Origin of the sequence: Flavobacterium sp. N2550, assembly GCF_025947265.1 — a bacterium.
Lineage (GTDB): Bacteria > Bacteroidota > Bacteroidia > Flavobacteriales > Flavobacteriaceae > Flavobacterium > Flavobacterium endophyticum.
Genome location: NZ_CP110007.1, coordinates 1,905,001 through 1,962,671 on the forward strand (window position 1 = coordinate 1,905,001; position 57,671 = coordinate 1,962,671).

At 36.6% G+C, this 57,671-nt stretch carries 51 protein-coding genes (1 of these 51 running past the window's edge); 21 read left to right on the forward strand and 30 right to left on the reverse strand.

Annotation, left to right across the window (positions count from 1 at the left end; genetic code table 11):
- On the reverse strand, positions 1-328 hold the 5' portion of the coding sequence (locus tag OLM56_RS08420; protein ID WP_121377636.1) for a DUF4268 domain-containing protein. It extends 116 nt beyond the left edge of the window; only the first 328 of its 444 coding nucleotides appear in the window; its start codon is at positions 326-328; the stop codon falls past the left edge of the window.
- Positions 329-382: 54 nt separating this feature from the next.
- Here OLM56_RS08420 and OLM56_RS08425 point away from each other — a divergent pair, with 54 nt between their 5' ends.
- Together OLM56_RS08425 and OLM56_RS08430 are read left to right on the forward strand one after the other, a co-directional pair.
- Positions 383-1,036, forward strand: a complete 654-nt coding sequence (locus OLM56_RS08425) for a CoA pyrophosphatase (RefSeq protein ID WP_319800586.1) — start codon at positions 383-385, stop codon at positions 1,034-1,036.
- A 51-nt stretch (positions 1,037-1,087) separates the two neighbouring features.
- Positions 1,088-1,903, forward strand: a complete 816-nt coding sequence (locus OLM56_RS08430; RefSeq protein ID WP_121377638.1) for a lysophospholipid acyltransferase family protein — start codon at positions 1,088-1,090, stop codon at positions 1,901-1,903.
- On the opposite strand, the gene OLM56_RS08435 is transcribed toward OLM56_RS08430, so the two are convergent.
- The 3 genes from OLM56_RS08435 to OLM56_RS08445 are packed head-to-tail and all read right to left on the reverse strand — an operon-like array spanning position 1,904 to position 3,910.
- The gene (locus OLM56_RS08435; protein WP_182494619.1) at positions 1,904-2,758 is read right to left on the reverse strand and encodes a TraB/GumN family protein; all 855 of its coding nucleotides are present in this window, start codon (positions 2,756-2,758) and stop codon (positions 1,904-1,906) included. It lies immediately after the preceding gene.
- Between the two features lie 7 nt (positions 2,759-2,765).
- The gene (locus OLM56_RS08440) at positions 2,766-3,401 is read right to left on the reverse strand and encodes a hypothetical protein (RefSeq protein WP_182494618.1); all 636 of its coding nucleotides are present in this window, start codon (positions 3,399-3,401) and stop codon (positions 2,766-2,768) included.
- A 14-nt stretch (positions 3,402-3,415) separates the two neighbouring features.
- On the reverse strand, positions 3,416-3,910 hold the full coding sequence (locus OLM56_RS08445) for an RNA polymerase sigma factor (protein ID WP_121377641.1): 495 nt from the start codon (positions 3,908-3,910) through the stop codon (positions 3,416-3,418).
- 66 nt (positions 3,911-3,976) lie between these two features.
- On the opposite strand from OLM56_RS08445, the gene OLM56_RS08450 reads away from it, so the two are divergent.
- On the forward strand, positions 3,977-4,108 hold the full coding sequence (locus OLM56_RS08450; protein WP_264528973.1) for a hypothetical protein: 132 nt from the start codon (positions 3,977-3,979) through the stop codon (positions 4,106-4,108).
- A 499-nt stretch (positions 4,109-4,607) separates the two neighbouring features.
- A complete protein-coding gene (locus OLM56_RS08455; RefSeq protein WP_121377642.1) occupies positions 4,608-5,912 on the forward strand; it encodes an NAD(P)/FAD-dependent oxidoreductase in 1,305 nt (434 codons plus the stop codon).
- A gap of 8 nt (positions 5,913-5,920) precedes the next feature.
- Here OLM56_RS08455 and OLM56_RS08460 read toward each other — a convergent pair whose 3' ends face one another.
- Entirely contained in the window at positions 5,921-7,003 is a 1,083-nt protein-coding gene (locus tag OLM56_RS08460) for a DUF3810 domain-containing protein (protein ID WP_264528974.1), read from the reverse strand.
- Between the two features lie 165 nt (positions 7,004-7,168).
- Between OLM56_RS08460 and OLM56_RS08465 the strand changes: the two genes are divergently transcribed.
- From OLM56_RS08465 to mazG, 3 genes are all read left to right on the forward strand, one after another.
- A complete protein-coding gene (locus OLM56_RS08465) occupies positions 7,169-7,426 on the forward strand; it encodes a (2Fe-2S) ferredoxin domain-containing protein (protein ID WP_182494614.1) in 258 nt (85 codons plus the stop codon).
- Positions 7,427-7,493: 67 nt separating this feature from the next.
- Positions 7,494-8,960: an aminoacyl-histidine dipeptidase gene (locus tag OLM56_RS08470; protein ID WP_264528975.1), complete on the forward strand. Its 1,467-nt coding sequence runs from the start codon at positions 7,494-7,496 to the stop codon at positions 8,958-8,960.
- A gap of 119 nt (positions 8,961-9,079) precedes the next feature.
- On the forward strand, positions 9,080-9,856 hold the full coding sequence (gene mazG, locus OLM56_RS08475) for a nucleoside triphosphate pyrophosphohydrolase (protein ID WP_121377646.1): 777 nt from the start codon (positions 9,080-9,082) through the stop codon (positions 9,854-9,856).
- Positions 9,857-9,905: 49 nt separating this feature from the next.
- On the opposite strand, the gene OLM56_RS08480 is transcribed toward mazG, so the two are convergent.
- The 18 genes from OLM56_RS08480 to OLM56_RS08565 form a co-directional block, all read right to left on the reverse strand.
- Entirely contained in the window at positions 9,906-10,361 is a 456-nt protein-coding gene (locus tag OLM56_RS08480) for a hypothetical protein (protein ID WP_264528976.1), read from the reverse strand.
- A gap of 74 nt (positions 10,362-10,435) precedes the next feature.
- Positions 10,436-10,783: a hypothetical protein gene (locus OLM56_RS08485; RefSeq protein ID WP_264528977.1), complete on the reverse strand. Its 348-nt coding sequence runs from the start codon at positions 10,781-10,783 to the stop codon at positions 10,436-10,438.
- 105 nt (positions 10,784-10,888) lie between these two features.
- Positions 10,889-12,910: a DUF349 domain-containing protein gene (locus OLM56_RS08490; RefSeq protein ID WP_264529005.1), complete on the reverse strand. Its 2,022-nt coding sequence runs from the start codon at positions 12,908-12,910 to the stop codon at positions 10,889-10,891.
- A gap of 147 nt (positions 12,911-13,057) precedes the next feature.
- Entirely contained in the window at positions 13,058-13,801 is a 744-nt protein-coding gene (locus OLM56_RS08495; protein ID WP_264528978.1) for a shikimate dehydrogenase family protein, read from the reverse strand.
- 74 nt (positions 13,802-13,875) lie between these two features.
- Positions 13,876-15,264: a tetratricopeptide repeat protein gene (locus tag OLM56_RS08500; protein WP_264528979.1), complete on the reverse strand. Its 1,389-nt coding sequence runs from the start codon at positions 15,262-15,264 to the stop codon at positions 13,876-13,878.
- Between the two features lie 134 nt (positions 15,265-15,398).
- Entirely contained in the window at positions 15,399-16,592 is a 1,194-nt protein-coding gene (locus OLM56_RS08505; RefSeq protein WP_264528980.1) for an aspartate aminotransferase family protein, read from the reverse strand.
- Between the two features lie 64 nt (positions 16,593-16,656).
- Positions 16,657-18,303, reverse strand: coding sequence for an OstA-like protein (locus OLM56_RS08510; protein ID WP_264528981.1), 1,647 nt, complete (start codon positions 18,301-18,303; stop codon positions 16,657-16,659).
- A gap of 114 nt (positions 18,304-18,417) precedes the next feature.
- Positions 18,418-19,689, reverse strand: a complete 1,272-nt coding sequence (locus OLM56_RS08515) for an adenylosuccinate synthase (RefSeq protein ID WP_182494607.1) — start codon at positions 19,687-19,689, stop codon at positions 18,418-18,420.
- Positions 19,690-19,710: 21 nt separating this feature from the next.
- Positions 19,711-20,175 carry a Fur family transcriptional regulator gene (locus OLM56_RS08520; RefSeq protein ID WP_056072956.1) on the reverse strand — a complete coding sequence of 155 codons (465 nt, stop codon included), beginning with the start codon at positions 20,173-20,175 and terminating at the stop codon, positions 19,711-19,713.
- A gap of 161 nt (positions 20,176-20,336) precedes the next feature.
- The gene (locus OLM56_RS08525) at positions 20,337-22,556 is read right to left on the reverse strand and encodes a RelA/SpoT family protein (RefSeq protein WP_121377654.1); all 2,220 of its coding nucleotides are present in this window, start codon (positions 22,554-22,556) and stop codon (positions 20,337-20,339) included.
- 142 nt (positions 22,557-22,698) lie between these two features.
- Positions 22,699-24,222 (reverse strand): serine hydrolase, encoded by a 1,524-nt coding sequence (locus OLM56_RS08530; RefSeq protein WP_121377655.1) that lies wholly within the window; start codon positions 24,220-24,222, stop codon positions 22,699-22,701.
- Between the two features lie 20 nt (positions 24,223-24,242).
- Positions 24,243-25,028: a TrmH family RNA methyltransferase gene (locus tag OLM56_RS08535; protein ID WP_264528982.1), complete on the reverse strand. Its 786-nt coding sequence runs from the start codon at positions 25,026-25,028 to the stop codon at positions 24,243-24,245.
- Positions 25,029-25,100: 72 nt separating this feature from the next.
- Positions 25,101-26,432 carry a DUF58 domain-containing protein gene (locus OLM56_RS08540; RefSeq protein WP_264528983.1) on the reverse strand — a complete coding sequence of 444 codons (1,332 nt, stop codon included), beginning with the start codon at positions 26,430-26,432 and terminating at the stop codon, positions 25,101-25,103.
- 17 nt (positions 26,433-26,449) lie between these two features.
- Entirely contained in the window at positions 26,450-27,466 is a 1,017-nt protein-coding gene (locus OLM56_RS08545) for an AAA family ATPase (RefSeq protein WP_264528984.1), read from the reverse strand.
- 21 nt (positions 27,467-27,487) lie between these two features.
- Positions 27,488-28,702: a DUF4350 domain-containing protein gene (locus tag OLM56_RS08550; RefSeq protein ID WP_264528985.1), complete on the reverse strand. Its 1,215-nt coding sequence runs from the start codon at positions 28,700-28,702 to the stop codon at positions 27,488-27,490.
- A complete protein-coding gene (locus OLM56_RS08555) occupies positions 28,703-29,497 on the reverse strand; it encodes a DUF4129 domain-containing protein (protein ID WP_264528986.1) in 795 nt (264 codons plus the stop codon). It abuts the gene before it with no gap.
- Positions 29,460-30,413: a hypothetical protein gene (locus OLM56_RS08560; RefSeq protein ID WP_264528987.1), complete on the reverse strand. Its 954-nt coding sequence runs from the start codon at positions 30,411-30,413 to the stop codon at positions 29,460-29,462. Before OLM56_RS08560 ends, OLM56_RS08555 begins: the two co-directional genes overlap by 38 nt.
- Positions 30,410-31,378: a stage II sporulation protein M gene (locus OLM56_RS08565; RefSeq protein WP_121377662.1), complete on the reverse strand. Its 969-nt coding sequence runs from the start codon at positions 31,376-31,378 to the stop codon at positions 30,410-30,412. The genes OLM56_RS08560 and OLM56_RS08565 overlap by 4 nt, the downstream gene beginning before the upstream one ends.
- A gap of 20 nt (positions 31,379-31,398) precedes the next feature.
- Here OLM56_RS08565 and OLM56_RS08570 point away from each other — a divergent pair, with 20 nt between their 5' ends.
- Both OLM56_RS08570 and OLM56_RS08575 read left to right on the forward strand, forming a co-directional pair.
- Positions 31,399-32,142 carry an RDD family protein gene (locus OLM56_RS08570; RefSeq protein ID WP_121377663.1) on the forward strand — a complete coding sequence of 248 codons (744 nt, stop codon included), beginning with the start codon at positions 31,399-31,401 and terminating at the stop codon, positions 32,140-32,142.
- Between the two features lie 68 nt (positions 32,143-32,210).
- Positions 32,211-32,813 carry a trimeric intracellular cation channel family protein gene (locus OLM56_RS08575; protein WP_121377664.1) on the forward strand — a complete coding sequence of 201 codons (603 nt, stop codon included), beginning with the start codon at positions 32,211-32,213 and terminating at the stop codon, positions 32,811-32,813.
- On the opposite strand, the gene OLM56_RS08580 is transcribed toward OLM56_RS08575, so the two are convergent.
- Positions 32,814-34,625 carry a gliding motility-associated C-terminal domain-containing protein gene (locus OLM56_RS08580; protein WP_264528988.1) on the reverse strand — a complete coding sequence of 604 codons (1,812 nt, stop codon included), beginning with the start codon at positions 34,623-34,625 and terminating at the stop codon, positions 32,814-32,816. It lies immediately after the preceding gene.
- A gap of 133 nt (positions 34,626-34,758) precedes the next feature.
- Between OLM56_RS08580 and OLM56_RS08585 the strand changes: the two genes are divergently transcribed.
- Genes OLM56_RS08585 through OLM56_RS08600 form a run of 4 tightly spaced genes read left to right on the forward strand, consistent with a single transcriptional unit; the run spans position 34,759 to position 38,891 of the window.
- On the forward strand, positions 34,759-35,736 hold the full coding sequence (locus OLM56_RS08585; protein ID WP_264526656.1) for a GNAT family N-acetyltransferase: 978 nt from the start codon (positions 34,759-34,761) through the stop codon (positions 35,734-35,736).
- Positions 35,733-36,830: a DegT/DnrJ/EryC1/StrS family aminotransferase gene (locus tag OLM56_RS08590; RefSeq protein WP_264526657.1), complete on the forward strand. Its 1,098-nt coding sequence runs from the start codon at positions 35,733-35,735 to the stop codon at positions 36,828-36,830. The genes OLM56_RS08585 and OLM56_RS08590 overlap by 4 nt, the downstream gene beginning before the upstream one ends.
- On the forward strand, positions 36,831-38,108 hold the full coding sequence (locus OLM56_RS08595; protein WP_264526658.1) for an O-antigen translocase: 1,278 nt from the start codon (positions 36,831-36,833) through the stop codon (positions 38,106-38,108). It abuts the gene before it with no gap.
- A 48-nt stretch (positions 38,109-38,156) separates the two neighbouring features.
- Positions 38,157-38,891: a glycosyltransferase gene (locus tag OLM56_RS08600; RefSeq protein WP_264526659.1), complete on the forward strand. Its 735-nt coding sequence runs from the start codon at positions 38,157-38,159 to the stop codon at positions 38,889-38,891.
- A 6-nt stretch (positions 38,892-38,897) separates the two neighbouring features.
- Here OLM56_RS08600 and OLM56_RS08605 read toward each other — a convergent pair whose 3' ends face one another.
- Both OLM56_RS08605 and OLM56_RS08610 read right to left on the reverse strand, forming a co-directional pair.
- Entirely contained in the window at positions 38,898-40,571 is a 1,674-nt protein-coding gene (locus tag OLM56_RS08605; protein ID WP_264526660.1) for a hypothetical protein, read from the reverse strand.
- 24 nt (positions 40,572-40,595) lie between these two features.
- A complete protein-coding gene (locus OLM56_RS08610) occupies positions 40,596-41,732 on the reverse strand; it encodes a glycosyltransferase (protein ID WP_264526661.1) in 1,137 nt (378 codons plus the stop codon).
- Positions 41,733-41,777: 45 nt separating this feature from the next.
- Between OLM56_RS08610 and OLM56_RS08615 the strand changes: the two genes are divergently transcribed.
- Together OLM56_RS08615 and OLM56_RS08620 are read left to right on the forward strand one after the other, a co-directional pair.
- Entirely contained in the window at positions 41,778-42,872 is a 1,095-nt protein-coding gene (locus tag OLM56_RS08615; RefSeq protein WP_264526662.1) for a glycosyltransferase, read from the forward strand.
- Between the two features lie 4 nt (positions 42,873-42,876).
- A complete protein-coding gene (locus OLM56_RS08620) occupies positions 42,877-43,275 on the forward strand; it encodes a sugar 3,4-ketoisomerase (RefSeq protein ID WP_264526663.1) in 399 nt (132 codons plus the stop codon).
- Here the strand turns inward: OLM56_RS08620 and OLM56_RS08625 are convergent.
- The 4 genes from OLM56_RS08625 to OLM56_RS08640 all read right to left on the reverse strand — a co-directional run bounded on the left by OLM56_RS08625 (position 43,266) and on the right by OLM56_RS08640 (position 46,851).
- On the reverse strand, positions 43,266-44,210 hold the full coding sequence (locus tag OLM56_RS08625) for a glycosyltransferase family 2 protein (protein ID WP_264526664.1): 945 nt from the start codon (positions 44,208-44,210) through the stop codon (positions 43,266-43,268). The two genes, OLM56_RS08620 and OLM56_RS08625, sit on opposite strands and share 10 nt — an antisense overlap.
- A gap of 1 nt (position 44,211) precedes the next feature.
- Entirely contained in the window at positions 44,212-45,099 is an 888-nt protein-coding gene (locus tag OLM56_RS08630) for a glycosyltransferase family 2 protein (RefSeq protein WP_264526665.1), read from the reverse strand.
- Positions 45,099-45,782, reverse strand: a complete 684-nt coding sequence (locus OLM56_RS08635; RefSeq protein ID WP_121377676.1) for a cell division ATP-binding protein FtsE — start codon at positions 45,780-45,782, stop codon at positions 45,099-45,101. The genes OLM56_RS08630 and OLM56_RS08635 overlap by 1 nt, the downstream gene beginning before the upstream one ends.
- Before the next feature lie 115 nt (positions 45,783-45,897).
- Positions 45,898-46,851, reverse strand: coding sequence for a helix-turn-helix domain-containing GNAT family N-acetyltransferase (locus tag OLM56_RS08640; RefSeq protein ID WP_264526666.1), 954 nt, complete (start codon positions 46,849-46,851; stop codon positions 45,898-45,900).
- 246 nt (positions 46,852-47,097) lie between these two features.
- Here OLM56_RS08640 and OLM56_RS08645 point away from each other — a divergent pair, with 246 nt between their 5' ends.
- From OLM56_RS08645 to mdh, 6 genes are all read left to right on the forward strand, one after another.
- A complete protein-coding gene (locus tag OLM56_RS08645) occupies positions 47,098-50,115 on the forward strand; it encodes a tetratricopeptide repeat protein (RefSeq protein WP_264526667.1) in 3,018 nt (1,005 codons plus the stop codon).
- A gap of 32 nt (positions 50,116-50,147) precedes the next feature.
- Complete coding sequence (locus tag OLM56_RS08650; RefSeq protein ID WP_264526668.1) at positions 50,148-51,905, forward strand: TonB-dependent receptor; 1,758 nt, start codon at positions 50,148-50,150, stop codon at positions 51,903-51,905.
- Positions 51,906-52,017: 112 nt separating this feature from the next.
- On the forward strand, positions 52,018-52,467 hold the full coding sequence (locus OLM56_RS08655) for a hypothetical protein (protein WP_264526669.1): 450 nt from the start codon (positions 52,018-52,020) through the stop codon (positions 52,465-52,467).
- Positions 52,468-52,686: 219 nt separating this feature from the next.
- Positions 52,687-54,303, forward strand: coding sequence for an asparagine synthase B (gene asnB / locus OLM56_RS08660; protein ID WP_264526670.1), 1,617 nt, complete (start codon positions 52,687-52,689; stop codon positions 54,301-54,303).
- Between the two features lie 231 nt (positions 54,304-54,534).
- Complete coding sequence (gene gyrB / locus OLM56_RS08665) at positions 54,535-56,475, forward strand: DNA topoisomerase (ATP-hydrolyzing) subunit B (protein WP_121377682.1); 1,941 nt, start codon at positions 54,535-54,537, stop codon at positions 56,473-56,475.
- 47 nt (positions 56,476-56,522) lie between these two features.
- Positions 56,523-57,458, forward strand: coding sequence for a malate dehydrogenase (mdh, locus tag OLM56_RS08670; RefSeq protein ID WP_264526671.1), 936 nt, complete (start codon positions 56,523-56,525; stop codon positions 57,456-57,458).
- The last annotated feature ends 213 nt before the right edge of the window (positions 57,459-57,671 follow it).

Sequence of the window (57,671 nt, forward strand, 5' to 3'; positions counted from 1 at the left end):
AAAGACTTATTCCTGTTTTTTCTACCCAAACCTTACTTATTATTTTGCCTGTTTCTAAGTGAAAATTTCTTTCAAAAACGGCATCAGGAATAAATTCATCCAGCAAGATCTGCTTTAGCGATTCAATTTTCTCAAAATAAATCTTCCTTTTTTCTTCGTCTTTTGACTCTATGTCAATCAGGACCTGAGCTTTTTTGTTATCGACATAAAACTTAAAGGAGAAATCTTTAATTTTTGTATCGTAGAGAAGCCATTTTCTCGGATATTCTTCGGCAAATTTGATCCAAAATTCCTTTTTGATAATTTGAGCTTCTGCTTTGCTGTACATGTTGAATAAATAAGTTTGATTAAAATGAATTTTACGGTACCTTTATAAATCACATTGCAAAAAGATATAATGGATTTTCAGGCCTTTTTAGAATATATACCAAAAATAGAAAAAGAAACGCTACCATCGGTTGAAGCTCATATAAAAATGGCTTCGCTAGAACGCATTTCTACTATAATTAATAAAACTTATGATAGAGACGGATTAAGGAATGCGGCCGTAATGATGCTTTTTTACCCAAAGAATTCAGAAGCACATCTCGCCTTAATCGTAAGAAATGCTTCTATCGGAATTCATTCTTCACAAATTGCTTTTCCTGGTGGTAAAGAGGAACCAGAGGATCTAAATCTAGAGGCAACCGCTCTTAGAGAAACGTTTGAAGAAATAGGTATCCTTCCAGAAAGGATTCAAGTTGTTAAGGCATTTTCTGAAGTTTATATTCCGCCTAGCAGGTTTCTTGTTTCTCCTTTTTTGGGCGTTTGTCAAGCAGAGATAACATTTAATCCTAGCGCTGATGAAGTTGCAGCAATGATTGAATTGCGGCTAGAAGATCTTTTAGACGATGCCAATTTAGTCCAAGCAAAGATCAAGGCATCTTATACTGATGAAATAGAAGTTCCGGCATTTAAGCTACAAGGACATATTGTTTGGGGCGCAACGGCAATGATGCTGAATGAGCTTAAAGAAACGATAAAAAGAGTGCTTTAATAGCTACGATTTTGTAAGTTTGCCTTCTGTTTTAAAAAAAAGCTCAATCGTATGGGATTGTTTAAAAGAAATCCTTTTGGTCATATACTTTTCTTGAAAAAATGGCTTATCCGTGTTTTTGGAATGCTGACGCATCGACGTTATAGAGGTTTTAACGAGCTTCAGATTGATGGCTCAGAAATTATCCGAAGTCTTCCAGATACTAACGTGCTGTTTATTTCTAATCATCAGACGTATTTCGCGGATGTTGTGGCCATGTTCCATGTTTTTAATGCCAGCCTAAAAGGACGTGAAGACAATATCAAAAACATCGGCTATATCTGGAATCCAAAGCTGAATATCTATTATGTAGCGGCTAAAGAAACGATGAAAGAAGGCCTGCTTCCTAGAATTCTAGCCTATGCAGGAGCTATTACCGTTGAAAGAACTTGGCGTGCTAAAGGAAAAGATGTGCAGCGAGAAGTAAATCCTAATGACACCGAAAATATAAAAATTGCACTAGAAGACGGATGGGTGATAACCTTTCCGCAAGGCACTACGAAATCTTTCAAGCCTGTACGAAAAGGAACGGCTCATATTATCAAACAGCACAAGCCTATCGTTGTTCCGATAGTTATTGACGGTTTTAGGCGTTCTTTTGACAAGAAAGGACTTCGCCTTAAGAAAAAAGGAATCCTTCAATCTTTTATCATCAAAGAACCTTTGGATATTGATTATGAAAATGACTCTGTAGAAGAAATTGTTGAAAAAGTAGAATATGCTATCGAACAGCATCCGTCGTTTTTAAAAGTACTTCAGCCTGAAGTCTTGGAAGAAGTTTTAAAAGTAGAAGAGGAATTAAACAAGAAAAGAAGGTGGGATTATTAACTATTTTACAGCTTCAACAGTAAAACCCTGCTTTCTCAATAACAAAATTACACCATTTTCACCTGCAAGATGTGCGGCACCAACTCCAAAAAAAGTAGGCTTGAATCGAGCCACATCAGCAATTATAGGAATCCATTTTGCATTTCTCTTGACCAGCATTTCATCATCAAATTTTGAGGAGGCTGTTTCGCCGAGCTCGTTTGTGAAATTTAGCAAATCGCTTATTTTTTTATCCTTATACAATTGCATCAGCTTATTGAAATCTTCTTCATAAGTCTTGATGCCATTTTTTGCCGTTCTGACTAATTCATCCATCTGTTCTTGATACGAAATCTTGTCAAAAACTTTCATCTGCTCAGCAACGGTTTCTAGGCCATAAATTGCCTCATTTTGTGATTTGCTGATTTCAGCGAGCGCTTCTTCGACTGATTTGGGCTTACAGCCAAGGATTTTCTGCACAAACATGATGCTCACGAAGCTTGGCTTTATAGTATTGATTGTCTTGGCAGAGATAGCAGCATTATCTCTTAAGAAGTCATCAACAATTTTATAATCTTCTGCGGAAACGAGCGATTCCATAGTCACACCGTTTTTCATGTTCATATTGGCCATCATCAGGCTTTCCATCTTTGGATCGTCAACATCAATCTCAAGATAAAGCTGTTCTGTCTTTTTCATTGCCTCGATGACATTCTGATCTAATAACGTATCGCAAGAAGCATGGATGGTTCCGTACAGGTAAGAAGGTTTTTTTATTCCGTTACCCGAAATTTTCCATAACAAGGCATCTTCAAGCTTTTGAGCTTGCAATCCTATAAAAAATAGGGAGAATAAGAGCGATAAGCAATATTTCATCGAATTGCTAAAGGTCTATTTTCTTTAGCTCCTCATAATTTTTATAAAGCTTTTTCATCAAGAAGCCGTATAATAATTTATAAAAAAGCCAGGAAATCACAGTAAATACGCCTACGATTGCAATGACAATGCCAATAAAGAACAAGATAGCTTTAATGCCGTCATGTTCAATTTTTTCTTTTACCAAGGCGAAATCAGGATTGTAAAAATAAGCCAGCATGAATCCTAATATCAAGCTGAATATAATCATTCCTAAGTTATACCAGACATAAATATTTACCGTTCTTCTTGTCTTTAGGATATTTTTCATCAAGATTTTGGTAGAATCTGTAGTAGAAATTACGATGTAATTCTTGTAAAATAAATAGATGAAGGTGACGATGATCGCATAATGGGCATACGTTAAAATTCTCATGTACAACAAGATGTTATCCATGTTAAGCTTTTGGAAATATTCATCATTGTTTGAAAAAAGGCTGATTCCTATCCAAAATAAAAATTCTATGATACCAATAATCATAATCAATCTTACTACAGAAGATGAGTTCTTATGAATCATCTTGTAGATATCATTCTCAGAGACTTGCTGAAAAGAATTTTCATTCTTTTTCCAATCTTTCTTTAATAAATCTAACTCTTTCATATTTTTTTTCCTTGTTAGGGATTTAATATTTTCTTCAATTTTCCTTTAATCCTGTTCATTTTCACTCTCGCATTCACTTCGCTGATTCCTAAGGTTTCCGATATTTCTTCATAATCCTTATCCTCCAGATACATAAAAATCAAAGCTTTTTCAATGTCGTTTAATTGATATACGGCCTTATACATCAGTTTTATCTGTTCTTCTTCTTCATAATTATAATCTTCCTGCTTGATAAAATGCTTCGTATTGTCAAATTCCATTGTAGAAATTGACCGCGTACTTTTTCGATATAAAGTGATGGCTGTGTTCAAGGCAACCCGATACGCCCAAGTAGTGAATTTAGAATCTCCCCTAAATTTTGGATACGCTTTCCAAAGCTGGATCGTGATTTCTTGAAACAGATCGTTATGAGCATCATCGCCAGAGGTATACAATCTACAAATCTTGTGGATTATATTCTGGTTTTCTTTTAGCTGCTTAACAAAAGACTTTTCTAAATCTTGGCTCATGTAAGGTTAGTAGTTGAAGAGTCAAATTTGTTACAAGTTACTATTAATTTTAAATAATTATCTCGAATGTTTATACCAAAAATAAAAGAAGAGGAGATTTTTTCTTTATGGACTTTGCGTCTTTATGTGAAAATAATTGCTCGCAAAGGCACAAAGTATAGAAAGGCTGATTATATGCCAGCAGTACCAAGAGAATAGCATAAAAACCAAAACTTGCGATTGAATCTGACTGATGCTATATGATAATAGTTTTATGTTATGCAACATTTATTGTATGCTATACTACATCAACCTAATGTTATACTACATTAATAAAATATATATAGTATTAATTATATGTCATATAACATAGGTTTATTGCTATACAACACCTGATAGATGCTATGAAGCATTAGCTTTATATTATACTACATTGGGTAAGTGTTGACAGCATAAGCGCTATGTTATACTACTCTAATCTATTGTTATATGACATTGTCAAAATGTAATATAGCATGAGTATAATGTTACATTACATTCATGCAAAAAAAGAAGTATTTGATTAAAACTTTCTATTTAAGAACTGTAAAAAAATAATGGCTTGCAAAGGCATAGCGTCACAGAGTATAAAACGTCTAAATTTTATTTAAAGCGACAGGCTACAGTTTTAATTTTCGGGATAAAACTTCGTATCTTGCAGTAAGAATAAACGCAAACGATGAATATCCCACAATCAGATCTTCCTAGAATAGTTATTTTGGGAGGCGGCTTCGCCGGAATCGCATTAGCCAAGAAATTAAAAAACAAGCCTGTACAAGTCGTGCTTTTAGACAAGCACAATTACCATACGTTTCAGCCTTTATTATATCAGGTGGCAACTGGAGGGCTTGAGGCTGGCTCTATTGCGTATCCGATTCGGAAAGTAGTGCATGAATATAAAAATTTCTATTTCAGGCTTTGCCATGTAAACGAAATCAATACCAAAAGCAATAAGGTGATTGCCGACATCGGGGAGCTTCAATATGATTATTTGGTTATTGCAACCGGCTCTAAGACCAATTATTTTGGGAATAAGGAGATTGAAAGAAATAGTATTGCAATGAAAACAATTCCGCAGTCGCTTAATATCAGGAGCCTGATACTCGAAAATTTTGAGCAGGCACTTTTGACAGATGATGTGAATGAACGGAATGCGTTGATTAATTTTGTTCTGGTCGGCGGTGGCCCTACAGGGGTGGAATTGGCTGGCGCTTTAGCCGAAATGAAAAATGCTATTTTACAGAAAGATTACCCAGATTTAGATATCAGCAAGATGCAGATCAACTTGGTTCAGAGCGGAGACAGGATACTGAATACCATGTCTGAAAAATCGTCTGAAGCCGCAGAAAAATACCTGAAAAAACTCGGCGTAAATGTCTTGAAAAACATGCGCGTTACAAGTTATGACGGAAGAACGATTTCTACCAATACAGGAGTTTCTTTTGAAACAGCTACATTAATCTGGACGGCTGGTGTGCAAGGCGCTATCGTAAACGGGCTTCCTGCTTCATCTTTGGTTGAAAAAGTAGAACGCATCAAAGTGAATGAATACAATCAGGTTGCAGGCTATTCGACTATTTTTGCCGTAGGCGATATCGCAATGATGGCAAGTGAAGAATATCCGCAAGGGCATCCAATGATGGCGCAGCCTGCCTTACAGCAAGGAAAATTATTAGGAGAAAATATAATACGGCTGATTCAGAAGGAAGAAATGAAGCCTTTTAACTATAATGACAAAGGTTCGATGGCAACTATTGGACGAAACAAAGCGGTTGTCGATTTGCCGCATTATCATTTTCATGGCGTTTTTGCGTGGTTTGTTTGGATGTTTGTCCACCTTTTTTCGTTGATTGGATTTAAGAACAAAGCGGTAGTTTTTATGAACTGGCTGTATAATTATATCCGTTTTGATCGCGAAGGAAGGCTCATCGTTAGGCCGTACAAAAAGAAAAGCTTTACCAGTTTTACTTTTGATGAGATATAGCTAGAAGCTTAAAGCGCATGATTTTTATAATACCCAATCATCAACCCAACAAATTTGCTATAGCTTTCAAGCCCGTCTTTCTGCTGGTTTATTTTTAAGAAATTGTCATAGAAATAATGAAAAAAAGTATCGATAGGGGTTTGATAGCTGTCCCAAAAATCTTTTGATTCTTGGAAATTTTTTAAGATTCCGGGATGGATTAAAGGCAATAGCTCTTTGCTTTTTCCTTCCTCAATTTTTTCGATGTTACCCAAGCAATATTTCAGCGCATACGAATAGCCCGAATATTTAAAATAAATATTTGGGTTGTTTATAGAAGCCAAATAACCAATGAAATTAGCTTCGCTTTCAGAAGCATAGCCTATCTGATGTGCCATTTCATGGCAGACAGTAGTAGGGAAGTTGTATTTTGGAATCTTATAATTGACTTGGGCTTCATTCGTGAAAGGATTCAGATAGCCGCCAAATCCCATATAGGTCAAAGGCAGGCTCACCAAGGATTTTTTAATGCTAGGCACATGGTATTGGAAATACGAATACTGTTTTCCTACTTCGTCATATCCGTCTTGTGTTAGCGCATATATTTTCTCAATTTCATACGGATTGTTAACTTTTAGGCTGTCATTTTTTACAATCTGACTATGGATTTCGTTTGTCTTAGCAATCATTTTTTTGGTAAATGCCTGCAATTCTTCCAGCGTATAGTCTTTGTCAAGTTTCATTTTGGCATACAGTGGCACGCGATGGTAGTTCAAGCCCCACAAGCAATTAAAAAGAAAGTAAAAGATAGAAATAAAGCTCAGTACCGATAGCGTTTTTGATTTCCAATCCATTTTCCAAGATGCCCATGAAAATAACTGAGCTCTTCTTTTATAAAGTCGATAGATTAGAAAACAAATCAATACAGTATAAGCAATGTCTCCAAAAGAAAAAGGCAAGCGGCCAAAAAGAGTTCTTGAGATTTTTGAAAGCCATAAGTAAAAACCATTACTATAATATTTTTCAATGGCTTCAGGAAAAAACGATACGATATTGAGGATAATTATCTGAACTAATAAGAAAATACTCCAGATAATTTTTGATTTTTTCATCGACGAAACATTTGTTTTTGTAAATATAAACAGAAACAATTTAAAGTTTTTTTCTAGAAGAAACTTTAGATAAAAATTAATACTTGCTTCGTGCTTTGATAGGATAATAAGTCGTAAAATTGCAATAGATTTCAGCGTAAAATCAGCAGCTTACTTTGATTATTTATGAAAAAGAAAAATGAAGAGAAAATAATTTTTTTCTGCAACGGAAAAAAGTGCGGCAAGTACAATAAAGAACCGAAAGATTACCTGAAAAAGAAGATTGCCGAATTCGGACTAGAAGATAAAATCTGTATTTCAAAAATGGACTGCCAAGGAATGTGTAAGAAAGCGCCGGTAGTCTATATTGAGCCGAAAGATATCTGGAAAAAAGAAGTCACAGAAAAAAAAGCTAAAAAAATATTTGAAAAGTACCTCCTTTAAGCTTTTATATCTTGGGCATTCCGCACATAACTTTGTAACTTTGCTATACTAAATTCAAAAATAAATAATGAGTCAGGAAATAAGAAACCTTGAGCCGAAAGCGCTTTGGAATAAATTCGCCGATTTGAATGCCGTGCCGCGTCCTTCAAAAAAAGAAGAAAGAGTGATTGCCTTCATGAAAGATTTCGGTAAAAAACTAGGCTTTGAGACCATCGAAGACGAAGTTGGAAATGTAATCATCAAAAAACCGGCTACTGCTGGAATGGAAAACCGCAAAACCATCGTAATGCAATCGCATTTGGATATGGTTCACCAAAAAAACAACGATACTGTTTTTGATTTTGATACGCAAGGTATTGAAATGTATGTGGCTGACGGTTGGGTTCGTGCTAAAGGAACAACGCTAGGCGCAGATAATGGCTTGGGCGTTGCTACTATTATGGCCATTTTAGAATCTACCGATATTCCTCATCCTGCTATCGAAGCATTATTCACGATTGATGAAGAAACAGGAATGACTGGTGCTATGGGACTAAAAGGAGGCTTGCTAGATGGCGAAATTCTTTTGAATCTTGATACCGAAGAAGACGATGAAATTGATATAGGATGTGCTGGCGGAATTGATGTGACGGCAACTGCCGAATATGACGAAGAAGAAACACCGCAAGGCTCTGTAGGGTATTCGATTACCGTAAAAGGCTTGAATGGCGGACATTCTGGAATGGATATCCACAAAGGTCTAGGAAATGCAAACAAAATCATGAACCGTTTGCTTTTTGACGGTTTTGATAACTTCGGATTGCAGATTTCTGAAATAAAAGGAGGCAGCCTTCGCAACGCGATTCCCCGTGAAAGTGTTGCAAAAGTAATCATCGCCGAAGTTTATGACGAAGCTTTTGTTTTCGATATGCAAGAAATTGTAAACGAAATCAAAACTGAATTCAAGACAACGGAGCCGAATTTAGAAATCGTTTTTGAAAAATTAGAAACTGCTCCGGCAAAAGTTATGCCTTCGATTGCACAGTTCTATTTCGTAAGAGCAATGTATACTGCCCATAACGGCGTGTACAGAATGAGTGCTGATTTTGATGATTTGGTAGAAACTTCTAATAATATTGCAAAAGTAGTTGTAGGTGAAGGAAAATTATCTGTCCAGTGCCTGACACGTTCTTCTGTGGAATCATCTAAAATGGATTTAGCGAATGCTTTGCGTTCCGCTTTTGAATTAATGGGATGCGAAGTTGAGTTTACAGGTTCTTATCCTGGATGGACTCCAAATGCAAAATCAGAAATACTTGATGTATTGACTGGTATTTATGAAACTCAAAACGGAAGCAAGCCAAATGTAGTAGCTTGCCATGCAGGTCTTGAGTGTGGTATCCTTGGAACTAATTATCCGGATATGGATATGATTTCTTTCGGTCCTACGATCAAAGGAGCGCATTCTCCTGATGAAAGAGCTAATATCGCTTCAGCTCAAAAATATTGGAAATTCGTATTGGAAATTTTGAAAAACATTCCAAGCAAGAATTAAGAATTTCCTATAAAATTCAAGCCATAGATTGCTAGATTAGCACAGATAGAGAAGTTTATAATCTGTGGAAATCCTTTAGTCTGTGGCTATTTTTTTTACTTTTACAAAAAACCTTTCCTATGAATTCAAGACAGCAAAAACTCGACGCATTTGGCAGATTATTAGATATTATGGACGATTTGCGTGAAAAATGTCCGTGGGATAAAAAACAGACGTTGCAGACTTTGAGGCATCTGACGATCGAGGAGACATACGAATTAGGAGACGCGATTCTTGATAACGACTTGCAGGAAATTAAAAAAGAATTAGGAGATGTGCTGCTTCATATTGTTTTTTATGCAAAAATAGGAAGCGAAACCAACGATTTTGATATTGCCGATGTATGTAACGAAATCTGTGAAAAACTGATTCACCGCCATCCGCATATTTATGGAGATGTTGTCGTAGAAGATGAAGAAGAAGTAAAGCAGAACTGGGAAAAACTAAAGCTTAAAGAAGGAAAGAAATCGGTTTTAGAAGGAGTGCCTAAAAGCCTTCCCGCATTAGTAAAAGCAAGCCGTATCCAAGACAAGGTCAAAGGCGTAGGATTTGATTGGGAAGAACCGCATCAAGTATGGGATAAGGTAGAAGAGGAGATTCAAGAGTTTCAAGAAGAAATCAAGAATGGCGACCAAGACAAGATTGAAGCCGAATTTGGCGACGTTTTATTCTCTATGATAAACTATGCCCGTTTTTTGAAAATCAACCCAGAAGATGCCTTAGAAAGGACCAATAAAAAGTTTATCAAAAGATTCCAATATTTGGAAAGCAAAGCTGGCGAATTAGGAAAACAATTGTCAGACATGACACTTGCGGAAATGGACGTTTTCTGGAATGAAGCCAAGAAGCTAAAATAAAAAGAGGCCCAACTGAGCCTCTTTAAATGAATTATAATTAACCGAAAACCTAGATATTATTTTCAATAATAGATTGCCATTTTTTTGCAATCATTTCATTTTCTTGCCAATAAGCTTTTCCGAGCTTGTCATTTTCTAGGTCGTAAAGCACTACCGAATTCGTATTTCCGTTTTTAAGCTTGAACGTAAAAAGAATTTTATCGTCGTTGCCTGTGGATGTTTCTTCAACTCTGCAAGACATCGCTTCTTTTAAGTCTACAAAAGAAGCTCTGTCGTTTTCTTTGTTTAAGTCGATAAAAAGAAATCCTTTGTTCGCCTCATCTAAAGCATAGATTTTTTTATAATGTGTTTCACGCGTTGAGAAATCGTATTTTCCTTGGCGGAAATGGTCAAAGATTTCCTTAGTTTTCTTTTTGTTTTTTGCCTGATTTTTGGCGATATAAAGTAATGGCAAGACGCAAACCAAAGTAAGCACTAGCCCTATAATTAGAGATGCTGTATCCATTTTTTAGATTTTTTGTATAATGATGATTTGGCTGATAGAAGTATCAGCCCTAAATTTTTAGCGTACGATAAAAATCACCAAAAAAAGTGGAAGGGAAAAAGTAAGATTGAGACATTTTCACATCGATTGATGTCCTGTCTCAGAAAAGCTGCAGTAGCCTTGCAGGTGCTGAAGCCTGAAAAACTTATGTCATAATACGATTCGAACCATTTGGCGTAAACAGGAAGATCTGCTCTCGGATTCGAAATAGAATGGATGCTTATTTCTTGATTTACAAAAGCCGAAGCTCTAAGATAATCAACCTGCTCAATGGATTTTTTATTGTTTTGTATAGCACCAAAAGCTTTTCCTTCGTCGTTATTGACAAAAAGAAAGGCTACCAGAAAAACGGAGAACAGCGCTATGTTTTTAATCCATTTCATCGGGCAAAGATACTTTTTATAAAAAAGGTATAAAAGGATTAGAGGCATAAATGCCACAAAATCATAAAAAAAGCCCTGCAATTTGCAGGGCTTTTGGAAATATACTTATTCTGTTTTTATATTTCGAATCTGTTTCAGCTTGTCTTTCCACATCTGAAGGCTTTCTTTATGTCGCTCAATGTTTTTCTTTACTTCAAGAACCATTGGATTGTCCTTTTTTGCATTCGCGAAAAACTGGATGTTATTCTCTAACTGGAAGATTTCTTGCTGTACTTCCTCAATCTTGCGGATCAAGAAAATCTTCTCGTTTTCAAGTTTTCTTGTATCATCAGAGCCAGAAAGCTGGTCGATTCTACTGTTGAAACGAGCCATTTCAGAATCTTTTTTGCTTAAACTCAATTTATCGAACAAAGCATCTAGAATCTTATTGAATTTCCCTTCGATATGGCGTCTAGCATGCGGCACCTTTCCAAAACCTTTCCACGTTTCGATATGCGTTTTTATGGCATCCAAATCAGCTTTGTGCTCTCCGGTCAAAGCAAAGTCTTTGATGGTTTCAAGATACGCTTTCTTTTTATCGAAAGCTTCGATTTCTTCTGAATTTACTTCGTTTCTTTGTGCATGAAGCTTGTCGAAATAATGATTGCAGGCTTCCTTGAAGTCTTTCCAGATGCTGTCAGAATATTTTCTTGGCACATGCCCAATCTGTTTCCATTCTTCTTGAATCTGCTTCATTATAGGAGTCGTTGCGGCAAAATCTTCACTGTCTTTTAGCGCATTTGCTCTTTCGACTAAAGCTAATTTCTTATTCAGATTGTCTTGCTGGTCTTTTTTGATATCCTTATAAAATGAATTTTTCAAGGCATTAAAGTCACGCACGGCATTTTTGAAAGCCGACCAAGTTTCTTCGTTAACATCGGAAGGCACTTTTCCGGTAGAGAAAAATTCGTTTCTCAAGGCTTCCACTTTTTCAATTTGACCTTGCCATGAAGAATGTGCTTCTACTTTTTCTTTCGCTAATTCTTCTATTTTTGAAATGATTTCTTTTTTCTTCTCAAGGTTTTCTTGTTCTGTACCGCGTTGTTTTTCGAACAGAAGTTCTCTTTTGTCATGGATTTTTTTAGTCAGTTCGCTAAACGTATTCCAAATGGCCTCACGGTGTTCTCTTGAAACCGGACCGATATCTTCTTTCCAGATTTTATGAAGGTCTTGCAATTCGCGGAATGCTTTGTTTACATCCGGCTCATTTACCAGCACTTCCACTCGAGTAATGATTTTTTGCTTCAGCTCTAGGTTGTGCTTGAAATCCAAATCCCTAGCTTCTCTGTCCAAATGCAAGTAGTCATAAAAGTTTTCTACATGAAAATGGTAGTTATTCCAAACGTGATTGTATTTGTCTCTCGGAATAGGCCCTGCATTTTTCCATCTTTCACGCAATTCATTGAAATGTTTTAGCGTATCCTTGATGTTTTCTTGAGGATTGATCAATTCTTTCAGCTCCTCTACGATAGCCAAACGTACATCCAAGTTGGATTTCAAATTGTTTTGAAGGCTCTTGAAGTGTGTGTTTTTCTTATCTCTATATTGGTTAAATAAAGTGTCAAATTTGACTTTTAAAGGAAGATGGTAATGAAAATCTTCAGTCGTATCTGGATTTTCAGCTAAAAACTCTTCTCTTTTTTCTTCTATAAAATGGTTGTATTTTGAGAGGAAAGCAGACTTGATTTCTTCTACATGGTCTTTTACAGACATTACTTTTTCAACAGTGACTAGCTTTTCTAATTCCTGTACAAGAGATTCCATGTCCATTGCTTCATAATCTTGCATTGGAATTTCATGACGTTCCTTAAGAGTTTCGTCTTCACTTTCTTCTGCATTAGAGTGGGCAATAGCATCTAAGGCTTCTTGGTTTTCGCTGACAGCAATGGTTTCTTCTAATTCTTCAGGAGAAATTTCTACAGCGTCTGCATTTTCAGCAACAACAGTCTCGGCTTCTGCTTCAACAGCATCAGCATTGTTTTCGCTTTGTTCTTCTATCTGCGGATTTTCATTTTGAGACACATCTTGTGTTTCATTTTCTTGACTTCCATCTGCTTCATGCAGGTTATCATTCTTTTCTTCTAACATCATTAAATGTTTAAGGTTGGTAATTCTTTAGTTTGGAAAGATAGTAAAGGCGGATGAAAATTCAAAGAAAAACCAATATTTAAAGTAATTTTTGCCACTATAGATGTTTTTGTCGCAATAGAACTTTAGAGATTTTTGTTGAAAAAGCTACTTATTCCAAATTTTCCATGATTTCTCAGCCTGATAGCGCAGCATTTCTAATCCGTTTTTAGTTTTGGCTCCGTATTTTTTAGCTTTCTTCAAAAAGATAGTTTCTTCGGGATTGTAGATCAAGTCATGGGCGATATGCTTTGGAGAGAAATACTCATAAGGAATAGGAGGAAAGGCATCTACATTAGGTGAAGTGCCAAGCGGTGTGCAGTTGATTACGATTTGATGATTGTCAAAAGTCGTAGCGTTGACTAGATTGTATCCGATGCTTTCGTCGGAAGCTTCTCTGGACACAAAAGTGTATAAAATCCCGAGTTCTTCCAAGGCGAAAGCCACGCCTTTGGATGCGCCTCCGGTTCCTAAAATCAATGCTTTCTTATGATGCGGTTCTAATAAGGGTTCTAATGATTTCTTGAAACCATAATAGTCAGAATTATATCCTTTTAGGTTTCCTTTTCGTGTAAATTTTATGGTATTGACGGCACCGATTCTTTCTGCTTTTTTTGAAATTTTATCGAGATAAGGCATAACGGCTTCTTTGTAAGGAATGGTGACATTCATTCCTTTCAAATTAGGATGCTGCTTGATGATTGCTGGAAATTCCTCAATCGACGGAATGTCAAAATTGACATAATCGTAATTGTTTAGATTCAAAGATTTGAATTTTTCTGCAAAATATCCTTTTGAAAAAGAGTATCCGATATTTTTTCCGAGCAGCCCGAATAGGTGTGTAATTTTCATGCGTCTAAAATTAAAAAGCCTGACAAAAGCGAAATTAATCATTTTTGCCAGGCTTATAAAAAATATTCTTTTTGTTATTTTTTATGAATCATTTTTTGGACATCTTTTCTTTCCCAAACAGTAGGGAAGAGGGTTTCAAGAATGGTGTGGTTTTCGAAACTTACTCTCAATCCGTTGCTGAGATGGAATTTTCCTTTTGTTTCGTCATCTTCCATAAAATATAAACCAGCTAGACGATATTCCAATTGAAACTCTTCTGGGAAATATTCTGAAGCTTGCAATAATGTATGTATGGCTGCTTCGAATTCTCCTAAATACTGCAGGATGTCAATCCAATACAGCCAAGTATCCAGCTCATAATCGCCAAATTCTACAGCTTTTCTATAGCCTATTTCGGCTTCTTCTAGAAAATCTAAGGCTCTGTTGATGGTTGCATAACGTTTCCAGTACAATCTGTTTTCGTTATCGATTCCAATGGCCTTATTTACATAAAACAATGCTTTTTGATAGTTTTTCTGTCTTACGTAAAAATCGGTAATCGCAATCCACCCTTTGTCCAATAATGGATCTTCGTGAACGGTCTTGTGAAAATATTTAAGCGCTAATGGCTTGTTGCCTAATTTTTCATAACATTTTCCGATTCGAAGTAAGGCATACGACGTTGGATCATCTAATTCGATGGTCCTGTTATAACTTTCAATCGCTTCGTCATAACGTTTAAGACGTTCTAGAGACTTGGCTTTTTCCATGAAAGCACCCATGAACTCATCGTCGATCATGGAAGCGTAATCGAAACATCTCAAGGCGTTCTCATAATCTTGCAGTCCGTAATAAAGTCTGCCGCTTTGGTGCCATGCGATTTCGCTGTAAGGATTTCTGTCAATATAATTCTCAAGAAAGGCAATAGCTTCCTTGTTTTGGTCTAAAAATTCAAAACAGTATACCACATTGTATAATGCGGCTTGGTCTTCTACGTCTTCTTCAAGACATTTGATAAAATTCTCCTTGGCAAGCTCCAAATTGTCCATGAAAAGGTATTCCATGCCAATCAAGTTGTAGACATCTGCATAATCATCCGTAAGTTTTAAGGCTTCCTGCAATAATTCTACAGCCTTCTCATGATTGTCTCTTTTGGAGTAAATGTTGGCTTTTTGGATAAAAATTTCTTCGTTTTGGGGTTCAATGGCGTAGAGTTCGTTTAACAGCTTTTCAGCTGTTTCTAGCTTGTCATCATACACCAGCATTTCTACTTGTACTAGTTTTAAGCCTGTAGAACGAGGGTGCTGCTCAAGCGCTAATTTTAAGGCTTTTTTAGCCAGAGACGCTTTACCCATATCCAGATAGTGAAGAATAATTTCTTCAAATTCTTCCGAATCAAAGAAGAGAACTTTGTTAGTTTTCAACATCGATTCGAACTTGGACAAGGATAAATTGTAATCTTCTTCATCGTGACTCAAATGCATACTCTTTGTTTTTAAAATTATCCTTAATAAATTTAGGGAACGTAAATCTTTTTGCGAGGTAAGGCTGAAATTGTTGTGAACAATTTAATTAACAAAACTACTCTCTGTAAGTTACGGATTTTTATTGTTAAATCCTAATTTTTCAGGGTTGATTGCACTTCATCCATTACTTCTAAAATAATGGCACAACCTTCTCTAATTTCTTGTTCAGATATCGTCAGCGGAGGCGTAATTCTAATCGCTTTGCCTTCAAACAGCAGCCAGAACAAAATCAGTCCTTTGTCTTGGCATTTTAAAATTACTTGGTTCGTAATTTCGGCATCTTCAGTCATTGCGGCAAGCATTAATCCTCGCCCTCTTACTTCTTGTATCAAAGGATGTACCAAAAGCGAACGGAAAAGCTTTTCTTTCTCCAGAGTCTGCGGTATCAGGTCGGTTTCGGTAATTTCTTGTAATGTTGCCAAGCTGGCTGCAGCTATGACAGGATGTCCGCCGAAAGTCGTGATATGACCTAATTTGGGATTATCGCTCAATAAATCCATCATTTCTGACGAAGCTGTAAAAGCGCCAACCGGCATGCCGCCACCCATTCCTTTGCCTAATATAATTACGTCAGGAACGACATCATAGTTTTCAAAACCGAATAATTTTCCGGTTCTTCCGAAGCCAGGCTGGATTTCATCGATAATCATCAGCGCACCAACTTCTGTACATCTTTCTCTGACTTTTTTCAAGAAGCCGTTTTCTGGCTGTATGAATCCAGCACCGCCTTGAATACTTTCTAATATTATTCCTGCAGTTTTTGTCGTGATTTTCTGTAAATCTTCTTCGTTGTTAAACGTGATAAAATCGACATCAGGTATTAGCGGACGGAAAATTTGTTTTCTTTCCTCAAATCCCATAACGCTCATGGAGCCCATTGTATTGCCATGATAGGCATTATTGCAGGAAATCAATTGGCTTCTGCCTGTAACTCTTCTGGCAAGTTTTAAGGCACCTTCTGTAGCTTCTGTTCCCGAATTGACCAGATAGGTTTTTTCTAATGGTTTTGGAAGGAGAGAAGCTAATAGTTTGCAAAATTCGACAGCTGGATTTTGGGCATACTCGCCGTAAACCATTACATGTGAATACTTGTCGAGTTGATTTTTTATAGCGTCATTGACTCTTTTGTTTTGGTGCCCTAATGTACAAGCAGAAACGCCGGCGACAAAGTCAAGGTATTTTTTGTTATTGGTATCGTAAATGTAAGAACCGATAGCGTGAGAAACTTCCATTCCCAGAGGGTAAGGAGAGGTTTGCGCTTGGTATTTGTGGAAATCTTTAATCATTGAAATCTATATCATTGTACTGTTTGATTGCTTGGCTGCAATCCTAAATCTGCAATCTAAAATCTTATTGCACTTTCGCTTTCTTCTCAGGATTCTTTTTGTCATATTCCAAAGTTTCTTTCCTGACCTCCATCGGGACATCTTCTTTGGCCTTGTCAATCTTGCTTTGTTTCACAATTTTTTCATGGAGCTCTTGCTCTTCTGGCGGAAAAATATCATCCTTGCTTTTTATAATCTCGTCGCCCCGCCAAATAAATCCTCGAAGTTTCCGGGCATTATCGGGCAGGTCTTTTTCGGGATAACTTTCGCTTTCTGTATTTTTAAACGCGGTTACCGTCGTGATTTTATTGTCTTCTAGCTCAAGATGTATACTGCTGCTGATTCCTTTGTCGATAGCAGCTAATTGGCCTTTATCATAAGCATAATAAATCTTTTCGGTATTCTTGACGAGATCGACCTCATAGAGCTTATTGTCCCGAAATTTACCGTATAAATTGACACCCTTGACCTGATTATAGCCTTTTCCTAAGGTGTCTTTGGAGGCAATAAAAGCATCTGTCAATACCTTGAGGGAATCTAATTTTTCAGTTTCCGTATTTGAAATAAGATGGATTACTTTTCCGGTCAATTGATTTTCTCCATTCCAAACAACTGGCCTTCCAATTAATTGCGTCAGTCCGTTTTTTTCGTTAGAGTGTAAGGAATCGCATTTTCCGCTCATGTCGATTTTATAAAAACGTACGTTATTGAAAGCCCGCATGATTCTATTTTCTGGCTTTCCGGTAACCATCAACTTTTTGCCATGGATATAAAGCGTGTCTTTTTCAATTAATGTCGCAGCAACAGCTCTTTTAGTCATCACTAAAGAGTCTTGGTTTCGATACACTTCACCATAATGGCCTCGGACAATACCTCTGTTGATAGAATCGGTGATTTTGACATTATTGGTAGCTGAAGCAAATTCCCTATTTCGGTCATAATACAAACTGTCGCCTTCGATAAGCCGGTTGTTGTATTTGATATACGAATTCTTTACAAAATGGGCATAATTTTTTTTGGTGTCATAAAATCCTTTTTCGGTGTAGATAAAATTTTCCTTGCTGGTAATCGTTGACGGACCGAAAAGATAGGAGTGGCCTGAATTTGAATAATAATCCAAATGATTTGACTTGATGACGTATTTTGGATTTGTAATAGTAACGGCGGTCAGGAACTGGAATTTCTTTTCATTCAGGTAATACCTTCCGGATTTGCTTACTAAAGTGTTTTCTTGGTCTTTTATTGTGCCATATGTGTTATAATACGCCTGCTGGATTCTCCTGTCAAAATTAATCGTATCCGTTGTCAGTGTCATTTTTGGATCACGCATGACCACATTTCCTGTGGCATAAGCGAATTTTATGTTTCCTTGATATTCCGCATAGCGGCTGTCCATGAAAACCGTATCGCCTTGGTTCATTTTCACATCGCCAAAAGCCTTTACATAATTTTCTTTTTGGAATAGATAAGCAGTATTGCAGGTCATCCTAACACCATCGTGCAGAATCCTGACATTTCCTCTATATCGAATTGCGCCTGGAATTTCTTCCTGTTGGATATCGACAAAATCGGAATTTTCAACTACTATTTTTTTAGGAGGTGCCTGTGCTAGCAGTGTGTTGAAATTCAGTAGGATAAAAAAGCTTGCAAGAAATAAAAAGTTCTTCTTCAATGGATCGTATTTTGGCTCAAATTTAAGTAAAATCTCCAAATCTGATTTTTAATTAAGAATTATTTATAGGTAGCATAAAAAATAAAACGCCTTGACATTATCAAGGCGTTTTTATTATTTTGTAATAGTCTGGGTTCTGTCTGGCCCGACTGAAATTACCTTGATTGGAACTTCTACAAATTTCTCGATAAACTCGACATATTCTTTTAATTCTGAAGGAAGTTCGTCGTAAGAAGTCATTCCCGTCAAATCAGCTTTCCAGCCTTTTTTCTCAACATATACTGGAGAAACGTTTTCTGGTTCTATGTTGTAAGGAAGATGGTCGATTTCTGCTCCTTTGTATTTATAAGAAGTACAGATTTTTAGGGTATCAAATCCTGAAAGCACATCGCCCTTCATCATATATAAAGCAGTAACTCCGTTTACTTGAATTGCATATTTCAAAGCTACTAAGTCTAACCAGCCGCAACGTCTAGCGCGACCTGTTACGGAACCGAATTCGTTTCCAACTTTTGCCATGGTTTCGCCATCTTTGTCAAAAAGTTCGGTAGGGAAAGGTCCGCTGCCGACTCTTGTCGTATATGCTTTGAAAATTCCGAAGACTTCTTTTACACGGTTTGGAGCGATTCCTAAACCTGTGCAAGCACCAGCTGCAGTTGTGTTGGAAGATGTCACAAAAGGATACGTTCCGAAATCAATATCTAAAAGCGAGCCTTGTGCGCCTTCTGCTAATATTGATTTTCCTTCTTTCATTGCTTTGTTGATGTATTCTTCGCTATCGATGAATTGCAATGTTTTTAATACTTTGATAGACTCAAAAAACTCGTCTTCCAGTTCTTTCAAGTCGTATTGAAGATCGACATCATAAAAAGCAATCATAGCTTCATGCTTGTCGGCTAAAGTTCTATATCTTTCTTTAAAATCAGCCAGTTCGATATCGCCTACGCGAAGACCGTTTCTTCCTGTCTTGTCCATATAGGTCGGCCCAATTCCTTTTAAGGTTGAACCGATTTTAGCTTTGCCTTTTGATGCTTCAGAAGCAGCGTCAAGCAGACGATGTGTAGGCAAAATAAGGTGTGCTTTTCTTGATATGATCAATCTTGACTGGATATCGATATCAAATTTTGCCAATCCTTCCAATTCTTTTTGGAAAACAACAGGGTCAATCACGACGCCGTTTCCTATAATGTTGATTGATTTTTTGTGAAAAATTCCAGAAGGGATAGTTCTCAAAACGTGCTTGATTCCATCAAATTCAAGCGTGTGTCCAGCATTTGGGCCGCCTTGAAAACGGGCAATAATATCGTACTTTGAAGTGAGAACGTCAACAATTTTTCCTTTGCCTTCGTCGCCCCACTGCAATCCGAGTAGTAAATCTACGGTCATTTTTTAGTTGTTTGTGTTTATTTATTCTTTAGGTGTAGTCTTTTTGTTTCCGTAAAGGTATAGAGAGTGGTTGTGGATTTCGATATCAAAAATTTCTTCAATAGTTTTTTTGATGCTTTGGATTCGCGGATCGCAGAATTCAATCACTTCACCAGAATCGGTCATGATGATATGATCGTGCTGTTTATCGAAATAAGATTTTTCGTAATGTGCCTGGTTTTGCCCAAATTGATGTTTTCTTACCAATGCACAGTCCAATAGAAGTTCAATCGTGTTGTAAAGCGTAGCTCTACTAACGCGGTAATTCTTGTTTTTCATCTTGATATAAAGAGATTCAATGTCAAAATGCTCTTCATTATCATAAATTTCCTGAAGTATAGCATAGCGTTCAGGAGTTTTGCGATGTCCTTTAGTTTCAAGATATTTTGTAAAAACATTTTTTACAATCTCTTGATTTTTATTGTTATCTACGGAAATTAGTGTCATATCCTGCAAAGATAAATTATTTTATTCAAGTATCAAGTTTCTCGTTTATTGATTTTTATATGTTTAACAAAAGATATAAACTATGAATTTTAATCAAGGATTTTGCTTGTGAAATTTCTGTGAAAATTCGAAAAACCGATTCTGAAACAAGTCTTTTGAAGCTAGTTCTTGTTAATCCGGGTTACTTTATCAATTCCGTCTATCTTTTTAATGTTTTCAATCAATTTTTTGAGAATCGTGTTGTTTTGCACGACAACAACAACTTGCCCGTTGAAAATTCCAGCATCACCGCTCAACGAAATACTTTGGATGTTCACGTGCATGTTGTTGGAAATTACTTTCGTCAATTCATTCGTCAGACCAAGCGTATCCATTCCAGTAATGTTCAGGATGGCCTTAAATTCTTGCTGTGTCGAGTCGATCCATTTCGCCTTGATGATTCGGTAAGCATAGTTAGATTGCAAGCTGATAGCATTTGGACAGTCTTTTTTATGGACTTTTATTCCTTCGTTGATAGTCACGAATCCAAAAACATCGTCTCCTGGAATTGGATTACAGCAAGTAGCTAATTTATAATCGAGCTTGTCTTGTTCTTTTCCAAAAACCAGCATGTCATAATTGTTGCTGATTTCGGGCTTATTGATGATTTCCGGATTTGTAGTAGGAGAGCGCTTGATCTTGTTTTTGAAAAAGTTCATAAACGTATTGCTCTTCTGCGCGGCATAATCTTTCAACTGCTGGTTGTCGATAGCGCCGATTCCCACGCGATAAAAGAGATCAAGGCTTGTTTTTAGCTTGAAATAATTGACCAGCTCATTGACGGTCGTTTCGTTTAAGGTCACTTTTAGATGACGCAATTTTCGAGTCAACAATTCTTTTCCGTCTTCAGCAGTTTTCTTCGTATTCTCGTTTAAAACGTTTTTGATTTTCGTTTTTGCACGCGAAGTTGTCACATAATCCAACCAATGCGATGTCGGCTTTTGGTTTGGAGAAGTGATGATTTCAATCTGGTCGCCGCTGTTTAAAACATGATTTAGCGGGACTAATTTTCCGTTGACTCTTGTTCCGCGTGTCCTGATTCCGATTTCGGAGTGGATACTGAATGCAAAATCCAGCGATGTGGCGCCTTTTGGCAGCGACTTGATTTCGCCTTTCGGCGTAAATACATAAATTTCTTTAGAATATAAATTCAGCTTGAAATCTTCGACAAAGTCAACGGCATTTGTGGAGGCGTTTTCGAGAGCTTCTTTCAATAAATTTAACCAGGTATCCAAACCATGTTCTTCGTTGCCGCCTTGTTTGTATTTGTAATGAGCAGCGTAGCCTTTTTCGGCAATTTCGTCCATTCTTTCGCTTCGGACTTGAATTTCTACCCAACGGCCTTTTGGTCCCATGACCGTAATATGCAAAGCTTCGTAGCCTGTCGATTTTGGCGAAGAAATCCAATCGCGCAAACGGCTCGGGCTGGGACGATAATGGTCGGTCACGATAGAATAGATTTTCCAAGCCAAGAATTTCTCTTCGCTTGGTGCTGCTTTGTAGATAATTCGCAAGGCAAACTTGTCGTACACTTCGTCAAAGCTTACGCCTTGCGCCAGCATTTTCTTCCTGATTGAAAAGATGGATTTTGGACGGCCTTTTATGATGTAGTCGATTCCTTCGGCATCTAGCGATTCTTTCAGTACATCTGAAATGGATTTGATGTATTCGTCCTGCTGTTCCTTGGTTTCTTTTATTTTGCTGACAATGTCATTGTAGATTTCAGGCTCGGTATATTTCAGGCCTAAATCTTCTAACTGATTTTTTATATTGTAAAGTCCCAAACGGTGGGCAAGAGGTGCATAAATATAGAGTGTTTCGGATGCAATTTTTGCCTGTTTGTAATCGACCATCGATTCCATAGTCTGCATGTTGTGCAAACGGTCTGCAATTTTGATAAGAATCACGCGTACGTCATCATTCAGCGTCAATAGCATTTTGCGGAAGTTTTCCGCCTGCATCGAGATTTCGTTATCAGTTTTTACCTGGGCTATTTTGGTCAATCCTTCAACGATTTTTGCAATCTTTGGATTGAACATCTTTTCGATGTCTTCTACAGTAATATCAGTGTCTTCAACAACATCATGCATCAGAGCAGCGGCAATAGAAGTGGCTCCCAGACCGATTTCTGATGCGACAATTTTTGCCACAGCAATCGGGTGGAAAATATACGCTTCGCCAGATTTTCTGCGTTGGTCTTTATGAGCGTCTACAGCAACATCAAATGCTTTGCGGATTAGTTTTTTATCATCTTCTGAAAGCGTCTGGTAACTGATTCGCAAAAGTTCTTTGTATTCTCTAGCAATTGCCTTGTTTTCTTGTTCTAAATCAATCTCTACCATGGCATTTCTGATATTTGTTAGCTACTCACTAAAAGTAAAATAAAGTTTTGGATTTTCCAATTTTTTTGCTAGTTTGTATAGAAGCAAAAACCGCTCCAAATTGGGCGGTTTTTTTGTTGTACGGAGTTGTGTTTTATCGATTTTATTTTATCCTGAAAAAGTTAAGGTCTTGAAAATCATAACTAAAATCTGTAGCAGGAGAAATAGGCTTCATCGTGAATTCTGCATTGTCTTTTTCGAAGAAGATATGCGCATCAGCGTGGAAATAGCGGTTGTCCCATTTTACAACGAAATTATTGTCTTTGTAAAAGAAAATTTCGCCTTTTAATTGCGGAGAACGCTTGGAAGCAAAATACATTTTTCCTTTCTTTTCTGTAATCGTAATTTCTCCGAGCCAATTGTCTTTATAGGTTCCAATGTACTTCTTGAAATCGATTTTCTGGTTTTTATTGTTTGTGACAGTTTGCCATACTTCATCTGTAATTTTGTCTGCTTTTTCCTCAGTAGCTTTGTTTCTATCACTGTAAATTTTTACATGGTCAATTGGTTCGATTCCGAGATAGCTGTCTTTAATTGTGTTGGTGATGGCCGAAAAAGCAGCGCCAGATTGCTGATTCGTAAAAACAATGATTCCGAGCTGCAATTCGGGAATTAAAGTGACTTGGGTAACGATTCCTTCTAAACCGCCTGTATGTGAAACTTGCATCTTTCCTTTCACATCGGTTAATTGCCAGCCGAGACCATACGCTTTGAAAAGAGAATTATAAGGAGGCGCAGGCTTATTAGGCATCAGTGTTTGCGGTGTCCACATTTCTGCGTGTTCTTTTTCCGAAAACAATTTTTGTCCGTTACCGTATTTTCCTTTATTCAATTGCATGATGGCCCATTTGCTCATATCGTTTACGCTGGAATAAATACCGGCGGCGGCGTCAAAAGTTTGGTTTTTATAGCGTGAAATGACTTTTAGCTTCCCATCGATAGGAACATGAGGAACGATTACGTTAGAAGTGTCTTTTAGGCGTACCCACGTAGAAGCTGTTTTGGTCATTTCCAACGGTTTCAGGATTTTAGTTTCTATAAAATCATTCCATGTTAGGCCGCTAGCTTTATGAACGACTTCTCCCGCGATGATATACAACAAATTGTCGTAATCGTATTTTGTCCTGAATCCAGAAACAGGCTTTAAATATTGGATATTTTCAATAATGTCTTGTGCTTTAAAATCAGAACCGTCAGGCCAGATCATTAAGTCGCCGGCACCAAGTCCGAGGCCGCTTCTATGTGTCAGCAAATCTCTGATAGTAAACTCGTTGGTCACATACTCATTGTACATTTTGAATTCTGGCAAGTATTTGATGACTTTGTCGTCCCATTTGATTTTACCTTCGTCAACAAGCATTGCCAAAGCCGCGCTGGTAAAGGCTTTGCTGTTAGATGCAATTCCAAATAAAGTATTCTCGTCTACTTTTTGCTTCGTAATTATCGATTTTACGCCATAGCCTTTGGAGTGGATTACTTTTCCGTCTTTTACGACAGCAACCGCTATACCAGGCACATCAAAAGTTTTTAGTGTTTTTTCTACGACTTCGTCAATTTGCGTAGGCGTAATCTGTGCCGAAAGAGTAGTGCTTATTAAAATAGCGAATAGACCTAATTTAAAATTCATAAGTTGTAATTCATAAGTGATTAAAATCCTCTTTGTCTTTTTGCTTCAAATATCAAGATTGCAGCAGCCACAGAAACGTTCATGGAATCGATAGCGCCTTGCATTGGGATGATTATGTTTTGAGTCGCATTGTCGCGCCATTCTTGCGTGAGTCCGGTAGCTTCTGTTCCAACGACTAAAGCAGTCGGAGTGGTATAATCTTGTGTATGATAGCCCGTAGAATTCTGCAAAGTAGCACAATAGATGCTGATGTTTTTTTCTTTTAGGAAGGTAATAATTTCTTCAGTAGTTCCTGTCGCGATGTTGTTTGTAAAAAGACAGCCCACACTCGAGCGTACAATATTTGGATTATATAAATCGCTTTTCGGGTTGGCTATGATAACCGCATCTAGGTTGGCGGCATCGGCAGTTCGCAGAATGGCTCCAATATTGCCTGGTTTTTCAGGTGCTTCGGCGACAAGAATGAGCGGGTTTTCACCTAAATCTAATTCAGATAAAGAAAGAGTTTTGGATTTTGCAATGGCTAAAATTCCTTCCGTAGTATCACGATAGGCTAGCTTTTGGTAAACTTCTTTGCTGATTTCAATCAATTCTGCAGAATGGGAAAGTTTTCCGGCTTCGTTTTCAGAAATGATTTCCGGTAGAAATAAGATGGTTTCGATTTCATAACCGCCTTTCTGCGCCAGTTCGATTTCTCTTTGTCCTTCGATTAAAAAAGTTCCGGTCTGCTTTCGGGCTTTGGATTTTTCCTGAAGCAGCACCAGCGATTTTATAAATGGATTTTGGACAGAAGTGATTTGTTTCAAGATTGTAGTTTCTATGTTTCTAAGTCGCTAAGGTACTACCTTTTCTAAAATCATAAAACCTAAAATCATAAATTAAAGTATTCCTCTAGCTTTAATTTCCAAATATTTATTAATCGTGTCCAAAGTAAGATTTTCGGGTTGTGACAATACCGAATAGATTCCGTATTTTTTCAATTCGTTAACGATAAGACGTTTTTCAAAAGCAAATTTTTCAGCGATGACTTTGTCATATACTTCTTGAACTGTAACTGCCTTCGAATTGATAATTTCGTTTAGTTCTGTGTTCTGAAAGAAAACAACAACCAGCAAGTGGCTTTTTGCAATTCCTTTTAAATACGGAAGCTGGCGATGAAGACTGTCTAGCGTTTCAAAATTTGTATATAAAATGATAAGGCTTCGGTGGTTGATGTTTTTCTTTATGTCGGCATACAATCGGCTGTAATCGCTTTCAAAGAAATCGGTTTTAATATTGTAAAGGCTTTCCAAGATTTGGTGCATCTGTGAAGAGCGTTTTTCAGCTACGACACGATTTTCTACTCTTTTTGAAAAGGCAAACATTCCGGCCTTGTCTTGTTTTTTTAGAATTACGTTAGATAAAACCAAAGTTGCATTTATAGCATAATCCAACAGGCTTAGGCCGTTAAAAGGCATTTTCATCACACGGCCTTTGTCGATAGCCATGTAAATGGATTGTGACTTTTCGTCTTGGAACTGATTGACCATTAACGAATTCTTCTTTGCCGTAGCTTTCCAGTTTAGCGTACGGATGTCATCACCTTGCACATATTCTTTAATCTGCTCAAATTCCATCGTATGGCCAATTCTTCTGATTTTTTTTACACCATATTGAAACAGGTTGTTAGAGAAGGCCATCAGGTCGTATTTTCTCAACTGAATATAAGACGGATAGGTCGGGACCATCTGGTTTTTGTCAAACGTAAATCTTCGGGAAACCAGTTTTAAAGGAGAAATCACATAGATGTTGAGGTTTCCAAAAACATATTCGCCTCGTTCTGTCGGACGAAGATAATATTGGATGTCGTCTTGAGAAGAAGCTTTTATTTTTCGCTTGATTTCAAAATTACGGACTTGGAACTGTTCGGGAATTTCGTCTATGATTTTTATCCCGATAGGGAAGGTATAATAGTTTTTTATATGTACCCCAACTGGATTTTCATCGCCGTTTGATAGTTTTTCGGGGGCGATTCGAGTTCCGTCTATTCCGGTTTTGGCCGCAAATAAGATCAGTATGTCAAGGACTAGAAACGCCAAAAGCATCAGCAATACATATCCTGCCGCATTGTAGAGTGCCGGAAACATAAAAGCAAAGCAATAGATGAATCCGACGCCAATCAGCGCGAAAAAAAAGAAATTGTTGATGTATAGTTTTTTGAGCAGTTTCAAAGCGGCAGTGTTTTAAATTATCTAGGAATTTCGATAGCTTCAATCACCTGCTTGATGATTTCTACGCTTGTAATTCCTTCCATTTCACGTTCCGGCGTTACGATAACTCGGTGTTGCAGAACTGGAATTGCGGCTTCTTTGATATCTTCTGGCGTTACGAAATCTCTTCCGCGAATAGCGGCATATCCTTTGGCAGCATTTAGGATGGCAATCGATGCACGAGGCGAAGCTCCTAAATACAAGAAAGCATTTTCTCTTGTGTTTACGACTAGCTTGGCGATATATTCCAAAAGCTGAGGTTCTACAATAATCTGTTTTACTAAAGATTGGTATTTCTGAATTTCTTCAGAAGTCAGAACGGTCTGGATGTTATCTAATTTTCCATGATTCTGCAATTGGTGCTCTTTTTGGATAATCAGGATTTCTTCGTCTAATTTCGGGTAATCGATATTCACTTTGAAAAGAAAACGGTCTAATTGGGCTTCTGGCAAACGATACGTTCCTTCTTGCTCAATCGGGTTTTGTGTCGCGATAACCAAAAACGGAGCTCGCATTTCATAAGTAGTGCCGTCCATTGTGATTTGGCGCTCTTCCATGACTTCAAACAATGCAGCCTGTGTTTTGGCAGGAGCACGGTTGATTTCGTCAATTAAGACTAGATTGGAAAAAATCGGTCCTTTTTTAAACTCAAATTCTGATTTTTTAAGATCATAGACAGAAGTTCCTAAAATATCAGACGGCATTAAATCTGGCGTGAACTGAATCCTGCTGAATCCGATGTTTAATGTCTTAGCCAATAATTTTGCCGTAATGGTTTTGGCAACTCCAGGAACTCCTTCCAATAGAACGTGTCCGTTTGAAAGGATAGCGACCAAAAGCTGATCGATCATCTTGTGTTGGCCTACAATAACGCTTCCGATTTCAGTCCTGATTTTTTCGATGCTTTCTTGCAATTGGCTTAAATCAATTCGAGATTGAAAATTTACGTTTTCGGTTGCATTTTCGTTTTGGCTGTGTTCTATATTTTCTTCCATTGGATATGTGGATTATGTTTCTTAATTGTCTTTTTCTTTTGCGAAAATCTTTTCGATGGCCGTATTCAAGGCTATCAAGTCGCTTTCAATACTTTGATGATAGTTTTTTCGGTACTGGTTTATAAGATAGACGGCTCGTTGTATATCTTCTAACTTCTTGCCTGTTTTCTGCTGTAACTTTTTCTCGAAATTTTCATCCAGAACAGTAGTATCAAGCAGGTATTCGTTTCTAACTTTTTCTAGGAAATATATGATTTTCTTTTCAATTATGTTGTCGTGATTGCCTTCTTGGAAATATAAATTTCCGATGGTCTTCGTAAAATCGACTGTTGTGTTTTCTAAAGGCTTTATGATCTTGACGATTCTTTGTTTTCTTTTTGCATTGAATATAAGGAAAACCAACATTCCTAGCAAAAATATATACCATACGGCTTTTAAAGCGGGCTGGCTAAGTATATAGCGCAATGGGGAATTTGAAATGATTTCTCCAGTTTGGTTTTTTACAAGCCAGAATATTTCTCCGTCTGCATAACTCAAGGCTTTAGCCGCATATTTTGAGTGGTTGTCTTTTAAAAGATGATAGTTCGTAAAGACGGTCGGCTGCGTGTGCAGGTAAAATTCTCCTTTGCCATAAGGAATTTTTATAAAATTGACCAGCTTTTCTGATTTGTTTCCTTGATATCCCAGAACAGTAGTGTTAAGCGTGTCTATTTTATTGAAATAGGAATTTCCGGATCCGACGGTGATATTGTATTTTTCTGAACCTAGATTTGGATTGGCCAGCCATGCCGAGATAGAATCCCTGCCTAGAAATTTTGAGGAATACTCGAATTTCAGGCTGTCCATTAATTTTTGCGGAAATGATTTTGAGCTGATAAAAATCTTATTTCCATGTTCGGCAAAATATAAGATTTCCTGCGTCGATTCGTCGTCAATCAGGTAGTTTTCTGAAATGGAAAGAATAGTTCCTTTGGCTTTATAGGTATTAACAAGACTGTCATAATCGTATAACGGCTCAAGATATTCGTAGGCGGTTTGTGTAATCCTATTGACTTTTTCATTATCAAACAAAGCTGGTGCTTCTTGATTAAAGATATACATCCCAAAAGGAATTTTATCGTTAATTCCAAAAGTAGGCGACCAGTTGATTGGTTTCGGCCGTGTTGCATCAATATAAACAATGCCCGCTAAAAGCAGTACCAAAAACACGATGTATATTTTGATAGTCTTGTTCATTTATAGGGCTTTGATGGTTTTTTCAAATGATTTTACGGCTTTTGACAAGGTGTCTTCTTCTAGTTCAAATTCGCCATACCAGATGTAGTTGTAGAGATAAGAAAGGTATGAAAAATCGTTCCTTAGTTTTTCGCTTTTTATTTCGTAGAGATAGTCGGAATTTGTTTTTTCGACATCCCATTCGATGATTTCTTTTTCGGCTAGCTTTTTCAGCAGCCATAAATAATAATAGCGCACGACCAATCGGCTTTCGCCTGATTTTGTGGCTTCTTTGATGAGCTTTTCGAAGTCGACCAAATGAAGGTTCTTCTCGATTTCATCGTAATGAATTACTTTTTTGTCTGAAGATTTTCCAAAAATCCATCGGCCTTCATCGTTCATAATGGCCTTCACGATAAGGTAGATTACGAATAAGATAATGATTACGGCTAGAATCTTCAGAAATAGTTCAACAAAAGACATGGAAGCTTCTTCATTGCTCAAACTGAAAATTTTCCCAAACCAATACGAAAGCCACTCCTTGAAACGATCCCAAGCATTTTTTTCTTGGGTCTTGGTTTCGTACTCAAAGCTCGAATCGCTGTATTTCTCTTTTAATTTGCTAAACGAACGGCTTTTTATTTCGGTGCTGTCGATTGCGATGTCTTTTTCAGAAAACTTAGAAATAGCAGTGACTGTGTCGGTTTTTTTTTCCGGCGGAGGATCCTGACTGAAAGCGGTATTCAGGCAGAAAAAGAAGAGAACTATGTAGAGTAGCTTATTCAAAATCTTTTCCGATACTGTCGATTTCTCCAAACGAAGTTTTGTTTTCCTCATGTTCTCTGCGGCTGTAGTAAATTAGGCCTTGGTTTACAATAAGGAGATTATTCAATACGTAATTTGCCAAGATTACAATTACAAAAATTATAGCCATCACGATTCCAATTGTAGAAAGCGCTTCTGTTGTTCCGTCAGCAGTCCCAGATTCAATTGAAGTAAAGAGGACAATCATAGAAATGACATACGGAATCATCGAAAAGATAGTCAGGGCAACTTGAACAATCATATACATAATCATCGTGACGCCAATAATCGGCCAAAATTGCTTTTTTAAGTATCCTATAGCATTTCCAAACGAAGTAAAATAACCGTTTGAAGTATTGAGATAATCAAATAATGTAAGTGATAGTATGCTGAATAGTGCAGGAATGGCAATGATAAGCAATGGGATTCCGATAATGATAAAGGATAGAAACAGTAAAACGACAAACAAAATCATCACCAACGGCGTAATTACAAACAAGGAAATAATAAAATACAGCACTATTTTTCCTGCTTTAGATTTTAAACGGCCAATTATTTGCTTGGTCGTGAAATTGCTTCCTCCGTTTTCGTCATATTGTTGCAAATAAACAACTGGATAGGCAAAATTTAATAAGGTAAGAAATAAAGAAAGAATAACAAATCCGACTAACGATCCGATAAAAAGACCTAAGTTTTCATTAAAAAGCTTTTCGGTAAAATTATAACCAGGATTTGTATTGTCTATTGAAGAAAAAATAGCTTCAAAATAAATTTTTGAAAGAAAATAGATGAAAACTGTCAGCAACAATAGGAATATTCCGTTGATGACAAAATAGTTTTTCAGGAAATGCTTTCCATCTTTTTTAAAAAAGGAAAAAGTGTCGTTAAGATAATCGCTAAAATTTCTTTTCTTGAATAAGGCTATCATTTGGCGGATTGGATTTTTTTGTTGACGATAAAAGGAAATATCAGAAAATAAAAAGAAATCAGGGATAAGGTGGACAGAATAATAAAGACGTTCAGCCAATTCGGCATCTCTAAGGAATATCGGGTGACAAAGCCTTCAAGTATTCCGGCGGCAATGGTGAAAGGCATTGTTCCCATAAAAATTTTCAAGCTGCTCTTGAATCCTATCTTAAAAGAAGTCATTCTGGAATAGGTTTTCGGGAACAATATAGAAGCACCTAGAATAAACCCAGCCGCTGCTTCAATTACTATTGCGAAAATTTCCATAGAGCCATGAATCCAGATGCCTTGAACGCTTTCCCAAAAAACACCTTGCTCATAGAAAAAGTATTGGAAAGCACCGAGCATTATGCAGTTTTGAATCAAGATATAAAAAGTACCCAAGCCTGCAAAAATGCCGTAAAGGAAGCATCGCAGTCCTACGTATAAATTGTTTAGGGTGATTCCGATCGTCATGCCCCAATTGCTTCCATCTTTGTAGATTGCAACAGGATTACCGTCTTTGATATTTTCTAAAGTCTTATTGACATAGCCGTCTCCTAAAATCAGACGTACAAAATCAGGGTCGTATTTTGCGGATACCACGCCAATTGCTGTAGTCAGAAAGAAAAGGAGGAAAGCGTATAAAACATACCTTCGGTACTGGTACACCAGCAAAGGAACTTCGATAGAAAAGAAATACACGAACCTGTTGGTTTCTGTCCTTTTAGTTTTGTAGATTTTTTGATAGATCTGTGCTGCTAGGTGATTCAGATAGACAACTGTCTTGCTTTTAGGATAATAGGTTTGCGCATACGATAAATCGTTGACCAAATGTATGTACAAACTGGCCATTTCATCAGGATTTTTTTTAGCTTTACCAAAAATTGCTTGTTCAAAGTCAAGCCATTTTTCTTTATTTTGCTTTATGAATGCAACTTCTCTCATCTGATGCTAAAATATAAAATATGACACAATTATCTATAAATACGACGCAAAATGTCAATATTAATTTTACGGCAGCCTCTATAGGTGATAGGATTTTAGCATACCTGCTTGATTTTCTGGCTAAAACAGCCTATGCTATTGTTGTGTATTCCATTTTTTTCTATGGACTGGGCATCAATAAGCTATTGGACAAAATGGATAATTGGTCCAGAATTTCAATATTAGTTTTATTTTATATGCCAGTCATTTTTTATTCGCTTCTTTTGGAAAGTTTATTAGAAGGGCAGACTTTAGGCAAAAAGCTTATGAAAATAAAAGTCGTTAAAATTGACGGCTATCAGGCTTCTTTTGGCGATTACTTAATGCGTTGGGTTTTTAGGATTGTTGATGTTAGTTTCAGCGGCGGTATTGTGGGATTGATAGCTATTATTTCTAGTGAAAAATCGCAACGCCTTGGAGATATGACTGCTGGCACTTCCGTGATCACGCTAAAAAATAATATCAACATCAACCATACGATTTTGGAGGAAATTGACAACAGTTATGTACCGACCTATCCGTTGGTGATAAAGCTAAGCGACAATGATGCACGAATCATTAAGGAAACGTTTCATAGCGCAAGAGCAAACCGCGATTTCCACATGCTTTCAAGATTGAAGACGAAAGTAGAAGATGTTACCGGTATCAGAAACCAGTCTGGAAATGATGAAGATTTCATCAAGACGATTTTAAAAGACTATAATTATTATACTCAAAAAATGTAATTAGAATTACGAATTACGAATTACGAATTACGAATTACGAATACACTAAATAATTTCCTGAAATTACTATGTTTTATCTTTTAGATATAATCGGAACCATGGCTTTTGCGCTATCTGGCGCACTGACGGCAATGAACAAGAAACTCGATCCATTCGGGGTTTTTATTATTGCTTTTGTAACTGCTGTTGGTGGCGGTACATTAAGGGACATTATGATCGGGCGTACTCCCGTGGGATGGATGCGCGACCTGAATTATGTGTATTTTATCATTGCCGGGTATTTTCTCGCTATTATTTTCAGAAAGAAATTAGACAGGCTCCGAACTTCTTTGTTTTTATTTGATACGATAGGCTTGGGCGTTTTTACGTTGATAGGCCTTGAAAAAGGATTAGATACGAATCTTCATCCGATTATTTGTATTGCTTTGGGGACTATGACAGCTTGTTTTGGTGGTGTCACACGAGACATTCTATGCAATGAAATACCTGTGATTTTCAGAAGAGAAATTTATGCCACAATCTGCATTATTGGGGGAATTTTGTTTTTCATCTTAAAACGCTGGAATCTTGATAACGATATTCTTTATCTGATAACTTCCTGCGTGATGATCGCAATTCGCTTGATGGCTGTCAAGTTCAAATGGTATCTTCCAGCCTTGAACCAAAAATAATTATCGGGTCAGATAAACATAACCTGTTAGAGGAGTTTTATAATCTGGATCGTTGAGATCTAAGACATAATAATAGGTACCGTCTGGAAGATTGGTCCCGTTGATTTCAATTCCTTTAGTTGCTTTCCCATACCAGTTTTCGGTATTGTTATTTCCTGTCCACACCAACGTGCCCCAGCGGTTATAGATAAGCAATTCGAAATTCAAAAAGATATCTCGTAATCCGTCTATAAAGAAAAAGTCATTCCATCCGTCATCATTGGCAGTAACAGCATTATAGACTGTTGGCGGGCAGTTTTTTGTATCTAATAAAAAAGAAGTAATACTATAGCAGTTTTCATCTTCGATCCTCACAAAGATTTCTTTTGGCGTTACCGAAGCAATATAATTATGCGAATTAAGAATCGGGTTTTCGTTAGATTCAGCTTCCTCTTGAGACGCAAAAAAATGAACTACATGACTAGGATCAATCTTTACAGCGTCTTCATAATGCGAAAAATTGAAAGTTCCTTTTTTTAGGCCTTCATTGCAAGCAAAAATCGTTTCGAGCGGATTAAATTCTGGAGAAACCAGAAAAGAAACAGTAACAGAAAAATCGTTGTTCATTTCATTTAATTCGGTTACGATTCCTGTTCCATTTCCGGCATCGTCGACTACAAATTTTAGAGTAAAATCATTCGGAATTTCATCAGGTATCGTAAGATGGATACTATCGCTATAGCTTCCTCCAATCGGGATAGGGGGGACTGTCAAGGTTTGCTCAATCAAGATTCCGTTCGCATAAATCGAAATAGGAACTTCTGCAATTAGAGAATCAGTACTATCTAGATTGTATACGGTATAATCTACAATGATGCGTCGCGAATTGCATTCTAAAGCAACATTATCAATTGAAATGGTCGCATCTGGAAGCTGGTTATTTAGTTTGGTAAGGACGGTGCTAATCATTACAAAATCCTGCTGCGAAGTAAGCTGAATTTCTACCGATTCGTCACTGATATCTATAAAGTCTTGGATTTCATAAACATCCAAATCCATGTTGTACAAGGTGCTGGAACCTGTAAAAGTATTAGTGCCGTTAAAGGCATTATTTGGAGGGTTTAAGGCATTGCTTAAAGTATTCCCGTTAATTTTTAAAGATTCCGTAAACCCAGGATTAGGGAGGTTAACATCGCCTTCCCAAGCAATAAATCCAATTTTAGAACCGACATTATCAATTACATTCAGGCTATTTAACGTCAAGGTCAAGTCATTCTGTGTTCTTGAAACACCCTGCAGTCCGTCGTAGATATTGATTTGGTTGAGAGGAAGGCTTTCGTTTTTGTAGATGATTACGATGGCCCAACCGGCAAAGTTTGTACGGTTGTTGCAATAATGCGTCGGATTTAAAAACGGAGAAACATCCAGGTCTGATAACGTATAATTTCCGTTTCCAGTCGTTTGGATTTGTGCCGTCACATCTGTAAAAGCGCAGAAATAGTCTAAATCATTTTGGAAAAAAGCAAAATTCCTTTCAGAAGTTATAGGTGTTCCGTTTAGAAGCACGTTCAAATCGCCTGTGCCCGAACCGGCCCAATAGAGATAAGCTTTTTCAATTTCATCTGTCGCATCCATTGTCAAAATTGCAGAAGAGGAAGTAGAAATAGAACATAGGGTGTTGAGATTATTTTCTGAAGTATTAAGCGTATTTCCTATAATCGTGAAATCATAACGGCCGTTGAATTGTTGGAATAAAGCTACATCTTGCGCTAGAACGGTGCAAGAGAAAAGCAGAAAGACGATAATGTTTCTAATTGGTAGTTTTAGATTCACTCGATAATCAATTGAAAGTTATAAAGATAGTATTTATTTATAATAGAGTATGTTAACAAAATAAAATTACCTTTTGCGAATGCCTTAATCTTATCTAAAAAATTAGTACTTTTCCAAAGCATAAAAATAGGCCGTGAGAAACTATACAGTCAGAAAATATAAAGCCGAAGACTACGATAATTGGAACGCTTTTGTGGATAAAGCCAAAAATGCGACATTTTTATTTCATAGAGATTTTATGGAATACCACAGCGATAGGTTTCAGGATTTTTCATTGATTATTTTAGATGGTGAAAATTGGGAAGCGGTCTTGCCAGCTAATGTTGTTGGCGACGCTATTTTTTCTCATCAAGGATTGACTTATGGAGGAATTGTGTGCGATGAAAAGATGAAACAATCCATAATGATTTCAATTTTCAAGAGCGTATTGCAGTTTTTAGAATCCAACGGAATCCAAAAGCTTCATTTCAAGATGATGCCTTCTATTTATTTTGATTTTCCTTCCGACGAATTAAATTACGCTTTATTCTTAGTCGATGCAAAATTGACACGAAGAGATGCTTTGTCTGTTATTGATAATTCTAAACCATACAAGATTTCTAGAGCTAGAAGAGCTTGCGTAAGGAGGGGACAGCAGTTGGACTTGGTAATCAAAGAAGAGCCTAATTTTAAGTTGTTTTGGGAGGAAATATTGATTCCAAATATCTCAGAAAAGCATAGCGCAAAACCAGTTCATACTGTTGAAGAAATCGAAAAGTTGCATCGTTTGTTTCCAGAAAACATCAGGCATTTTAATGTGTATTATCAAGATAAGATTGTTGCAGGGACAACTATTTTTATTTCTAAAAATGTTGCTCATCCTCAGTATGTTTCTGGACAAAATAATAAAAACGAGCTAGGTTCGTTAGACCTTCTGTACTATCATTTGATTGTTGATGTATTTCCCGATAAGCGGTTTTTTGATTTTGGAATTTCTAATGAACAAAACGGACAAAAACTTAATGAAGGACTTATTTTTTGGAAGGAAAGTTTTGGGGCAAGGACTCTGACTCAAGATTTTTATGAAATCTCAACCTCCAATTACAACAAGCTAGAAAATGTTTTGATATGATAAAATTTCTGGATTTAAAGAAAATAAACCAACCGTATGAAGCGGCTTTCCAAGCAAAGCTAAAAGATATCTCAGAGAAAGGCTGGTATATTTTAGGCGAAGAAATCAAAGCTTTTGAGCATAATTTTGCGGCATATTGCGGCGCCAAATATTGTATTGGCGTTGGAAATGGCTTGGATGCTTTGGTCTTGATTTTCAAAGCGTATATTCAATTAGGCAAAATTCAAAAAGGAGATGAGGTAATCATTCCTGCAAATACCTACATTGCGAGTATCTTAGCGGTACTTCAAGCAGATTTAGTTCCTGTTTTAGTCGAGCCAAATCTTGAAACCTACAACATCGACCCAAAAGAAATAGAGAAGGCCATTACGCCAAAAACTAAAGCAATTTTGCCTGTTCATTTGTATGGACAGTTGTCTCCGATGCAAGAAATTAATTCCATAGCAAAGAAATATAAACTGTTGGTGATTGAAGATGCGGCGCAAAGCCATGGAGCTATTTTAGATTCAAAAAAAGCAGGAAGCATAGGCGATGCCGCAGGATTTAGCTTTTATCCAGGTAAAAATTTAGGCGCTTTGGGCGATGCGGGGGCCATTACCACAAATGATGAAGAATTGGCAAGAATGGTTTTTTCTTTACGCAACTACGGATCCGAAACAAAGTACGTTAATGATTATATCGGAATTAATTCCCGACTGGATGAATTGCAGGCAGCATTCTTAACTGTAAAATTGCCCAATCTTGATGCCGAAAATACGATCAGGAAGAAAATAGCAAGACGGTATTTGTCCGAAATAAAAAACAATAAGATTACTTTGCCGTTTTATGACGATTCCGATAATCATGTTTTTCATCTTTTTGTTGTCAGGACAGCTGATAGGAAAGGATTTCAAGAGTATTTACTGAAAAATAATATCCAAACCTTGATTCATTATCCGATTCCGCCTCACCAGCAAAAAGCGCTTTCTTTTCTCAAAGAATTATCTTTCCCGATTACTGAAAAGATTCACAGGGAAGTTTTGAGCTTGCCGATAAGTCCTGTCATGAGCGAGGAAGAGGTTGGCTATGTGATTGAAATTATTAATAAATTCTAATTGATTTCTATAAAAAAAATAGTAGCATCGTCACTGTTCAAGGTAACCTCTTTGAATAGTATCAGTGTTGTCATAAAAATTTTAATAGGAATTCTGTCATCCAAGATCATTGCTCTTTTTTTAGGAGCTCCCGGAATGGCGTTGGTCGGAAATATGAGGAACTTTTTTTCTTCGGTAGAAACGATTACGACATTAGGCTTCCAAAATGGAATAGTGAAATATGCGGCAGAAAATCAAAATGACGAAGCTCATATCAAAAAAATAATTTCGACCACTTTTATTACGTTATTGTGCTCTTCTTTATTATTTGCCCTTGTCCTTTTTTTATTTAGTAGCTATTGGAACGAGCAGGTTTTCGGAGCTCATAACAATTTTGATTTTGTATTTATTGTCTTAGCTTTTTCTGTACCGTTTTATGTCCTCAATGTCTTTTTGGTAAGCATACTGAATGGTTTTGGAAAATACAATAAGATAATCTACATCAATATTTTTGGTAGTATTATTGGGCTCATCGTTTCTATAATCTTAATTTGGGAACTCAACATAGCAGGTGCCTTGATTTCGGTAGTTGTCACACCAGCCTTACTCTTGTTTGTTACCTTTCTTTATTTTAGAGCCGAGATGGATTTATGGAAATATATCAGCTTCCAGTCTTTTGATTTTGGCATCATCAAAAGCCTATCGTCGTTTTCACTTATGGCTCTAGTTTCGGGATTCTTAGGCCCATTGGTCTTTCTGGCAATTCGGAACAATGTGATTGAAAAATTGGGTGCAGAACAAGCCGGATACTGGTCAGCAATGGAAAGAATTTCATCCAATTATCTGATGTTTATTTCTACCTTACTGACTGTTTATTTTCTGCCAAAATTAATATTAGCTACCGCAAAAAAAGAGACTAAAACTGTTTTTTATAGCTATTATAAGACCATTTTGCCGATTTTTATTTTTACCGCTGGTATCATTTATGTGCTAAGGCATTTCATTGTGGCTTTTCTGTTTACGAAAGACTTTATGCCCGTCGAAAACCTATTCAAGTGGCAGCTGATAGGTGACACGCTTAAAGTAGCATCGCTTATCCTTGGATTTGAATTCTTTGCTAAAAAAATGACAGTAGCTTTTATTATTTCTGAGCTATTATCTTTAACCGTCTTATACGCCTCAACTCTATTTTTTATAGCGGATTATGGTATAGAAGGCATAGTGATGGCACATGCATTTACATATCTGCTGTATTTTTTGGTGTTGAGTATTTATTTTAGAAGCACTATGAAGCTATAATATAAACGTCTTATTACCTTTATTAATTTTAATACTAAGAACTTTAGAATGAACAAAAGTCTTTTTATCATACCCTTTTACAACGAAGAAAAAAGAATATCATCTGATGAATATCTCCAAATCATTGAAGAATCAAAAGAGATAGATTTTTTATTGGTAAATGATGGTAGTGCAGATGCTACTTTAGGTATTTTAAAAGGGCTTTCTGATAAATTATCAAATTGTGAAACTTATGATTTGTCTCAAAATTCAGGGAAAGCCGAGGCCATAAGAAAAGGTATGCTTCATGCACAAAATCAATACGACTATATCGGCTATCTGGATGCTGATTTTTCAACGCCTGTATCAGAAATGATAAAACTATTGGACTATGCAAAAAGAAATCCCCACCTAAATATTGTCTTGGGAAGCCGCGTAAAGCTTTTAGGTAATCAAGTTATTAGATCGCAGGTAAGGCACTATTTTGGACGAATTTTTGCCACTATAATAAGTAAATTCATTTTACGCGTTCCGGTTTATGATACTCAGTGTGGTGCAAAAATCATCAAGGCCGACGTAGCAAAAAGACTTTTTGAAAAACCTTTTTTAACGCGATGGATTTTTGATGTCGAAATGCTAATGCGCTATAAAACAACATATCCCAACTTTCTAACAACTGCTAGCGAATATCCATTGGATATTTGGATCGAAAAAGGCAAAACATCTATAAAACTAAAAGAGTTTTTGATCTTCCCATTTCAAATTTTAAAGATATATTTCCACTATTCTAAAAAAAATAATTAATATTTTTTAATGAACTGATTTTCTTGCGATGACAGGAAATTCTTCATTTTTTTCTATAGTGTTGTAGATTATGAAATGTCTTGTTTCGTCTATCTTTTTGAAGTTTTTATAGATGTATACGGCAATTACGCTAAAATCTTCTTTTTTGTCAAACATAAACTCCTCACTACCATCAAGAAAGCTTTTTTCTAAAAAGATAAAATTTTCTTTTTCTGACGCAATCTTTAAAAAACGACTTGGGTCTCTGTTTACTTCGTTATTTGTTAGCCAATCTGCAGGTAAAACACTTTGAGTGTTAAATACGTAATGTGCCATTGGAAAACTTGGAGCAACAATATAACGATTGCCGTATTTTTCAACCAGAGACTTAAGATCGAGTAACTTGTTTCTGTTGTCTTTATTGGTTTTGAGGTATTTTAGCTTTGGAGAAATAGTATCTAAAGGATAATTTAATTCAGAAATTTGTTTTTCTCTATAAGGCCTAAAGTTGGAAGAATAGGCTAATAGTAAAATAATACTTCCACCCAAAATAAATAATTTCGGATTATAGGCTTTGTCTAAGTCTTCTGAAAATAAGATTGTTAATGATAAGATTATGCCAGTTGAAAAGAAAATAGGATAATTGTAACCCATGCTTATTGAACAGCTCCAAGCAATCAAAAGCGTCAGGAGAATTGGAATATAATACCTGAAGTTATTTCGATCTTTAATTATCTTACTGATTACAGCAAAAGTAGCAGAAAGCATTGCAATCCTTGAAGCGATCAGAAATTCTCTAAAAACGCATAAAGCAATAGAAACGACAAGCAGAACAATAGAGAGATTTTTTAAATATTCTGGAAAAGTGATTGCTTTCTTTTTTGGAAAGTATAATAATAAATAAGCCAGCAAAATGATTAAAGGCAGTAAAAAAGATGCTTTAGGATACGTCCACACATAATCTAAAAAACCTGAATAAAGAAGGTCTTTAAAATGCGTCTGTCCAGTTGTTTGCTCTAGAAAATCATTAATAGACGATGTGTAGTTTATCCACAAAAAGAATAGTGAAATGAAGACCAATAAAAAAGCTAAGAATTGTACGCCTTTTTTTATTCCTTGCATACAGGCAATCACTAAAAAGAAACCAAAAGGAATTAAATAAAAGGATTGTTTTGTAAGTGCTGATAAGAGACAAAAAAAAGCGATTGCCAAAAGTTGCAGTATACTCGATTTTCCATTCCTGCTTAAAGAGAGAACATATAAAGCAATTACAGCGAAGAGCAGGCCATCTGTTGTAGGCCACGGATACGCCGTGAAATTCAATAATGAAATGACAAATCCTACCGTCATTAAGGCCCACTTATTAAATTTAAATGGAAGCGGATAAAAATTAGTAAAACTTTTAACCGCTAAAAATACTTGCAAAGCAAACAGCAAATAGTTGACAATTTTTATATAATAAAATTGGGCCGCTACAGGAAGTGTTTTAATGAAAATGGCTTGAAAATATAAGGTTGACGGAGGCGCCTTATAGACAAAATCCTTATATACGTCTTGCCCGTTTGCAATTCTCCATGAAAAACTTGGAATATATCCAGTATCCCAAGTTTCAAATCCATAGTGTGCCGTGAATAAACAATAAATGGCTACAACGATAAAAAATAAAGAACAGTAGATGGTATTTGTTGAAATTGTTTTCATGAATTATTTTTTTCGACTATAGATTTAGTGCCAGTTTTCTAAATACCTCTCAGCAATTTTAATAAAATGATGCTCCTTTTCAACGAACGCTCGTGCATTCCTACCCATTTTAGCTAATTCTTCTGGATTTTCAATTAAGAACGATAGTTGATCTACTATAGAATCTACATCTGGCAAAGCATTTACAGCAACTTTATCGGTTAATTGATAATAGTCGTAAAATTCAGATTCAGCTCCCGTAAAAACGACTTTTCCTTGCGCCATGGCTTCCAAAGCATTATATCCTTGGTCAAAAGAGTAGATCTGATCAAGAAGTATATGAGCCGATTGCAAATATTTTTGATATTCGTCATAAGCCAAGCTATTCACTATTATGATTTCGACTTTGTCTTTGTACTTTACTTCTATTTTTGATAACGCCTCTAAAAAAATAGCACTTCCTTTTTTGACAGAACTGTATTTATTAATACCATGGAAAATGATAATCTTTGAATCAATTTTTATCGACGAGAACTTAAGCTTATCCGTATTTATCGGATTTGGAATCAATGAAAAATCAATATCTGTCTGTTCCATCGGGATCTTATAATCCAAATCAGAAACCAATATTCCATCGCAGTTAGATTTCAAGAAATCAAAAAGCTTTTCCTGCTGCTTTCCAACATAACTCAAAGTATAATTGTAATATTTTTTATTTGAAGCATCATTAAAATATGGCGTAAGTACCGAATATTTTAAATTGTTTTTTAATAAGACTTCTACAATTGGGGTTTCGTCACCACAAATCAACAGAAATTTTTTCTTGTTTTGCGCAAATAGTTTTCGGTAAAGTTTTTCCGCCAGTCTAGGCGAAGTTTCAATTGCATTTGAATTAATCAATTGAACGACATCGTAATTTTCCAGTTGAGGTAAAAGTTTTCGGAATCTAGAGGCTCTTTCCAATGCTTCCAAATCCAGCATAAAAACTTTCTTGAAAACCTTGTTGCAGAATCGAAATAAGCCATTAGAAGGAATTACTCTCGAAGCAATTGAGAAATCAACAGGATATTTTTTAAAATCATCTCCGGTACCTACAATATGCACTTCATGTCCTAAAGCAGTAAGTCCTTCCTTTAACGAATTGTGTAATCGGCTGAATTCTCCAACGAGTAGAATCCTCATAATTGTTTATATTTGTTTCAAAAATAATTAAAAAAGTAGCAACAGATGCATCAAACGAAAATATGTTTGATTGGAAATAATCTTTCAAATGGCGGTGCCGACAAGATTCATGCTATTTTATCAAATTTTTTTTTCAGCAAAAACATTGATGTTCATAATGTGATCATCACAGATGAGATAACCTACGATTTCTCTGGAAAATTGCTGAACCTCGGCAAGCTGAAAGACAATGGCAATGGACTTTTAAACAATCTCAAAAGATTTTTGGTGCTTAAAAAGTATATCAAGCAACATAATTTTGATTACATTATCGACGTACGCGCTAGAAACAACCAGCTTAAGGAATTTTTAATAGCGAAGATGATTTATAAAGTTCCTTATGTAGTGATGATTCATAGCTATAATACGGATTGGTATTTTCCGAAAAATGATCTTATAGCAAAGACTATTTTTTCTAACGCCTACGGAATTGTCTGCGTATCCAAAGAAATTGAAGCGAAGGTTAAGGAAAAATACGGCTATAAAAACGTAACAACGATTTATAATCCGCTTGAAATTGATAAAATTACCGTTCTTTCAAAAGAAAATATCGATCTGGATTTTGAATACGTTTTGGCCGCCGGAAGAATGGTTTTTGACAACAACAAGCAGTTTGACAAGATGATTAAGGCCTATGCCGCTTCAAGACTTCCGATGAAAAATATAAGATTGGTTCTGCTAGGCAATGGTCCTCAAAAAAAATATTTGCAGGAATTAGCGAAATCCGAAGAGGTTGAAGATAAGGTAGTGTTTTTGGATTTTCAAAAGAATCCGTTTAAATTTATAAAACGCGCTAAATTTACGCTGCTGACGAGCAAACATGAAGGGTTGCCTAATATTATCACTGAATCTTTAGCTTGCGGCGTACCAGTTGTTTCTTTTGATTGCAAGTCGGGACCTAATGAATTAATAGAGCATGGCAAGAATGGACTTTTGGTCAAAGATCAAGATTTTAAGGAATTTGTGCATGCGATTAATGAGATGGATCAAAACGAAATGCTGCTGGCAACTTGCAAAGAAAATGCATTGGAAAGCATACAGCGTTTTTCTGTAGAAAAAATTGGTGCTGAATGGCTAGAATATTTAAAAATTAACAAATAGGTAAATGAATATCGAAATTATTGAAATCCCAAAAATTGAAGATTATAGAGGAAATATTGCCGTTATCGAAAACGACGTCGTTCCTTTTGATATCAAGCGTGTTTATTACCTATTTGATGTCCCGAGCAATTCTCATCGCGGCGGACATGCGCATAAAAACTTGATACAGCTGCTGATTCCGTTATCCGGGAGCTTCGATGTTGTACTAAACGATGGTAAAGAAAATCAGATAATTACACTCAACAAACCAGACAAAGGACTTCTTATAAAACCAACAATCTGGAGAGAATTAGAAAACTTTTCATCAGGAGCAGTATGTCTTGTTATTGCCTCAGAAGTTTATGAAGAAGATGACTATATCAGAGAGTTTGATCAGTTTTTAGCGTATGTAAATCAATCGTAGATTGAAATCAAGATATTTTTCTGCTCCAGATATTTTTTGAAAGCATATAACTTTCGGATCAAAAATGTCGGCATCGCCAATATAATTTTCGTTTTGAAAGGAATATTTGAACGATCAACAGACTGCATATAAAAATCAAAAGTCTTTACATCTCCGGCTAGTTTATGGCGTATTGCAAAGAAAATCCGATGCAGATCTAAATATTTTTTTAATGACGGATTATTTTTCTCTTCCTCTTTAAATTCGTCAAGCTTCGCAAAAGAACGCTTCAAAGTACTTGCCAATGAAACCCTATTTTCAGCATCTAGCATATGCCTTGCCGAAATTTCATTGTCAAAAGCAACATCAAATCGTAAAGCAATTCGTAACCATAAATCGGTGTCTTCTCCGGCTCCTAAAGTAATTGTCGTTTTAAAGTTCCCAACCGTATCAATAACTGTTTTGGGCACAGCTACCGCAGATGTCCATGCAATTCTGTCGATATAGCTTGACTGAAAAAAATCGTTTACAATGCCTTTCCATGGATGATGAGGAATAGCTACATAGGTTGGTTTGATAATCTTATTCGGATTGTAAAACCGTTCATAATTTGTGCAATAAAGACCACATTGTGGAAACATTTCATAAAGTTCTGACAGTTGTTTCAAATGATTTGGAAACCAATAGTCATCTGCATCCAGAAAAGCGATAAGAGTTCCCGAAGCTTTTGCTATTCCATAATTTCGTGCAGCCGAAACACCTTGATTTTCTGTTGAAAACAGCCTAATTCTAGAATCGTTAATTGCGAGTGCTTTGGATTCGCTTTTATCGGTAGAGCCATCATTTATGATTATAATCTCAAAGTCAGTAAAAGCCTGGTCCAGAGCACTTTTTAAAGTGTTTTGGATGCTTTTTTCTTTGTTGTATAAGGGAACTATGACAGAGAATAAAGGCATGCTACTTTGTTTTTAAATCACAAAAATATCCTAATCGGAACAGGTCAAAAACGAATAATGATGGATTTTTTCCTAAAAGATTATTTAAAAAAGCGGACTTGAAAGTTTTATAAAAGAATAAATATAAGCCTTTCATGCCATATTTTTTCAATGTTTTGTAGTATTCAGATAACTTGACGTATTCTGGAACAATCAATTTGTTGTCGATTAAATAGTCGAGTCCGATTAAAGCTTCTTCGGATTTTCTTAAAAAGACCTTGCTGCTTTCCAGTCCCAGATGATAGACTGGGTTTTCAATGTGGACGACCTTGATGCCAGCTTTTTTTAAATCATAAGAAAACAACGTGTCCTCATGCCTCAAATTTGGAATTTCCTCATTAAAAGAAACAGTTTTGAAAACTGACTTTTTGATCATGAAATTTAAGGTCAGAAACGCTAGATACGGATTCTTCTGACGTTGCTCAACAGGAAGAGCTTCTCTCGAATTGCCATAGACCCATCTTAAAATCTGGTCTTTGCCAGGTTTGTCCTTTTGATAGCGGATCCCACCGTACACTACTTTTTCTTCAGAATTAATTTGGGAAACATAATTGGAAACAAAATCTTCCTCTATCGGAATTACGTCAGCATCAAGAAACAACAAGTTTTCAAAGCGTGCTTTTTTTGCCAAAAGATTACGTATGGCGCTTCGACCGATATTTTTTTCTAAGATAGTATACGAGCAATGATCTAGTGTGTTAATTTTTTGATTTTCAATATGATAATTTTTTGAAGCATCGTCCAAGCATATAATTTCGTATTCAATAGTTAGCTTTTTTGCTTGTTCGTGTAAGGAAGAAACAAGCGGAAAAACATCAAAATTATATGTCGGGATTAAGATTGAAATCATTAAACCGTTCTCTGGACTACTTCAAATACAGAACCGCTATCGCATTTTAAGGTCTTGGCAGGATATTTCATCAATAACGCATAATCATGTGTTGCCATGATGATAGTCTTTCCGTTCATGTTGATTTTTCGCAATACCTCCATGACTTCAACGCTAGTTTGCGGGTCAAGATTTCCCGTAGGCTCATCGGCCAAGATAATTTCCGGATCGTTTAGCAAAGCTCTTGCAATGGCAATTCGCTGCTGCTCGCCTCCTGATAATTGGTGCGGCATCTTGTTGGCGAAATTTTTCATTCCGACTTTTTCTAAAACTTCTTCGATTTTGTCTTGCATTTCTTGCTTGTCCGTCCAGCCAGTGGCTTTTAAGACAAATACCATATTCTCGTTTACATTTCGATCAGGAAGCAATTTGAAATCTTGGAAAACAATTCCGATTTTACGTCTCAAATACGGAATATTTTTTTCCTTCAATGCCGCAAGGTCATAATCAACAATGCTGCCTTGACCTTCTGTTAACGGAAGATCCGCATACAAAGTTTTCATGAAACTACTTTTTCCGGAACCGGTTTTTCCAATAATATATAAGAATTCGCCGTGTTTTACTTCAATATTTACGTTGGATAAAATGAGATTTTTCTCTTGATAGATATTTACGTTTCTCAAAAAAAGCACTGGTTGCGACATAATAATTTCGTTTATGTGGTAAAAGTAATAAGTTAACGTGCTTTATCAAAATTAAATTGTAAATCACTTTCTAAAGTTTAAGAATTATCTTCTAGTTTTTGATGAATTTCCAATATTATTTTTCCAATAAATTCAATTCCATCTGAATATTGCATCGTTTGTAGGGTGTTGGAAGTCCAGCTACTTTTTGAAAACCCAATTTATAATAAAGATTAATGGCAGGTTTCAATATCGTATTGCTTTCCAAATATAATTTTGAAGCGCCTAATTCTTTTGCGGTTTTGACGATAGCCTCGCCGAGCAAAAAGCCGATATTTTTCCCTTGTGCTTTTGGAGAAACAGCCATTTTTGCCATTTCAAAATCGGTATCGTTCATTTTGATCAAAGCACAGACGCCAACAGGTTCATCATCATAAAGTGCGACAAGTATTTTTCCTCCTTTGTCTAAGATGTATTCTTTTGGATTGTCCAAGGCTTTGTAATCCGCTTCTTCCATTTCAAAATACGTAGAAATCCATTCCACATTCAGCGACTTGAAGGCGGAGTGGTATCGACTTTCATAGTCTACGATTTGTACATTTTTACTTTCACGAAGCTTCTTTTGCTCTTGGACTCTTTTGAAGAGTGATTTTTGTTCTAATAAAAATTCCCATTCTTCAATAGCTTCCCATAAATTGTGAGTTGCTTCGCTCATGATACTTTCAATAGCATTGCCTACATCTTGATATTGTATACTGAATTTTTCAGACAAAATTTTTCCTTTTTTGGTCAGAGCAACCATATTCCGACGCTTATCGCTCGTCTTCAGGTTTTCTTGAACCAAGCCAGCAATAGTCATTTCCTTGATGATTTTTGTAATTGATGGCTGTGAATGGCCTACATCGTTAGCAATTTCCGTAATTGTTTTTTCGCCTTCTTCTGAAAGTATAAAAAAGATAGGGAACCATTTTGGAGAAAATTCCACATTGTACAATTCGTATATTTTTGAGGCATCTTCGGTCACTTTTGCAGTCAGCAAGCGCAATCGACTTCCTAATGCCATCTTTCCTGTTTTTTCGAATAAATTCATTTTATAATTAAGTATATAATTAGTTATGTAAAATTATAAAAAATTAAATTTCCGTGATATGTATTTTATGAAATTTAAAAGAAATTTATGATTGGCATAAAATTTACAGGTTCTAAAACGCTCTTTTTCACGCGTAAACCTTGTATTTGAGAAATGTTAAAAATTTTGTTTACAATAAACCCAAAGAGGCTTCCGTTATAAACTTAAGAATTTGATATATTTGAATCTTAAACAAAACCATTAAAAATGCACAGACTCTCAAGGTTATTTCTGTTGTTTTCATTCATAGGAACCACTTCGGTTTTTGCACAGCAGACGGCAATTTACACTAACGATCTAACAGAATACAATAAGGCAGTTTCGCTTTACAATGACAAGCAATACCAAGCTGCACAAATTATTTTCGAAAAAGTAAAAGCTGAAAATAATACTAAAAATTCTGATGTTGAAGCCGATTGTGCCTACTACATTGCCAATTGTGCTATTCGTTTGAATCAGGCCAATGCCGATCAGATGATGGAAAGTTTTGTAGAAGACTATCCAACAAGCACAAAGCAGAACCAGGCGTATATCGAGGTAGCGCATTATTATTTTGAGCAAGGAAAATACCCGCAATCGCTTAAATGGTTTGATAAAGTGGATGAAGGTTCGTTAAGCGACAGCGATAGAGAAAAATATAACTTCCAAAAAGGCTATAGCTTTTTTACTGCTGGAAAGAAAAAAGAAGCCACTAACTACTTCAATCAAGTGCTGAATTCTAAGGAATACGGTTCCCAAGCAAAATACTATTTAGGATTTATGGCTTATGAATCGGATGATTATACCAAAGCAACAAAATTATTTGATGAGGTTTCTGGTGAGGAAAAATACCAAGAGAAAATGTCGTATTTCCAAGCAGACATGAATTTTAAGCTCGGCAAATTTGACAAAGCAATCGAGTTAGGAAAAGCAGCTATGGCGAAATCCAATGCTATGGAAAAATCAGAACTAAACAAGATTATCGGGGAAAGTTATTTCAACCTAAAACAATACGACAAGGCGATTCCATACTTGAACGAATACAAAGGCAAAAAAGGGAAGTGGAACAATACCGATTTTTACCAGTTAGGCTACGCATATTACAAGCAAAATGACTACGAAAATGCGATTTCCCAATTCAACAAAATTATCGACGGACAAGATTTCGTAGCACAGAATGCCTATTACCATTTGGGAGAAAGCTATTTGAAAACCGATAAGAAACAGCAAGCTTTAAATGCGTTTAAAAATGCTTCGGAAATGGTTTTTGATGCGAAAATCCAAGAAGATGCCTATCTGAATTATGCTAAATTGAGCTATGAAATTGGGAACTCATACCAAAGTATTCCTGCGGTATTAAACGGATTTATTGAAAAATATCCAAATAATCCGAGCAGGCCAGAAATCGAGACACTTTTGATCAATTCATATATTACTTCAAAAAACTACAAGGAAGCTCTAGTGTTGTTGGAAAAAAATAAAGGATCCAATCGAGAAGCGTATCAAAAAGTGACTTTCTACAGAGGTTTGGAATTGTATACCGACGGCAGCTATCAAGAAGCCTTGGCGATGTTCAAGAAATCATTGGGAGAAAGAAGCAACGCTAAATTTACAGCACGAGCCACTTTCTGGAAAGCCGAAACAGAATACGTTTTAGATAGTTTTAATGAAGCCGTCTTGACATACAAGCAGTTTTTAGGTGATGCAGAAGCTAAAAATACGCCAGAATACAAAAACATCAATTACAACTTGGGATACGCGTATTTCAAGCTGAAAGATTACGACCAAGCGGCGACTAATTTCCAAAGCTATATTTCAGGGCCTAAAGATGATAAAGTACGCTTGAATGACGCTTATCTACGTTTGGGAGACAGCTATTATGTTTCGGCAAAATACTGGCCAGCAATGGATGCGTACAACAAGGCAATCGAGATCAAAGGTGTCGATGCGGATTATGCGGCCTACCAAAAAGCAATCAGCTACGGATTTGTTTCCAGAAACGATAAAAAGATTGAAGACCTGAACAATTTCGTCAAAAACTTCCCGAAATCGCAATTGCGCGATGATGCACTTTATGAGCTTGGAAACACCTATGTGACTGAAAAGAAAACTGAAAGTGCCGTTCAGACGTATGACAAATTGATAGCAGAATACAAAGGAAGTTCTTATGCTTCAAAAGCAATCTTGCGTCAAGGTTTGGTTTATTATAATGCTGAAAAAGACGAATTGGCTTTAGCGAAATTGAAAAAGGTCGCGGCAGAATTCCCGAATACTCCAGAAGCTTTAGAAGCCGTGTCTACCGCCAGATTGATTTATTTGGATAACGGAAAAGTAGACGAATATGCTACTTGGGTAAGAACGCTAGATTTTGTTGAGGTTTCTGATGCCGAACTAGATAATGACACTTATGAAGCCGCAGAAAAACAATACCTGCAGAATAATGTCAAGCCTGCAATTACAGCTTTGAGCGGTTATGTGGCGAAATTTCCAAACGGAATCAATTCCCTAAAAGCAAATTTCTACCTGGCACAGTCCTATTTTGCTGATGGTTTAGAGAATAATGCAATTCCGAATTACGAGTTTGTGATTGCAAAACCACGAAACGAATTTACAGAACAATCGTTGGCACGCTTATCGCAAATCCTGCTTAAAAAAGCTGATTATGCAAAAGCAGTTCCAGTATTGAAAAGATTGGAAACAGAAGCAGATTACCCGCAAAATATCACTTTTGCGCAATCGAATTTGATGAAATCATACTATGAGCAAAAAGATTATGAAAATTCGGTTGTCTATGCCGAAAAAGTCTTGGCGAACGCAAAAACAGATGATAAAGTAAAAAGTGATGCTCAAGTAATTGTGGCGCGTTCTGCTATAAAAATCAACGATGAGGTGAAAGCAAAAGCAGCGTATGCAAAATTGCTTACGATTGCTAAAGGAGAGCTAGCAGCCGAAGCCTTGTTTTATGATGCCTATTTCAAAAACAAAGACGGAAAATTTGAAGCTTCAAACACGGCTGTTCAAAAATTAGCAAAAGATTATTCAGGATATAAATATTTTGGAGCCAAAGGTTTGGTCGTGATGGCGAAAAATTTCTACGGACTAAAAGACAGTTTCCAAGCAAATTATATATTGGAAAGCGTTGTCAAGAATTTCAAAGACTATCCAGATGTTATCGAAGAAGCCCAAAAAGAATTGGATATTATTAAAGGAGAAGAAGCAAAACGCAACTCATCCATTCAAAATTAATCACATCTTATTCTAAATTCAATACAAGTAATATGACACATAAAATTCAATATAAAATTGCTTTACTGTTTCTTTTTGCAGGCTTACAGGCTGGTTTTGCGCAAAAGAAGGATGAGAATATCGGGACAGAAGTCGTGAATGTGGTGAAGCCTTATACGCCAACTATTTCTGATGCCTTCAAGGTAAAAGAAACACCGACGCTAGAAGACGAAGACAATACCAAAAAAGAAGAAATCAAATACAATATTTTTTCCTTTCCTGTGGCCTCGACATTTACTCCGGCAAAAGGAAGGGCAGCTGCTGTCGATAAGACAAAACAAGAAAAATTATATAAAAATTATGCGACTTTAGGCGTCGGGAATTACGGCACGCTGAATGCCGAATTGTTTGTTACCGAAAACCTAAACAGAAATGAATACGTAGGAGGAATGCTCCGTCACCTTTCGTCTCAAGGCGGCATAGATGATATTTTGTTAGATGACAAATTTTATAATACGTCGCTTGATTTAACTTACGGAAACCAGCAGAAAGACTTTTCTTGGAATGTAGATGCAGGCTATCAGCATCAAGTTTACAATTGGTATGGACTGAGAAACGATTTTGCCAATGACCTTGCCGATCCGCAAGACAGGCAAGACTTAATCAGCAGTATCGATCCGCAGCAGACCTACCAAAATATTTATGTAGGAGGAAGATTCAGTGCGAAAGAAAGTATTTTTAAAGAAGCGAGTCTGAAATTCAATCATTTTTCTGATGCTTTCGGTTCGTCTGAAAATCGATTTTATGTGAAGCCGACTGTCGGTTTTAAAGTTTCCGGAAGAAAAATCAATGCCAATTTCATCATTGATTACCTAGGCGGTTCTTTTGAAAAAGACTATTTCGGCTTGACCGATATCAGTTATGGATATACTAACATTGGTGTACAGCCAAGTTTTGTTTACCAACAAGATGACTTGACGGTTAATCTTGGTGCCGGACTTTTCTACAGTATGGATAACGAAAATAGCGACAATAAGTTTTTTGTCTATCCGCAGATTACGGCTACCTACAGAATCGTAGGCGATGTCATGATTGCGTATGCAGGAGCAGAAGGAAGCTTAAAACAAAATTCGTATCGTGATTTAGTACAAGAGAATTTCTTCGTATCGCCGACTCTAGGTATTGCTCCGACGGATCAAAAGTACGATGTGTATGTAGGATTGAAAGGTAAAATTGCAAATAACGTCGGTTTTAATATCCGAGGTTCATACAAGAATGAAGACCAGAAAGCAATGTTCTTGAACAATCCGTATAACAATGAAAACGCAAATCAAGAAGGCTATGCTTTCGGAAATTCGTTCAATGTTGTGTATGATAACGTAAAAACGATTAGCTTTTTTGGAGAACTGAAAGCCGATCTTTCTAAAAATGTTTCTTTCGGCGTGAGCGGAACCTTCAATAGCTATACAACAGACGATCAGGCAGAAGCATGGAATCTTCCAGAACTTCAAATTGCAGCCAATCTGGATTTTAATATTACTGAAAAATGGTATGCAGGAACCAGCCTCTTTTTTGTTGGAGAGCGAAAAGACGTTTTCAGCTATACTTCGCTGTTGAGAAATGAATTAGAGACTGTTACTTTAGATAGTTATTTTGATTTAAATGCCCATGTCGGATATAAATACAATGACAGGCTTACGGCTTTCCTAAAAGGAAATAACCTCACAAGCCAAGACTACCAAAAATGGCTGAATTATCCTGTACAAGGAATTCAAGTCATGTTGGGAGCTAGCTACAAGTTTGATTTTTGATAGTAATAATTAAATTTCTAAAAGCCTGCATTAAATTTGTAGGCTTTTTTATTTCAAAAAATCAGCGAGAAACAGCGTCTATGTTTTATCCGCGTTTAAAAATAAGTATCTAATGACCTTCAAAGAAAAAACACTCCAATACTACAAACAATTGGTTCAAGATAAAATCGATGTTTTCCATGACATGATTTCGAACCTAACCGAAGATGCTAAAAACGATGCAAAAGGTTCTGCTGGGGACAAACACGAAACCGCTTTGTCTATGATGCATATAGAACAGGAAAAATTAAACCACAAGCTGAAAGAATTTCTAGAACAGAAAAATATCTTAGATAAGATTGATGCGTCTAAAACAACCAAGATAATAACTATCGGAAGTATCATAAAAGCGAATGGTATCCTGCTGTTTATGAGCGCTGCGCTTCCCAAAATAAAAATAGAAGACAAAAACATTATTGCACTTTCGCCTCAGTCGCCATTAGGAAGCAAGCTGCTTGGTCAGCAAGCCGGATATAGTTTTGAAATCAACGGCACTAAATACCTGATTGAAAGTGTAGAATAACATTTTAGAAAAATATAAATTCTTAAAGTCATCCTATGCGATGGCTTTTTTTATAGAATAAAACCAAACAGACTATTTTTAGTGCCAATATGTTTATTAAATAATTAAAAATTCCTGTTTTAGTTTTAATATGTAACTAAAAAATAAATTATACTTTATTAAATAAAACAAATACTTCAAATTTGCTTTATCAAAACAACCAAATTAAAGAATGAAGTTATGTGTGGAATTTTAGCAATTATAGGAAAAGGAAAAGATGAAGAATTGGTAAAACAGCTTTCAAAAAGGATGTCGCATCGCGGTCCGGACGAAAGTGATCTGCATATAACAGAAAACGGACATATCCTGAGCCATGAACGTTTGTCTATTATCGACCTGCATTCAGGAAGACAGCCGATAAAAGGCACAAAATCGGCCTACATGGTTCATAACGGAGAAATTTACAACCATCAAGAATTGAGAGATACAGTCTTGAAACACCATACGTTTCGCACAAAATCCGATTCAGAGGTAATTGTGCACTTGTACGAAGAATTTGGGTATGATTTTTTGAACATGCTGGACGGGGATTTTGCCTTTGTCGTAATCAATGGCGATGATTTTATTGCTGGTAGAGATGCGGTAGGAGTAAAGCCATTATATTATGGATTAGATGAAAGAGGGCGTATTTATTTTTCGTCAGAAATGAAGCCGATAGCAGATCAATGCAAGACGTTTGCGACTTTTCCTCCAGGACATTATTATACGCAAAAAACAGGTTTTGTGAAATACTACAGGCCGGAATATGAAGACCATGAAAAAGCGACTGAAGCTTTGGATTTATCTAAAATACGCGAATCTTTGACAGAGGCGACTCGAAAAAGACTAATGAGCGATGTGCCAATTGGAGTATTGCTTTCAGGAGGATTGGATTCGTCGCTTACATCATCAATTGCGGCCAGACTGCTCAAGGAAAATGGAAAAACGCTTCATTCATTCTCGATTGGTTTAGATGCAGAAGCGCCAGATGCAAAAGCAGCGCGAAAAGTAGCCGAATTTTTAGGAACGGAACACCATGAAATCCATTTTACAATTGAACAAGGCATTGAAATTCTAGACAAATTAATCTGGCATTTGGAAACCTATGATGTGACTTCGGTTCGTGCTAGTACGCCGATGTATTTCCTTTCAAAAGCAATTACGGATATGGGGGTGAAAGTTGTTTTATCTGGCGAAGGAGCCGATGAGATTTTTGGAGGCTACTTGTATTTCAGAAATGCGCCATCTACAGAAGATTTTCAGAAAGAAACTATCGAAAGGGTACAAAAGCTATTTACAGCCGATTTGCTTCGCGCAGACAAATCCACAATGGCTCACGGACTAGAAGCACGAGTTCCGTTTTTAGACAAAGCGTTTTTGGATTTAGCCATCAGAATTCAGCCAGAAGAAAAACAGCCAAAAACTTACGATGGAATAGAAAAGTACATTCTGCGTAAAGCATTCGATACGCCAGAAAATCCCTATCTCCCTGAAGAAGTTTTATGGAGACAGAAAGAACAGTTTTCTGATGGTGTAGGTTATAGCTGGATTGACACTTTGATTGAATATTGTTCGTTACAGATTACAGATTACCAATTAGAAAAAGCCGGAGAGCGATTTACGTATAACACTCCAAAAACCAAAGAAGCTTATTTCTATAGAGATATATTCCACAAACATTTTCCACAATTGAGCGCCGCTCAAACCGTGAGAAAATGGATACCGAAATGGCAGGAAAACCAAGATCCAAGTGGCCGTGCAAATGCTGCCCACGTCCAAGCAGATACTGCAATTGCAAAGCCCAATGCTATTGCCTAGATATTAAATATTAGTTTAGTTTGTTTGTTGAAAAGCGTTCACTTTTAGTGGCGCTTTTTACGTTTAAGATACTTTCTGAAAATAAGTCGTAGCAAGTTAAAAAACTTATGCCAAAACCTTAAAAATGTTGATAACTTAAGTGCTAAAATCTCCATTTATAGCTGATTATCACTCCTGTTTTTATATATTTGTTCGTTAAACAAAAAAATACCTTTTTTAGACAAATTATATATGAGCGAAGAAATCAAGAAGAGCAATTATTCAGCCGATAGTATTCAAGCATTAGAAGGGATGGAGCACGTTAGAATGCGTCCGTCGATGTATATTGGAGATGTAGGTGTAAGAGGTTTGCACCATTTAGTTTATGAAGTTGTAGACAACTCGATCGATGAAGCGATGGGCGGCCATTGCGATACCATATCCGTTACTATTAATGAAGATAATTCCGTTACCGTTGAAGATAATGGTCGTGGAATTCCAGTAGATATTCATAAAAAAGAAGGCGTTTCTGCACTTGAAGTTGTAATGACTAAGATTGGTGCCGGAGGTAAATTCGATAAAGATTCCTATAAAGTTTCCGGAGGTTTGCACGGGGTTGGGGTTTCGGTAGTAAATGCATTGTCAAATCACATGCGTTCTACGGTTCACCGCGATGGAAAAATCTATGAGCAGGAATACGAAAAAGGAAAAGCCCTTTATCCGGTAAAACAAATCGGAGAGACTACAAAAAGAGGTACTATCCAGACTTTTTATCCAGATGATACGATTTTCACGCAGACAACGGAGTTTTCATACGATACCCTGTCTGCTCGTATGCGTGAGCTTTCTTTCTTGAATAAAGGTATCACGATTACGTTTACCGACAGAAGAGAAAAAGATGACAAAGGAGAGTTCGTAAGCGAAGTTTTCCATTCTGACGAAGGTCTGAAAGAATACATCCGTTTCCTAGACGGCAACCGCGAGCCAATTATTTCGCATGTTATCAGCATGGAGAGAGAAAAAGGCGAAATTCCAGTTGAGGTTGCTTTGATTTACAATACCAGCTACTCAGAAAATATTTTTTCTTACGTAAATAATATCAATACGCACGAAGGTGGAACGCACTTGCAAGGTTTCCGTAGCGGTCTGACAAGAACGCTTAAGAAATATGCAGATGCTTCTGGACTTTTGGAAAAATTGAAATTCGAAATCACGGGAGACGATTTCCGTGAAGGTTTGACAGCAATCATTTCTGTAAAAGTTTCAGAACCGCAATTCGAAGGCCAGACAAAAACCAAACTTGGAAATAGAGAAGTTGTTTCCCCAGTAAGCCAAGCTGTAGCCGAAATGCTTGAAAATTATTTGGAAGAAAATCCAAATGATGCCCGAGTAATCGTGCAAAAAGTAATCTTGGCAGCACAAGCACGTCACGCAGCGAAAAAAGCTCGTGAAATGGTGCAAAGAAAAACCGTTATGGGCGGCGGCGGATTGCCAGGTAAATTGTCAGACTGTTCTGAGCAAGATCCAGCAAAATGTGAAGTTTTCCTTGTAGAGGGAGATTCTGCAGGCGGAACGGCAAAACAAGGACGCGATAGAAATTTCCAAGCGATTTTGCCTTTGCGTGGTAAAATCTTGAACGTAGAAAAAGCAATGCACCACAAAGTTTTCGAGAACGAGGAGATTCGAAATATCTTCACGGCTCTTGGCGTAACTATTGGAACTGCTGAGGATTCAAAAGCCTTGAATTTAGAAAAACTAAGATACCATAAAGTAGTCATCATGTGTGATGCCGATGTCGATGGTTCTCACATTTCTACCTTAATATTAACCTTCTTTTTCAGGTTCATGAAAGAGTTGATTGAAAACGGCCACGTTTACATCGCAACTCCGCCTTTGTATTTGGTGAAGAAAGGAAACAAAAAAGAATACGCATGGACAGACGCGCAGCGTGATGAAATCACAGAAAAAATGGGCGGCGGTTCAAATATCCAGCGATATAAAGGTCTTGGAGAGATGAACGCGGAACAATTGTGGGAAACTACTTTGAATCCAAATTTCAGAACATTACGCCAAGTAACAATCGATAGCCTTGCAGAAGCAGACCGTGTTTTCTCTATGCTGATGGGAGATGAGGTTCCGCCTAGACGTGAGTTTATCGAGAAAAATGCCGTGTATGCCAATATCGATGCATAGCATTCTTTCATTTTGAAACAAACAACAAATAAACAAATACAATTATTATGAAAGTTACAATAGTAGGTGCCGGAAATGTTGGCGCAACTTGTGCAGATGTGATTTCGTACAGAGGAATTGCCAGCGAAGTAGTTTTATTAGATATTAAAGAAGGTTTTGCAGAAGGTAAGGCGATGGATATCATGCAATGCGCTACCAATACTGGATTTAATACAAAAGTTTCCGGAGTAACCAACGATTATTCTAAAACGGCAGACAGCGATGTGGTAGTAATCACTTCTGGAATTCCTAGAAAACCAGGAATGACAAGAGAAGAATTAATCGGAATCAATGCTGGAATCGTGAAATCGGTTGCAGAAAATGTCTTGAAATATTCTCCAAATACAATCGTAGTTGTAGTTTCAAATCCGATGGATACAATGACTTACTTGACTTTAAAAGCAACAGGACTTCCAAAAAACAGAATCATCGGAATGGGTGGTGCTTTGGATAGCTCTCGTTTCAGATATTATTTGTCAAAAGCATTAGATAAACCGTCTAATGATGTTTCGGCAATGGTAATCGGAGGACACGGTGATACAACTATGATTCCGTTGACAAGATTGGCTTCTTATAATGGTATTCCAGTTTCTGAATTCCTTTCTCAAGAGGCTTTAGATAAAGTATCTGCAGATACAATGGTTGGAGGCGCTACTTTGACTGGACTTTTAGGAACTTCGGCTTGGTATGCTCCAGGTGCTTCTGTAGCCTATTTGGTTGACAGTATCTTGAACGACCAAAAGAAAATGATTGCTTGTTCAGTATTTTTAGAAGGAGAATATGGACAAAATGATATTTGTTTAGGAGTTCCTTGTATTATCGGTAAAAACGGTATCGAAGAAATTCTTGCTATCAACCTTGACGAAAAAGAAAAAGCATTGCTTGCGAAAAGCGCCGATGCGGTTAGAAATATGAATGCCGATTTAAAGTCGGTTTTGGCATAATTCCTACCTTATAAATTAAGAGACTGCTTCTTGCAGTCTTTTTTTTATGATATAATTAGCAAATTAATTGGTTAATCTTTTGGTTAATTATATATTTGCTCGTTTTAAAAAAAAGCGAATAACTCAAGTAGTAGTATTATTTTTGATAACTGCTTGATTTAGCTTGTTTTATTTGTTTAGACACACCAACAATAAGAAATTTAATTAATTTTT

Bases quoted from the DNA above. Each gene is read 5' to 3' on its own strand.
- OLM56_RS08650 (WP_264526668.1), top strand. From the start codon at position 50,148: ATGACACATAAAATTCAATATAAAATTGCTTTACTGTTTCTTTTTGCA.
- OLM56_RS08630 (WP_264526665.1), bottom strand. From the start codon at position 45,099: ATGATTTCAATCTTAATCCCGACATATAATTTTGATGTTTTTCCGCTT.
- OLM56_RS08605 (WP_264526660.1), bottom strand. From the start codon at position 40,571: ATGAAAACAATTTCAACAAATACCATCTACTGTTCTTTATTTTTTATC.
- OLM56_RS08495 (WP_264528978.1), bottom strand. From the start codon at position 13,801: ATGAAAATTACACACCTATTCGGGCTGCTCGGAAAAAATATCGGATAC.
- OLM56_RS08530 (WP_121377655.1), bottom strand. From the start codon at position 24,222: ATGAATTTTAAATTAGGTCTATTCGCTATTTTAATAAGCACTACTCTT.
- OLM56_RS08465 (WP_182494614.1), top strand. From the start codon at position 7,169: ATGAAAAAGAAAAATGAAGAGAAAATAATTTTTTTCTGCAACGGAAAA.
- OLM56_RS08460 (WP_264528974.1), bottom strand. From the start codon at position 7,003: ATGAAAAAATCAAAAATTATCTGGAGTATTTTCTTATTAGTTCAGATA.
- OLM56_RS08615 (WP_264526662.1), top strand. From the start codon at position 41,778: ATGCATCAAACGAAAATATGTTTGATTGGAAATAATCTTTCAAATGGC.
- mazG (WP_121377646.1), top strand. From the start codon at position 9,080: ATGAATTCAAGACAGCAAAAACTCGACGCATTTGGCAGATTATTAGAT.
- OLM56_RS08590 (WP_264526657.1), top strand. From the start codon at position 35,733: ATGATAAAATTTCTGGATTTAAAGAAAATAAACCAACCGTATGAAGCG.
- OLM56_RS08645 (WP_264526667.1), top strand. From the start codon at position 47,098: ATGCACAGACTCTCAAGGTTATTTCTGTTGTTTTCATTCATAGGAACC.
- OLM56_RS08560 (WP_264528987.1), bottom strand. From the start codon at position 30,413: ATGATAGCCTTATTCAAGAAAAGAAATTTTAGCGATTATCTTAACGAC.
- OLM56_RS08620 (WP_264526663.1), top strand. From the start codon at position 42,877: ATGAATATCGAAATTATTGAAATCCCAAAAATTGAAGATTATAGAGGA.
- OLM56_RS08500 (WP_264528979.1), bottom strand. From the start codon at position 15,264: ATGCATTTGAGTCACGATGAAGAAGATTACAATTTATCCTTGTCCAAG.
- OLM56_RS08600 (WP_264526659.1), top strand. From the start codon at position 38,157: ATGAACAAAAGTCTTTTTATCATACCCTTTTACAACGAAGAAAAAAGA.
- OLM56_RS08445 (WP_121377641.1), bottom strand. From the start codon at position 3,910: ATGAGCCAAGATTTAGAAAAGTCTTTTGTTAAGCAGCTAAAAGAAAAC.
- gyrB (WP_121377682.1), top strand. From the start codon at position 54,535: ATGAGCGAAGAAATCAAGAAGAGCAATTATTCAGCCGATAGTATTCAA.
- OLM56_RS08525 (WP_121377654.1), bottom strand. From the start codon at position 22,556: ATGGTAGAGATTGATTTAGAACAAGAAAACAAGGCAATTGCTAGAGAA.
- OLM56_RS08575 (WP_121377664.1), top strand. From the start codon at position 32,211: ATGTTTTATCTTTTAGATATAATCGGAACCATGGCTTTTGCGCTATCT.
- OLM56_RS08515 (WP_182494607.1), bottom strand. From the start codon at position 19,689: ATGACCGTAGATTTACTACTCGGATTGCAGTGGGGCGACGAAGGCAAA.
- OLM56_RS08550 (WP_264528985.1), bottom strand. From the start codon at position 28,702: ATGAACAAGACTATCAAAATATACATCGTGTTTTTGGTACTGCTTTTA.
- OLM56_RS08625 (WP_264526664.1), bottom strand. From the start codon at position 44,210: ATGCCTTTATTCTCTGTCATAGTTCCCTTATACAACAAAGAAAAAAGC.
- OLM56_RS08505 (WP_264528980.1), bottom strand. From the start codon at position 16,592: ATGATTAAAGATTTCCACAAATACCAAGCGCAAACCTCTCCTTACCCT.
- OLM56_RS08610 (WP_264526661.1), bottom strand. From the start codon at position 41,732: ATGAGGATTCTACTCGTTGGAGAATTCAGCCGATTACACAATTCGTTA.
- OLM56_RS08635 (WP_121377676.1), bottom strand. From the start codon at position 45,782: ATGTCGCAACCAGTGCTTTTTTTGAGAAACGTAAATATCTATCAAGAG.
- OLM56_RS08490 (WP_264529005.1), bottom strand. From the start codon at position 12,910: ATGTTAGAAGAAAAGAATGATAACCTGCATGAAGCAGATGGAAGTCAA.
- OLM56_RS08545 (WP_264528984.1), bottom strand. From the start codon at position 27,466: ATGGAAGAAAATATAGAACACAGCCAAAACGAAAATGCAACCGAAAAC.
- OLM56_RS08450 (WP_264528973.1), top strand. From the start codon at position 3,977: ATGTTTATACCAAAAATAAAAGAAGAGGAGATTTTTTCTTTATGGACT.
- OLM56_RS08570 (WP_121377663.1), top strand. From the start codon at position 31,399: ATGACACAATTATCTATAAATACGACGCAAAATGTCAATATTAATTTT.
- OLM56_RS08480 (WP_264528976.1), bottom strand. From the start codon at position 10,361: ATGGATACAGCATCTCTAATTATAGGGCTAGTGCTTACTTTGGTTTGC.
- OLM56_RS08640 (WP_264526666.1), bottom strand. From the start codon at position 46,851: ATGAATTTATTCGAAAAAACAGGAAAGATGGCATTAGGAAGTCGATTG.
- asnB (WP_264526670.1), top strand. From the start codon at position 52,687: ATGTGTGGAATTTTAGCAATTATAGGAAAAGGAAAAGATGAAGAATTG.
- OLM56_RS08655 (WP_264526669.1), top strand. From the start codon at position 52,018: ATGACCTTCAAAGAAAAAACACTCCAATACTACAAACAATTGGTTCAA.
- OLM56_RS08440 (WP_182494618.1), bottom strand. From the start codon at position 3,401: ATGAAAGAGTTAGATTTATTAAAGAAAGATTGGAAAAAGAATGAAAAT.
- OLM56_RS08565 (WP_121377662.1), bottom strand. From the start codon at position 31,378: ATGAGAGAAGTTGCATTCATAAAGCAAAATAAAGAAAAATGGCTTGAC.
- mdh (WP_264526671.1), top strand. From the start codon at position 56,523: ATGAAAGTTACAATAGTAGGTGCCGGAAATGTTGGCGCAACTTGTGCA.
- OLM56_RS08455 (WP_121377642.1), top strand. From the start codon at position 4,608: ATGAATATCCCACAATCAGATCTTCCTAGAATAGTTATTTTGGGAGGC.
- OLM56_RS08485 (WP_264528977.1), bottom strand. From the start codon at position 10,783: ATGAAATGGATTAAAAACATAGCGCTGTTCTCCGTTTTTCTGGTAGCC.
- OLM56_RS08430 (WP_121377638.1), top strand. From the start codon at position 1,088: ATGGGATTGTTTAAAAGAAATCCTTTTGGTCATATACTTTTCTTGAAA.
- OLM56_RS08435 (WP_182494619.1), bottom strand. From the start codon at position 2,758: ATGAAATATTGCTTATCGCTCTTATTCTCCCTATTTTTTATAGGATTG.
- OLM56_RS08520 (WP_056072956.1), bottom strand. From the start codon at position 20,175: ATGACACTAATTTCCGTAGATAACAATAAAAATCAAGAGATTGTAAAA.
- OLM56_RS08470 (WP_264528975.1), top strand. From the start codon at position 7,494: ATGAGTCAGGAAATAAGAAACCTTGAGCCGAAAGCGCTTTGGAATAAA.